The 57,671-nt window shown below is 68.6% G+C and carries 51 protein-coding genes (2 of these 51 running past the window's edge); 14 read left to right on the top strand and 37 right to left on the bottom strand.

Annotated elements, in window-relative coordinates:
- The 3 genes from ACH438_RS37180 to ACH438_RS37170 all read right to left on the bottom strand — a co-directional run.
- Nucleotides 1-2,097 carry the 5' portion of an arabinosyltransferase domain-containing protein gene (locus ACH438_RS37180; protein ID WP_397014178.1) on the bottom strand. Its footprint begins 1,131 nt before the window's first position, so the window shows 2,097 of its 3,228 coding nt (coding positions 1-2,097); the start codon lies at nucleotides 2,095-2,097; its stop codon lies off the left edge, out of view.
- Between the two features lie 222 nt (nucleotides 2,098-2,319).
- Nucleotides 2,320-2,790: a hypothetical protein gene (locus ACH438_RS37175; RefSeq protein WP_397014176.1), complete on the bottom strand. Its 471-nt coding sequence runs from the start codon at nucleotides 2,788-2,790 to the stop codon at nucleotides 2,320-2,322.
- A 215-nt stretch (nucleotides 2,791-3,005) separates the two neighbouring features.
- Nucleotides 3,006-4,331, bottom strand: coding sequence for a DNA polymerase IV (locus ACH438_RS37170; protein WP_397014283.1), 1,326 nt, complete (start codon nucleotides 4,329-4,331; stop codon nucleotides 3,006-3,008).
- 290 nt (nucleotides 4,332-4,621) lie between these two features.
- Between ACH438_RS37170 and ACH438_RS37165 the strand changes: the two genes are divergently transcribed.
- A complete protein-coding gene (locus tag ACH438_RS37165; RefSeq protein ID WP_397014174.1) occupies nucleotides 4,622-5,509 on the top strand; it encodes a UTP--glucose-1-phosphate uridylyltransferase in 888 nt (295 codons plus the stop codon).
- A gap of 21 nt (nucleotides 5,510-5,530) precedes the next feature.
- Here the strand turns inward: ACH438_RS37165 and ACH438_RS37160 are convergent, their stop codons facing one another.
- The gene (locus ACH438_RS37160) at nucleotides 5,531-5,974 is read right to left on the bottom strand and encodes a MarR family winged helix-turn-helix transcriptional regulator (protein WP_397014172.1); all 444 of its coding nucleotides are present in this window, start codon (nucleotides 5,972-5,974) and stop codon (nucleotides 5,531-5,533) included.
- A 57-nt stretch (nucleotides 5,975-6,031) separates the two neighbouring features.
- On the opposite strand from ACH438_RS37160, the gene ACH438_RS37155 reads away from it, so the two are divergent.
- Nucleotides 6,032-7,057 (top strand): hypothetical protein, encoded by a 1,026-nt coding sequence (locus ACH438_RS37155; RefSeq protein ID WP_397014170.1) that lies wholly within the window; start codon nucleotides 6,032-6,034, stop codon nucleotides 7,055-7,057.
- Here the strand turns inward: ACH438_RS37155 and ACH438_RS37150 are convergent, their stop codons facing one another.
- Nucleotides 7,058-7,594, bottom strand: a complete 537-nt coding sequence (locus tag ACH438_RS37150) for a TetR/AcrR family transcriptional regulator (protein WP_397014168.1) — start codon at nucleotides 7,592-7,594, stop codon at nucleotides 7,058-7,060.
- A 110-nt stretch (nucleotides 7,595-7,704) separates the two neighbouring features.
- On the opposite strand from ACH438_RS37150, the gene ACH438_RS37145 reads away from it, so the two are divergent.
- Nucleotides 7,705-8,118 (top strand): organic hydroperoxide resistance protein, encoded by a 414-nt coding sequence (locus ACH438_RS37145; RefSeq protein WP_397014166.1) that lies wholly within the window; start codon nucleotides 7,705-7,707, stop codon nucleotides 8,116-8,118.
- 6 nt (nucleotides 8,119-8,124) lie between these two features.
- Here ACH438_RS37145 and ACH438_RS37140 read toward each other — a convergent pair whose 3' ends face one another.
- The 26 genes from ACH438_RS37140 to ACH438_RS37015 all read right to left on the bottom strand — a co-directional run bounded on the left by ACH438_RS37140 (nucleotide 8,125) and on the right by ACH438_RS37015 (nucleotide 37,231).
- The gene (locus tag ACH438_RS37140) at nucleotides 8,125-8,661 is read right to left on the bottom strand and encodes a C40 family peptidase (RefSeq protein ID WP_397014164.1); all 537 of its coding nucleotides are present in this window, start codon (nucleotides 8,659-8,661) and stop codon (nucleotides 8,125-8,127) included.
- 131 nt (nucleotides 8,662-8,792) lie between these two features.
- Nucleotides 8,793-9,596: an MFS transporter gene (locus tag ACH438_RS37135; RefSeq protein WP_397014162.1), complete on the bottom strand. Its 804-nt coding sequence runs from the start codon at nucleotides 9,594-9,596 to the stop codon at nucleotides 8,793-8,795.
- 88 nt (nucleotides 9,597-9,684) lie between these two features.
- Nucleotides 9,685-9,936 (bottom strand): type II toxin-antitoxin system RelE/ParE family toxin, encoded by a 252-nt coding sequence (locus ACH438_RS37130; protein ID WP_397014160.1) that lies wholly within the window; start codon nucleotides 9,934-9,936, stop codon nucleotides 9,685-9,687.
- Between the two features lie 7 nt (nucleotides 9,937-9,943).
- Complete coding sequence (locus ACH438_RS37125) at nucleotides 9,944-10,216, bottom strand: type II toxin-antitoxin system Phd/YefM family antitoxin (protein ID WP_397014158.1); 273 nt, start codon at nucleotides 10,214-10,216, stop codon at nucleotides 9,944-9,946.
- Between the two features lie 115 nt (nucleotides 10,217-10,331).
- The gene (gene ileS / locus ACH438_RS37120; protein ID WP_397014156.1) at nucleotides 10,332-13,532 is read right to left on the bottom strand and encodes an isoleucine--tRNA ligase; all 3,201 of its coding nucleotides are present in this window, start codon (nucleotides 13,530-13,532) and stop codon (nucleotides 10,332-10,334) included.
- Between the two features lie 309 nt (nucleotides 13,533-13,841).
- Entirely contained in the window at nucleotides 13,842-14,051 is a 210-nt protein-coding gene (locus tag ACH438_RS37115) for a hypothetical protein (RefSeq protein WP_397014154.1), read from the bottom strand.
- Between the two features lie 156 nt (nucleotides 14,052-14,207).
- On the bottom strand, nucleotides 14,208-15,041 hold the full coding sequence (locus ACH438_RS37110; RefSeq protein ID WP_397014152.1) for a DivIVA domain-containing protein: 834 nt from the start codon (nucleotides 15,039-15,041) through the stop codon (nucleotides 14,208-14,210).
- Between the two features lie 72 nt (nucleotides 15,042-15,113).
- A complete protein-coding gene (locus ACH438_RS37105) occupies nucleotides 15,114-15,416 on the bottom strand; it encodes a YggT family protein (RefSeq protein ID WP_397014150.1) in 303 nt (100 codons plus the stop codon).
- 337 nt (nucleotides 15,417-15,753) lie between these two features.
- Nucleotides 15,754-16,536, bottom strand: coding sequence for a cell division protein SepF (locus tag ACH438_RS37100; RefSeq protein ID WP_397014148.1), 783 nt, complete (start codon nucleotides 16,534-16,536; stop codon nucleotides 15,754-15,756).
- Between the two features lie 104 nt (nucleotides 16,537-16,640).
- Complete coding sequence (locus tag ACH438_RS37095; protein ID WP_397014146.1) at nucleotides 16,641-17,426, bottom strand: YggS family pyridoxal phosphate-dependent enzyme; 786 nt, start codon at nucleotides 17,424-17,426, stop codon at nucleotides 16,641-16,643.
- A complete protein-coding gene (gene pgeF, locus ACH438_RS37090) occupies nucleotides 17,423-18,163 on the bottom strand; it encodes a peptidoglycan editing factor PgeF (protein ID WP_397014144.1) in 741 nt (246 codons plus the stop codon). Before pgeF ends, ACH438_RS37095 begins: the two co-directional genes overlap by 4 nt.
- A 70-nt stretch (nucleotides 18,164-18,233) precedes the next feature.
- On the bottom strand, nucleotides 18,234-18,782 hold the full coding sequence (locus ACH438_RS37085; protein ID WP_397014142.1) for a hypothetical protein: 549 nt from the start codon (nucleotides 18,780-18,782) through the stop codon (nucleotides 18,234-18,236).
- 185 nt (nucleotides 18,783-18,967) lie between these two features.
- Nucleotides 18,968-20,230 carry a cell division protein FtsZ gene (gene ftsZ / locus ACH438_RS37080; RefSeq protein ID WP_397014140.1) on the bottom strand — a complete coding sequence of 421 codons (1,263 nt, stop codon included), beginning with the start codon at nucleotides 20,228-20,230 and terminating at the stop codon, nucleotides 18,968-18,970.
- 321 nt (nucleotides 20,231-20,551) lie between these two features.
- On the bottom strand, nucleotides 20,552-21,538 hold the full coding sequence (locus tag ACH438_RS37075; RefSeq protein ID WP_397014138.1) for a cell division protein FtsQ/DivIB: 987 nt from the start codon (nucleotides 21,536-21,538) through the stop codon (nucleotides 20,552-20,554).
- Nucleotides 21,539-21,544: 6 nt separating this feature from the next.
- Entirely contained in the window at nucleotides 21,545-23,059 is a 1,515-nt protein-coding gene (gene murC, locus ACH438_RS37070) for a UDP-N-acetylmuramate--L-alanine ligase (RefSeq protein WP_397014281.1), read from the bottom strand.
- 47 nt (nucleotides 23,060-23,106) lie between these two features.
- A complete protein-coding gene (ftsW, locus tag ACH438_RS37065; RefSeq protein WP_397014136.1) occupies nucleotides 23,107-24,693 on the bottom strand; it encodes a putative lipid II flippase FtsW in 1,587 nt (528 codons plus the stop codon).
- On the bottom strand, nucleotides 24,690-26,132 hold the full coding sequence (murD, locus tag ACH438_RS37060; protein WP_397014279.1) for a UDP-N-acetylmuramoyl-L-alanine--D-glutamate ligase: 1,443 nt from the start codon (nucleotides 26,130-26,132) through the stop codon (nucleotides 24,690-24,692). The genes ftsW and murD overlap by 4 nt, the downstream gene beginning before the upstream one ends.
- A gap of 49 nt (nucleotides 26,133-26,181) precedes the next feature.
- Nucleotides 26,182-27,258 carry a phospho-N-acetylmuramoyl-pentapeptide-transferase gene (gene mraY, locus ACH438_RS37055; protein ID WP_397014134.1) on the bottom strand — a complete coding sequence of 359 codons (1,077 nt, stop codon included), beginning with the start codon at nucleotides 27,256-27,258 and terminating at the stop codon, nucleotides 26,182-26,184.
- Complete coding sequence (gene murF / locus ACH438_RS37050; protein ID WP_397014132.1) at nucleotides 27,255-28,787, bottom strand: UDP-N-acetylmuramoyl-tripeptide--D-alanyl-D-alanine ligase; 1,533 nt, start codon at nucleotides 28,785-28,787, stop codon at nucleotides 27,255-27,257. The genes mraY and murF overlap by 4 nt, the downstream gene beginning before the upstream one ends.
- Entirely contained in the window at nucleotides 28,784-30,445 is a 1,662-nt protein-coding gene (locus ACH438_RS37045) for a UDP-N-acetylmuramoyl-L-alanyl-D-glutamate--2,6-diaminopimelate ligase (RefSeq protein WP_397014130.1), read from the bottom strand. The genes murF and ACH438_RS37045 overlap by 4 nt, the downstream gene beginning before the upstream one ends.
- A 191-nt stretch (nucleotides 30,446-30,636) precedes the next feature.
- On the bottom strand, nucleotides 30,637-32,613 hold the full coding sequence (locus ACH438_RS37040; protein ID WP_397014128.1) for a peptidoglycan D,D-transpeptidase FtsI family protein: 1,977 nt from the start codon (nucleotides 32,611-32,613) through the stop codon (nucleotides 30,637-30,639).
- A gap of 115 nt (nucleotides 32,614-32,728) precedes the next feature.
- Nucleotides 32,729-33,715, bottom strand: a complete 987-nt coding sequence (locus ACH438_RS37035; protein WP_397014126.1) for a hypothetical protein — start codon at nucleotides 33,713-33,715, stop codon at nucleotides 32,729-32,731.
- 466 nt (nucleotides 33,716-34,181) lie between these two features.
- Nucleotides 34,182-35,162: a 16S rRNA (cytosine(1402)-N(4))-methyltransferase RsmH gene (gene rsmH / locus ACH438_RS37030; RefSeq protein ID WP_397014124.1), complete on the bottom strand. Its 981-nt coding sequence runs from the start codon at nucleotides 35,160-35,162 to the stop codon at nucleotides 34,182-34,184.
- A gap of 184 nt (nucleotides 35,163-35,346) precedes the next feature.
- Nucleotides 35,347-35,778 (bottom strand): division/cell wall cluster transcriptional repressor MraZ, encoded by a 432-nt coding sequence (gene mraZ / locus ACH438_RS37025; protein ID WP_397014122.1) that lies wholly within the window; start codon nucleotides 35,776-35,778, stop codon nucleotides 35,347-35,349.
- A 458-nt stretch (nucleotides 35,779-36,236) separates the two neighbouring features.
- Nucleotides 36,237-36,665, bottom strand: a complete 429-nt coding sequence (locus ACH438_RS37020; RefSeq protein ID WP_397014120.1) for a DUF3040 domain-containing protein — start codon at nucleotides 36,663-36,665, stop codon at nucleotides 36,237-36,239.
- Nucleotides 36,666-36,790: 125 nt separating this feature from the next.
- A complete protein-coding gene (locus ACH438_RS37015) occupies nucleotides 36,791-37,231 on the bottom strand; it encodes an SAV_6107 family HEPN domain-containing protein (RefSeq protein ID WP_397014118.1) in 441 nt (146 codons plus the stop codon).
- 259 nt (nucleotides 37,232-37,490) lie between these two features.
- Between ACH438_RS37015 and ACH438_RS37010 the strand changes: the two genes are divergently transcribed.
- From ACH438_RS37010 to ACH438_RS36990, 5 genes are all read left to right on the top strand, one after another.
- Nucleotides 37,491-38,102: a GNAT family N-acetyltransferase gene (locus ACH438_RS37010; protein WP_397014116.1), complete on the top strand. Its 612-nt coding sequence runs from the start codon at nucleotides 37,491-37,493 to the stop codon at nucleotides 38,100-38,102.
- Nucleotides 38,099-39,670, top strand: coding sequence for a phytoene desaturase family protein (locus ACH438_RS37005; protein WP_397014114.1), 1,572 nt, complete (start codon nucleotides 38,099-38,101; stop codon nucleotides 39,668-39,670). Before ACH438_RS37010 ends, ACH438_RS37005 begins: the two co-directional genes overlap by 4 nt.
- 319 nt (nucleotides 39,671-39,989) lie before the next feature.
- Nucleotides 39,990-40,778, top strand: a complete 789-nt coding sequence (locus tag ACH438_RS37000; RefSeq protein ID WP_397014112.1) for a carotenoid biosynthesis protein — start codon at nucleotides 39,990-39,992, stop codon at nucleotides 40,776-40,778.
- A gap of 3 nt (nucleotides 40,779-40,781) precedes the next feature.
- Nucleotides 40,782-41,549, top strand: coding sequence for an LppM family (lipo)protein (locus ACH438_RS36995; RefSeq protein ID WP_397014110.1), 768 nt, complete (start codon nucleotides 40,782-40,784; stop codon nucleotides 41,547-41,549).
- Nucleotides 41,546-42,712, top strand: a complete 1,167-nt coding sequence (locus ACH438_RS36990) for a glycosyltransferase (RefSeq protein ID WP_397014108.1) — start codon at nucleotides 41,546-41,548, stop codon at nucleotides 42,710-42,712. The genes ACH438_RS36995 and ACH438_RS36990 overlap by 4 nt, the downstream gene beginning before the upstream one ends.
- A 209-nt stretch (nucleotides 42,713-42,921) precedes the next feature.
- Here ACH438_RS36990 and ACH438_RS36985 read toward each other — a convergent pair whose 3' ends face one another.
- Both ACH438_RS36985 and ACH438_RS36980 read right to left on the bottom strand, forming a co-directional pair.
- Complete coding sequence (locus ACH438_RS36985; RefSeq protein WP_397014107.1) at nucleotides 42,922-43,764, bottom strand: hypothetical protein; 843 nt, start codon at nucleotides 43,762-43,764, stop codon at nucleotides 42,922-42,924.
- A gap of 146 nt (nucleotides 43,765-43,910) precedes the next feature.
- Nucleotides 43,911-44,849: a methylenetetrahydrofolate reductase gene (locus ACH438_RS36980; RefSeq protein ID WP_397014277.1), complete on the bottom strand. Its 939-nt coding sequence runs from the start codon at nucleotides 44,847-44,849 to the stop codon at nucleotides 43,911-43,913.
- A 288-nt stretch (nucleotides 44,850-45,137) separates the two neighbouring features.
- On the opposite strand from ACH438_RS36980, the gene ACH438_RS36975 reads away from it, so the two are divergent.
- The 4 genes from ACH438_RS36975 (at nucleotide 45,138) to ACH438_RS36960 (ending at nucleotide 50,793) form a co-directional block, all read left to right on the top strand.
- Nucleotides 45,138-46,247 carry a polyprenyl synthetase family protein gene (locus ACH438_RS36975; RefSeq protein WP_397014275.1) on the top strand — a complete coding sequence of 370 codons (1,110 nt, stop codon included), beginning with the start codon at nucleotides 45,138-45,140 and terminating at the stop codon, nucleotides 46,245-46,247.
- 143 nt (nucleotides 46,248-46,390) lie between these two features.
- Nucleotides 46,391-48,004, top strand: a complete 1,614-nt coding sequence (gene crtI / locus ACH438_RS36970; protein ID WP_397014105.1) for a phytoene desaturase family protein — start codon at nucleotides 46,391-46,393, stop codon at nucleotides 48,002-48,004.
- Between the two features lie 162 nt (nucleotides 48,005-48,166).
- A complete protein-coding gene (locus ACH438_RS36965; RefSeq protein ID WP_397014273.1) occupies nucleotides 48,167-49,858 on the top strand; it encodes an alpha-(1->6)-mannopyranosyltransferase A in 1,692 nt (563 codons plus the stop codon).
- Nucleotides 49,855-50,793 (top strand): phytoene/squalene synthase family protein, encoded by a 939-nt coding sequence (locus tag ACH438_RS36960; RefSeq protein ID WP_397014103.1) that lies wholly within the window; start codon nucleotides 49,855-49,857, stop codon nucleotides 50,791-50,793. The genes ACH438_RS36965 and ACH438_RS36960 overlap by 4 nt, the downstream gene beginning before the upstream one ends.
- A gap of 291 nt (nucleotides 50,794-51,084) precedes the next feature.
- Here ACH438_RS36960 and ACH438_RS36955 read toward each other — a convergent pair whose 3' ends face one another.
- Nucleotides 51,085-51,453, bottom strand: coding sequence for an Rv2175c family DNA-binding protein (locus ACH438_RS36955; protein WP_397014101.1), 369 nt, complete (start codon nucleotides 51,451-51,453; stop codon nucleotides 51,085-51,087).
- A gap of 119 nt (nucleotides 51,454-51,572) precedes the next feature.
- Here ACH438_RS36955 and pknB point away from each other — a divergent pair, with 119 nt between their 5' ends.
- On the top strand, nucleotides 51,573-53,558 hold the full coding sequence (pknB, locus tag ACH438_RS36950) for a Stk1 family PASTA domain-containing Ser/Thr kinase (protein ID WP_397014271.1): 1,986 nt from the start codon (nucleotides 51,573-51,575) through the stop codon (nucleotides 53,556-53,558).
- Nucleotides 53,559-53,764: 206 nt separating this feature from the next.
- Here pknB and ACH438_RS36945 read toward each other — a convergent pair whose 3' ends face one another.
- Entirely contained in the window at nucleotides 53,765-55,153 is a 1,389-nt protein-coding gene (locus tag ACH438_RS36945) for a class II 3-deoxy-7-phosphoheptulonate synthase (protein WP_397014099.1), read from the bottom strand.
- Nucleotides 55,154-55,352: 199 nt separating this feature from the next.
- Here ACH438_RS36945 and ACH438_RS36940 point away from each other — a divergent pair, with 199 nt between their 5' ends.
- Nucleotides 55,353-55,856, top strand: a complete 504-nt coding sequence (locus ACH438_RS36940) for a polyadenylate-specific 3'-exoribonuclease AS (protein ID WP_397014269.1) — start codon at nucleotides 55,353-55,355, stop codon at nucleotides 55,854-55,856.
- Between the two features lie 62 nt (nucleotides 55,857-55,918).
- Here ACH438_RS36940 and ACH438_RS36935 read toward each other — a convergent pair whose 3' ends face one another.
- Both ACH438_RS36935 and ACH438_RS36930 read right to left on the bottom strand, forming a co-directional pair.
- Nucleotides 55,919-56,644 (bottom strand): lysophospholipid acyltransferase family protein, encoded by a 726-nt coding sequence (locus tag ACH438_RS36935; protein ID WP_397014097.1) that lies wholly within the window; start codon nucleotides 56,642-56,644, stop codon nucleotides 55,919-55,921.
- A 274-nt stretch (nucleotides 56,645-56,918) separates the two neighbouring features.
- On the bottom strand, nucleotides 56,919-57,671 hold the 3' portion of the coding sequence (locus ACH438_RS36930) for an ROK family glucokinase (RefSeq protein WP_397014095.1). Its footprint extends 249 nt past the window's final position; 753 of the gene's 1,002 nt are visible here — the last part of the coding sequence; its start codon lies off the right edge, out of view; its stop codon occupies nucleotides 56,919-56,921.

The following is a 57,671-nucleotide window of genomic DNA, read 5'->3' as shown; positions in this document are numbered from 1 at the left end:
CGCCACCGTGAGCGGCGGAATCGTCACCAGCCGCCAGCCGCACCGCGAGATACGGTGCGGGGCGGACGGTTCCGGGGCCCGCACATGCCAGAACGCGGCCAGCGCGAGCGCGGCCACCGTGAGCAGCAGGAAGACGTTGCTCACCTCGATTCCCGCCAGCACCACCGGCTTGTCGTTCCACGGGATCGCGTAATTCGAGACGTACCAATAGCCGTTGATGCTGGAGAACGCCAGCGCCAGGGCGAAACACACCACCGACGCGAACAGGGCGCGGTTCCGCGGGGACTTCATCACCCGCGGGCCCACCGACGCCGCGGCGAGCACCGCCACCACACCGGCCAGACCGGCGTAGATGCCATTGTGATGGGTCCACTTGGTGGGGGTCAGCATCATGAGCAGGGTCGCGCCCACCGTGCTGCCCAGCACGCGGCGCACCGGACCGGGCGCGGTGAACGGGATGCGACCGCCCTTGCGCAGCAACACCAATGCGCACGCCGCCAAGCCGATCCACAGCATGAACATGCCGAAGCGACGCGCCAGCGAGCCGTCGATGGTGGGCATGAACAGGTACTGGTAGCGGATGTACTCGTCGTACCACTTCACATCCGGGCCGACCAGGTGATGTACGCGCTGCATCTCGAACATGGAACTGATCGGCTGCACCGCGAACATGATCGACAGCACCACCGCACCCGCCGCGACGATCGGCATGAGCAGGGTCAGGTAGGCCAGGCCCCGGATACGCAGCACCGTAAGGAATCCCGCGCCCTCGGGGGTCGGACGGCTCAGTTCCCGGGCGCGGCGATCCAGCAGCCGCCACATCGGGCGGATACCGGCCAGCAGCGGCGCAACGCAGATCAGACCCGACGGGCCGACCGTGCACGCGAACGCACCGATCAGGCAGGCGATGGCATAGGGCAGCAGGCGGCGGGTGGCGATCGCGCGCTCCACCGAGACCCAGGTCAGCAGCACGCCCGCGGCCACGATCGGCTCCGGGCGCAGGCCGTTGTTGTAGGGCAGCCAGATCGCCAGGAAGCCCAGCGCACCCGTCCACACCGCGACGCGGTCCCGCCGGATGCGCGCGCCCAGGCGCGGAATCACCTCGCGGCTGATCACCAGCCAGCAGACGATGCCGGCCAGCAGTGCGGGCAGCCGCATCCACGGGCTCGCCACACTCAGCTGCGCCATGCGGCCCAGGATGTCGTAATACGGTGTGCCGACCGGGTTTTCGGGGACACCGAAGTAACCGAAGTAGTTGGCCATGTAGCCCGCCTTGATGGACGTGCGGGCCATACCGAACTGATAACCGTCATCGGAGGTGGTCGCGCCGATGAAATGCCACAGCACCAGCGTGCCCAGCACCACGGCGTCCACCGGCTTGAACGTCCACCAACGCTGCGGCAGGAAGCGGCGGGCGCGACGGCCGTCCAGGCGATCCAGCCGGAACAAGGCGAACAACGCGATCAGGGTGCCGATGATCGCGGTCCAGATGGCGAGGCGCTTCACCAGGCTCGGATGCGCGGAGAAGCGGCTGTCCACCTGCGCGGTCACCTTCGCGCCCTGCGCGGCGGTCAGATCGCTGAAGACGCCGACCAGCTGCGGGCGATTGTCACCGGCGAGGGTGACCGGGGCCGAACCGGTGAGCGACGCGGTGGTCGAGGTCAGGTCCGAGTGCACCGTCAGCGTGCAGTCCGCGGGGAGCTGATCGACCGGGACGCTGAACAGCGTCTGGTTGCGCAGTACCGCCTCCAGCTTGCCCGGAGTGGACTCACCCTCGGACACCGTGGGCGCGGTCACACGCGCGGCAAACCCGTATCGATCCAGGTCGGGCGCACCGTTCGGAGCCGTGGCAACCAATGTGCCACCATGCGAAGTGAGCTGCGCCACATCCGAACACGGGACGGTCGCATCGAAAGTCAAAGGCGCATAGGACACCAGCGGCGCCTGAATGCTCTTGCTCGAGTCACCCTGCGGCCAGGCCAGCGTCGTCGTATCCACCTTGACCGGCAACAGCGGCACCGCCAAAGCCGCAAGCGCCGCAAGCAGACCCGCGATCAGGGCGAGCGGCCGTTCCCATCCCCCGGGAGACCGCCTCACGGTCTCGGCACCAGCTCTCCCGGCGGAATACTGCCCCGCCCTCTCCATCACGTCGGTCACGATCGGAGATCCTAAAGGGCAACCCGTTTCCATCGCTCACGGTCACCACACACAAGTGACCCGCACCGCCTTCGCACGCCGCGCGGCGGGGACGCGCGCGGGCCCGGCACCCCCACTGCCGGGTGCCGGGCCCGTCACGAAACGATCAGCCGCGAGCCGGGATCAGCTGCAGGCCGGGGAGGTCTGGTTGGCCACCTGCAGCATGTTGCAGATCCACTCCTTCTGGACCTTCCACTTGCCGTCCTCGACCACCAGCGGCACCACCATCTGGTTCGGGGCGCCGCCGTTGATGGTGGCCGACGCGTCGGCGGTGGCGCTGCCGTTGCCGAGGTCGGTCACATTGTTGACGGTGATGGTGGCGTTGTTCTGCTTGAAGGCGGCGACCAGGCGCGAGGGCAGCGACGGATCGGCCGACACACCCTGCATCAGATCCAGCTTCTGGTCATCCGGGATGTTCGAGTCGAGCGCCTTCTGCAGTTCCGCGTTCAGGTCCGCCGCGGTCGGGACCGGCGGGAAGTTGCCACTCGGGGCCGCCGACGCGGACGTCGCCGCCGCGGCGGCGGAGGTGGTAGCAGCCGGCTTGGTGTCTCCCTTGTCACCGCTACCGCACGCCGTCAATCCAAGTGCGGCCACGAGGGCCAGAGTGGCAACCGCGATGCGTCCAGTGTTCTGAAGCTTCAACTGCTCGTCCTTTACGTTCCAGTAGGTCCGTTCGACACGTGACAGCTGCACCCGACCGGCGACGCTGCACGGGGCCCGACACTACCAACGGGTACTCCGGAAAGCCGACTCCAGAAGCGGGCATACCGCTTTTTCAGACTGAATCCTCATAATTCACGCAAACCGGGTCAGCGCAGGCTGCCCAGCGGGTCCGCCCGCGACAACTCCGGATCATCCGCGGCGAACGTACGCGCCGGACCCGGCCCGGTACTGCGGGTTTCGAACCGCACGGTCACCCGGCCGTGACCCGCGCCCTGCACCCAGCCGTGCCCGTGCTCCGGATGCTCGACATCCAGCCCGGGATACCAGATCCCGGTCGCATAGGAACGAGTCGCGGGCGGCACCAGCGGTTCCGAATCGAGGGCCACACCCAGCGTCGGCTCCTCCGACACCGCCTCGGCATTGTCGACCGTCTGATCGAGCTCCGGGAACAACGACTCCTGCCGGATCTCCGACAGGCCCGCGAAACCCACGCCCACCAAGCGGATCGGACCCAGCTCGGCCGGATCGATGGCGGAACGCTGGGCGGCCGCGGTCAAGGTGGCGAGATCCTCTGTGGCATAAGGCAGCGTCGACGAGCGCGTCACGATGCTCATATCCGACTTCTTCAGCTTCAGCACCACCGTGCGCGCCGCGCGACCATCGGAGGTCAGGCGGCGATGCGCGGAGACCGCCATGGCGTCGATGGCGGGCCGTAGCTGGGCCAGATTGAGAATGTCGCTCTCATAGGTGGTTTCGGCGCTGATCTGCTTGGCCTGCGTGTTCTCCGCGACCGGGCGGTCGTCGATGCCGCGCGCCAGCCGATGCAGGGCCAAGCCCATGGCGCCGCCCAGGATCGAGGTCACCTCGGACTCCGGCAGCGCCGCCAACGCGCCGACGGTCTCGATACCCAGGGAGCGCAGCCGATGCTCGGCCACCGGGCCGACGCCCCACAGTTTGCGAACCGGCAACGCCGACAGGAAGTCCCGCTGCTCGGCGGGCGAGATCACCCGCACTCCATCGGGTTTGGCCAACCCCGACGCGATCTTGGCGAGCTGCTTCCCGCTGCCCGCGCCCACGGACGCCACCAGCCCGGTGCGCTCCCGCACCACCGCGCGCAACTCCTGGCAGAAGTCGAGCACTCGCGCCGCGGTGGCCCCGGCCAGTTCCGCGGGTTCGGCGAAGGCCTCGTCGAAGGACAGCGTCTCCAGCACGGGAATTCGCGACCGCAAGGTCTCGAACACCTGCCCGCTCAACTCCGAATACACCGCCCCGCGCGGCGGCACCACCACCGCCGTCACCCCCACCAGCCGCCGCGCCTGATGCATGGGCATGGCCGAGCGCGCACCGAACACTCGCGCCTCATAGCTGGCTCCCGCCACCACGCCACGCCCGCCCATCCCGCCGACGAGCACCGGCCGGCCCTGCAAGGTGGGCCGCGTGAGCTGCTCGACCGAGGCGAAGAACGCGTCCATATCTATGTGCAGCACCCACCGCCGCCCCACGGTGAGGTCCCGGCCGCCCACAGCCGGAACATCCTCGCGAACCGCGCTCACAGACTGGCCGGTAGCTGGGAACCGGCTGCCGATTTGCTGCGTATCCGCAGCCGCCACGCCCGCGCCGGCAGCGGCCGGAACCGAGCCGTCCGCGGCGCTTCGACCAGGACGGACGTCCCGGTCCGCGGGGTGGGCAGCCGTGTTCACACCGGGAAATCTACAAGCGGCTACCGACAAGTCCGTCCCGGCCTGTGTGTGATGATCGACCCATGACGATTCGCAAGGCCGTGATCCCCGCCGCCGGCATCGGTTCCCGGCTGCTGCCACTGACCAAGGCGATTCCGAAGGAGATGCTCGCGGTCGGCGACAAGCCGGTCATCGAACACACGGTGCGCGAACTGGTGGCCTCCGGCATCACGGACATCACCATCGTGGTGAGTGGCGGAAAGTCGTTGATCCAGGACCACTTCCGGCCCAACCCGGCGCTCGTCGCGCAGCTGCGCGCGGACGGCAAGACCGCCTACGCCGACGCCGTCGAAGAGGTCGGCGAGCTCAGCCGCCGCGGCCACATCACCTACCTCGACCAGCACGGCCCCTACGGCAACGGCACGCCCGTCCTGAACGCCGCCCGCCACCTGGGCGACGAGCCCATGCTGGTGCTGTGGCCCGACGACGTCTTCGTCGCCGAGGTGCCGCGCGCCCAGCAGCTCATCGACGCCTACGAGAAGACCGACGCCCCGGTGCTCGCCCTCATGCCCATGGATCCGTCGGAGTCGCAGCGCTACGGCGTGCCCGTGGTGGAGGAGACCGTCGGTGACGGCCTCATGCGCATCAGCGGGCTGAAGGAGAAGCCGAAGCCGAACGACGCGCCGTCCTCGTTCGCGGCCATCGGCGGCTATGTGGTGACGCCGGGCATCATCGCGGAACTGCGCCGCCAGGTGGACAACTGGTACACGCACCGCACCGGCGAGGTGTATCTGACCGACGCCATCAATCTCTACGCCGCCGAGAATCCGGTGTACGGCCAGGTGATTCGCGGCAACTGGTACGACACCGGCAACCCGGCCGACTACCTGGTGGCCCAATTCGCCTCGGCCCTGGCACATCCCGAGTACGGCCCGCTGCTCCGTCAGCTGGTCACCGACACCACCCGCTGACACCGCGCCGCGGCGAGCGGGCTACTCGTCGGCGGCGTTGTAGCGCACCAGGTATTCGGCCAGTCGCGCGACATCCTCGTCCTCCCAGTCGAGGAAGCGCAGGGTGAATGCCTCGGTGCGGCTGCGGGCGGCTTCCCGGGCGACCCGCCGGCCCTCCGGGGTCGCCCGCAGGACATGATTGCGGCGATTGGTGGGATCGGCCTCGCGGTCGAGATAGCCGAGTTGCTCGAGCGCGGCCACCTGGCGGCTGACGGTGGATTTGTCGAGGTGGAAGTGGCCGGCCAGGTCCGCCGCCAGGCAACCGTCGCGCTCGATGACCAGGTCGAGGATGCTCGACGCCACCAGCGACAGTTCGGGGTGCAGTTCGGCCGCCTTGCCGCGGGCGCGGCGCGCGAACGCGGTGAGCTCACGCTGTATGACCTCGATCGCATCCCGGCGGGCGGGGAATGCAGGATCCTTCTCCATAGTTGTAGACTACAACCTCGCTTGGTTGTATTTACCAACTATTGGAGAAGAAAGCTCATGGCCACCCAACAGCTCCGGCACGTAATCACCCACCTGCTCACCCCGCTACTCATGTGCCTGGGCATGGGCCTGGCCTACCTCGGCGCCTTCCACCAGCCCGAACCCAACCACCTCGCCCTCGCCGTGGTCGGCGACAGCGCACAGGTGAAGGTGCTCGCGCAGACCCTGAAGGACAACGGCGGCGACGCCCTCGACGTCATCACCCTGCCCACCCGCGACGACGCCGTCAGCCAACTACGGCACCGCGACCTGGCCGGCGCCTTCGTACCCGACGCCCAGCACCCCGAACTGCTCGTCGCCAAGGCCGGATCCGACACCACCGCCATGGCCGCCGAAGCGGTCTTCGACCGCGTCACCATGCAGCAGGGCGTGCCGCTGACCGTCGCCGACATCACCACCCCCGCCTCCGGCGACCCGACCGCGCAGGGCATCTTCTTCCTGCTGGTGGCCCTGAGCATCGGCTCCTACGGCAGCGTCGCGGCCATCGGCGCGGCGGGCGCAGGACTGTCGATCTGGGTGCGCGGCTTGATCGGCCTGGTCACCTCGCTGCTGGTGAGCCTCATCGGAGTCGCGTTGTCCGGCCCCATCTTCCACGTGGTCGGCCATGACAATGCCGCCATCTGGGCCATGTCCTGGCTGTACTCGGCGGGCATCCTGGCCATCGGCATCGGGCTGCACACCTTCCTGAAGCGGTGGACCACCCTGGCCATGATGGTGCTGTTCGTCATGCTGAACTTCACCAGCTCGGGCGGCGTCTACACCCCGTGGCTGCAGAACGGATTCTTCGGATCGCTGCATTCCTTCTGGAACGGTGCGGGATTCGTGGAGGGCGCGCGCAGCCTGCTCTACTTCGACGGCAACGGTTTCGGCTCGCGCCTGGCCAGCCTGTTCGTCTGGCTCGCCGCCGGCATCGTGCTCATGATCGCGGCCGGATTCGCCGAAAAGCGCCGGGCGGCAGCGGTTTCGATCCCGGAGCCCGAGGAGATCGCCGAGGAGGAGATGGAAGAGACCGTCGGCGTCTGATCAGTTCCGCAAGCCGGACAAGGCAACCCGGATGCCGACCCGGACCGTCTCGATGTCGCTCAACCCGCCGCTGACCGCGACCCCGTCGCGAGTCAGCAGCAGGGCGCGAGCGGCATCGTCGGTCACTGCGTAACCGGCGGTGCGCAAGCGATCTGCCATGAGGTCGCGGAACCAGCCGCGGTAGTCGTCGACCACCTTGCGGACCGCGTGCTCCGGATCCGGGAACTCGACGGCCGCATTGAGGAACGGGCAGCCACGGAAGCCGGGCCCGCAACTGATTTCGCCGAGCCGCTCGAAGATGCCGGTGATGGATTCGGCGCCGCTGCCGGGGACGGACTCCAGAACCTCGCGCTGGCGGCCGTATTCGCGGACCAGGTAGGCGACGACGAGGTCGTCCTTGGTCTTGAAGTGCCGGTAGAAGGTGGCCTTCGCGACCCCCGCCTCGGCGATGATGCGGTCGATGCCCACGGTGTGGATGCCCTCGGCGTAGAACAGCCGGGTGGCGGTGTCGAGTAGACGTTCACGCGCTTCGCTCATCTCCGACCAGCACTCCTTCCGGGCTCGAAACTCACCCTTGACGATAGCAGACAGACCTGTCTACTCTGAAGCTCGACCGCGAACAGACAAGTCTGTCTAGGAGGAACGACATGACCACGCTCTTCACCTCATCCGCCACCTCGGTCGGCCGCGAAGGCCGCTCGGTCAGCTCGGACGGCTACCTCGACCTGAAGCTGGCCCAGCCCAAGTCGGTCGGCGGCACCGGTGACGGCACCAACCCGGAACAGCTGTTCGCCGTCGGCTACTCGGCCTGCTTCGCCGGCGCCCTGCAGGCCGTCGCCCGCAACCAGAAGGTCGACCTGGGCGACACCACCGTCACCGCCGACGTCAGCCTGCACAAGGACGACGAGACCGGCTTCAGCATCTCCGTCGTGCTGCACGTCGAGCTGCCCGACCACCTGCAGAACGACGAGGGCAAGGCGCTCGTCGAGGCCGCCCACCAGGTCTGCCCGTACTCGAAGGCCACCCGCGGCAACATCCCCGTGGAACTCGTTGTCGAGTAAGCAGTTTCAGTAGAAGCGTCGAATGGAGTAGATGTCGAACTGGCTCAGCGGAGTCAGGCCGACGGGGACACCCCAGTCGTACGCGTTCAACACGTTGCCGCCTCCTGCGTAGATTCCTACGTGGGAGGCGTCGTCGTTGAGGACGACCACATCGCCCGGTTGCAATGCGCCGAACGGGACTTCGAGCCCGGCCTCGGCTTGTTGCCAGGTGGTGCGCGGCATATCGACGCCGACACTGCGGAAAGCCCACTGCACCAGGCCCGAGCAATCCCAGTCGTCGGGGCCGACACCGCCCCAGCGGTAGGGCTTACCGGTCTGCGTAGTAGCCAGATTGAGCGCGATGAGCGCGCGGGGACTGGTGAACGGAAGCTGGGCGGAGCCACTCGCGCTTCCGGAGGCCGAACCCGAGCCGCTACCCGAGGACGATCCCGAGGCGGAGCCGGTGTCGGCGTGCGCGGCCGTGGCGAGGAACGTGGCGGTGAGCAGGAGACTGGCCGCGGTGACGAGTAATTGTGCGAATCGGCGTAGCACTGTTCGGGTCATGCACTTGCCCTCTCGGAACCGCATGCGAACTCGAATTAGCTATCTGATTGCTCATTTATCTCACGGATCACAATCTTCACCTGAAACCCCAGACTGGCGTGTCCGGAGATCCACATCACTCGGGATAGCTGTCAGACCTCCGACAGGTCCCGGTGCCGCGTCTCGGGCAGGGCCAGGATGGACAGCAGCGAGATCACCGCCATGGCCGCCATGAACAGGCCCACCGCCGTGGTCCCGCGGGTCTCCCCCAGCTGCGCCACGATCAGCGGCGCCGCACCGCCACCCAGCACGCCGCCGATGTTGTAGGCGATACCCGCACCGGAATACCGCACATCGGTACCGAACAGTTCGGGCAGGAACGCGCCCAGCGGACCCCACACGATGCCCATGCACAGCAGCGCGCCGGACAGGCCGACCACGATTGCCAACGGGCTCTTCGTGTTCAGCAGCGGGAACAACACCAGACTCCACACCAGCGCGAACGCCGAACCCGCGAGCATGAGCCGGCGCCGGCCCACCAGATCCGACCAGCGCGCCACGGTGAAGGTGGCGACACCCAGCACCACCACGGCGATCAGGGTCAGGCCGAGCACCGTATTACGCGGCACACCAAGGGTTTTCGTGGTGTAGGTCAGGCAGTAGGTGGACGCCGTGTAGAACATCACATACACGACCACGATGCTGCCCGCACCCAGCAGCAGCTGCTTCGGGTAGCGCCGGATCACCTCCAGCGTCGGCACCTTGCGCGCGGACTCCTGCGCCAGGAACGAGGCGAACGCCGGAGTCTCCGCCACCCGCAACCGGATTCGCAGCCCGACGATCACCAGCACGAACGACAACAGGAACGGAATCCGCCAGCCCCACGAGTCGAACGCGCTCTTCGGCAGCCACTCCGACAGCGCCCAGAACACTCCCGTCGCCGCGAAAAAGCCCACCGGCGAACCCATCTGGGGGGCGGAGGCGTAAGCCCATGCTTCCCTTCCGGCGCGTACTCGGTGGACAGCAGCGCGGGGATAGTACGTGCTACCGGTAGACGTCCGAGCGCTTGGCCACAGTGAAGATCGTGACCACACCGGCCTTGTCGTCGATGTTGTAGACGATCCGGTACTGGCCGAACCGGATACGCCAGTCGCTCTCGCTGCCGACGAGCTTCTTCACCCCGTCGGGGCGCGGGTTTTTCGCCAGGCCGATGATCAGGTGGAGGGCGGTGCCGAAGGCGTCGCGCGGCAGTCGCTGGAGCTGCTTCAGCACCTCAGGATGGAACTCGATCCGCATCCGCGCCTCACGAAGCGATCAAGTCGGCCGGATCCACGCCGAGCGAATCGAGCATCTCCGACATCGACATCGTCGAGAAGCCTTCATCGCGCACCCGACGCAGGTTCAGCGCATCCACGAGGTCGGCGTGCTCATGCAGGCGCTCGTAGTCGGCCATCGAGATGATGACCGCGATCTCGCTGCCACTGTCGGTGATGATCGCTTCCTCGCCGGTCGTGGCCACCCCGCGCACGATCGCTCCCAGCTGCATTCGCAACTCACGCAGGCTGTGTGTACTCATGTCAAACATGTTAGCCATTCGGAGCAGTAGCCGCCACGGATGGGTCCGACCGCGCGGCCCCCCAGAACGCGACGGGGCGGGGCCGCTCGGCCCCGCCCCGTCCATAAGCGATAACTCACGCTTTGGTGATCGAGACTTTCACACCGCCCACGACCTCACTGGCGTCCGCGCCGGCCGCACCGAAAGTCAGTGTGGTGGCGAGGATTTCACCGGCGATCAGAGCGCGGTGGGTTTCGGCCCAGGCGAGCCGCTCCGCCGGAACCTCGAGGACCACGGTGATGCGGTCGGAGACGTCCAGCCCCAGGGACTTGCGGGTCTCCTGCAGGTCGCGGATGAGGTCGCGGGCCCAGCCCTCGGCCTCCAGCTCCTCGGTCACCAGCGAGTTCAGCACCACCAGACCGGAATTGCCCGGCAGGGCGGCGGTGGACTCGGGTTCGGCGGCGACCAGGCGCTGCGTGTACTCCTCCGGGAGCAGCGCGATGCCCGCGGCGGTGACGGTGCCGTCGGCGGCCTCGCTCCACTCGCCGGCCTTGACCGCCTTGATGACCGTCTGCACCTCCTTGCCCAGACGCGGGCCCGCGGCACGCGCGTTCACCACGAGTTCGAAGCGGCCGTGCGCGGCCACATCGGTGGTGAGGTCGACGCGCTTGACGTTCACCTCGTCGGCGATCAGATCCACGAAGGGACGCAGGCGATCCGCGTCCGCGGCCGCCACCGTGACCTCCGAGAGCGGCAGCCGCACCCGCAGGTTCTGGGCCTTGCGCAGGCTCAGCACGGTCGAGCACGCGGTGCGCACCTCGTCCATGGCCGCCACCAGTTCCGGATCGGCGGGCAGTTCGGACGCGGCCGGCCAATCGGCCAGATGCACCGAACGGCCACCGGTCAGGCCCCGCCAGATCACCTCGGTGAGCAGCGGCAGCAGCGGCGCGGCGAGACGCGTGGTCACCTCGAGCACCGTGTGCAGGGTGTCGATGGCGTCGCGGTCCTCTTCCCAGAAGCGCGAACGCGACCGGCGCACATACCAATTGGTGAGCGCGTCGGCGAACGAGCGCAACTCGTCGCAGGCCGTGGCGATGTCGTACACCTCGAGCGCCTCGGTCATGACCTCGCGGGTCTGCGCCAGCTTCGCCAGGATGTACCGATCCAGCACGTTCTCGGAGTCCGTCCGCCACTCGCCCGGCTGCGAAGCGTAGAGCTGCAGGAAGGTCCACGCGTTCCACAGCGGGCGCAGCGCATGGCTGACACCCTCGCGGATGCCGCGTTCGGTGACGATCAGGTTGCCGCCGCGCAGTACCGGGGACGCCATCAGGAACCAGCGCATGGCGTCGGAGCCGTCGCGGTCGAAGACCTCGTTGACGTCCGGGTAGTTGCCCTTGGACTTGGACATCTTCAGGCCGTCGTCGCCGAGCACGATGCCGTGCGCGACCACCGACTTGAACGCCGGGCGATCGAAGAGCGCGGTCGACAGGATGTGCAGGTTGTAGAACCAGCCTCGGGTCTGACCGTTGTACTCGACGATGAAGTCGCCGGGACTGTGCGGCGCGACGTCGGCGGTGCCGCCAATGGATTCCGTCGCGGTGCCCTCGAACCACTCCTTGTTCTCGAACGGGTAGTGCACCTGCGCGTACGGCATGGAACCGGACTCGAACCAGCAGTCCAGCACCTCGGGCGTGCGCCGCATCATCGACTTCCCGGTCGGGTCATCGGGATTCGGGCGCACCAGGTCGTCGATGGCCGGCCGGTGCAGATCGGTCGGCCGCACGCCGAAGTCGTGCTCCAGCTGGTCCAGCGAACCGTAGACGTCCACGCGCGGGTACTCGGGATCGTCGGAGATCCACACCGGGATGGGCGCACCCCAGTAGCGGTTGCGGCTGATGTTCCAGTCGTGCGCGTTCTGCAGCCACTTGCCGAACTGGCCGTCGCGGATGTGCTCGGGGACCCAGGTGATCTCCTTGTTGAGCTCCACCATGCGATCCCGGAAGGTGGTGACCGCCACGAACCAGGACGGCACCGCCATGTAGATCAGCGGCTGCCCGGAACGCCAGCTGTGCGGGTACGAGTGCTCGATGGTCTCGTGCCGCAGCAGCTTTCCGGCCGCCTTCAGGTCCTTGATGATGACCGGGTTGGCATCGAAGACCATCAGGCCCTCGTACGGCGGCACCATCGAGGTGAACTTGCCGCCCGCGTCGAGGGGCTGCACCACCTCGATGCCGTAGGAGGTGGCGACATCCATGTCCTCCTCACCGAACGCGGGCGCGAGATGCACCACGCCGGTACCGGAGTCGGTGGTCACGTAGTCGGCGTTCAGTACCCGGTGGGCGTTCGGGTGGCCGAGGAAGAAGTCGAACGGCGGCAGGTAGTGCAGGCCCTCCAGCGCGGCGCCCGAGTGCTCGGACAGCACCGTCGGCTCCTCGCCCAGCTCCCGCGCGTAGTGCGAGACCCGTTCGGCGGACAACACATAGCGCTTGCCGTCCTTGCCCTCGACATGCACGTAGGTGAGGTCGGGGTGCACGGCGATGGCCAGGTTGGACGGCAGGGTCCACGGCGTGGTGGTCCAGATGAGCGCGTTGGCGCCGTGCAGCGCGTGCAGTGGATGGTCCGCGGGGACCTGCAGCAGCATGTCGACGGTGACCGCCGGATCCTGGCGCATCCGGTAGGCGTCGTCGAGGCGCGCCTCCTGATTCGACAGCGGCGTCTGCTCGTACCAGCTGTAGGGCAGGACGCGGAAACCTTGGTAGATCAACCCCTTGTCGTACAGCGACTTGAACGCCCACATGACCGACTCCATAAAGTCGAGGTCGAGGGTTTTGTAGTCGTTGTCGAAGTCGACCCAGCGTGCCTGGCGTGTCACATAGTTACGCCACTCGTTCGTGTAGCGCAGTACCGATGATTTGCACGCGGCATTGAATTCCGCGAGGCCCATGGCATCGATCTGTGATTTGTCCGTGATACCGAGCTGCTTCTCAGCTTCGATTTCCGCGGGCAGGCCGTGAGTATCCCAACCGAATCGTCGCTCGACCTTCTTCCCACGCATGGTTTGAAAGCGCGGGATCAAATCCTTGACATATCCGGTCAGCAGATGCCCGTAGTGCGGCAACCCATTGGCGAAGGGCGGGCCGTCGTAGAAGACGAATTCCGGTGCATCGGAACGGTTCTCGATGCTCGCGCGGAAGGTGTCATCGGCCGCCCAGTAGTCGAGCACCCGCTGCTCCAGCTCGGGGAACGACACCTGGCCGGACGTGCGGCTCAGGTCAACGCGGGGATACGCGGAACGCGCCGTCGAATCGGTGGTTCGGGTGGTGGTGTCCTCCGCCATGGCGGCCTCTCAGTCTCCTCGTGCCATCAATCATGGGCACGGGGACGATCTCGGCGCCCTCTGCGCCGGTACCGCGGTACCACCCCGCTTGCTCGGCCCAGGATCGAGAACCCTTGTGCGACCGAACCTCTCGTGACGAGCTGTGACGGGCTCACCCGTTCGGTTCTACTGAGCGCTCACGCGCCGTTCTTCCGAAGACTCCCCGGTGATGGCCGGATCGACGCCGTCTTGCTAGTGCTGATTCTAGCCGGACGGGTCCAGGGAATATTCCCCGGACCCGTGTCCGTGCAGATCTTGCCCAAGATCTACCTAGTGTTTCGCATGCCGGCCGCCGGGCCTGGCCTGCGCCTCCTCATCGTTGTTCTCCTGGCGTAACGACAACGCACTGACGAGGAGCAGCACCGCGCCGATCACGCACACGATGATGCAGCCCCACGCCCAGATCACCGAACCGGTGGTCAGTGCGGTCACCAACAGGCCGAAGCCTATTGCGGCCAGGACGAGCGTTATCACGAGCAAGAGCACCACCCCCTCGCGCTGAGTCGATAGCGGCGTTCGTGGAGCCCCGCATGGTGCGGAAACCCCTCGGGCCCGTCGCTACCGCCGTGACGGCGGTGGCGGCGTCACCACCAGGATCGGGACCCCGGAAGCGGCGCCTTGGCCTCGGTATCGAGTTTACTTGCTGCCCTTCAGAAGTGCCCCGTTGCCGGCCGCGCCTTCGTTGAACTCGCCGCCGTCGACCGGAACGGCCGATCCACGGTTCTCCAGCTCCTCGAGCTGCGACTCCAGGTAGGACTTCAGCCGCACCCGGTACTCCCGCTCGAAGGTCTTGAGCTGCTCGATACGGCTCTCCAGCACGCTGCGCTGCTGGGTGATGGTGGCCATGATCTCGGTGTGCTTGCGCTCGGCGTCGGCCTGCAGCGAGTCGGCCTTCTCCTTGGCCTGGCGCAGCTGGGAATCCGAGCGGTTCTGCGCGTCGGACAGCATGGCCTCCGCCTTCTGGCGGGCGTCGGCGATCATGGCCTCACTGCGGCTGCGCGCATCGCTGACCAGGCGTTCCGAATTCGCTCTGGCATTGGCCAGCAGCTGCTCGGCCTCGGTCTTCGCGTCCGAGGTGAGGCGGTCGGCCATCTCCTGAGCGAGCGAAAGGACCTTGGCGGCCTGCAGATTCGCGTCCGCGCTGGGGGCCGCGTCCTGCTTGACGGCCGCGACCGGCGCGGGGGCGGGCATGGGCGGCGGGGGCGCGACCGGCGGCGCCGCCTTCACCGGCTCCGGAACCGGAGGCTGCTTGGCAACCTGCACCGGACCCCGGTTCTTCTTGGCATCGGCGAGTTCGGCATCCAGCTCGGCAACACGCTGACGCAGATCCGCGTTTTCTTCGATGAGGCGGGAGAGCTCCTGCTCGACCAGGTCGAGGAAGGCGTCGACTTCATCCTCGTTGTAGCCGCGCTTCCCGATCGGTGGTTTGCTGAACGCGACGTTATGAACATCAGCGGGGGTCAGCGGCATGGAACGATCCCTTCGCGCTTCGTATGGAGATCTAGCGGTAGATCTGGGCAAGCTTTCTTTCGGCCCATTCTGTCACACCTGAGCTATCGACTGCCCTGCCTGGCCCGTGATCGTCATCAAGATGAAGACGATGAAAAGCAGGACCATTATCGACAGATCGAGCCGAATTCCCCCAAGATTCACTGGGGGTATCAAACGCCTCAGAAGTTTCACCGGCGGGTCCGTGATCGTGAAGATCACCTCCAGGATGATCACGACGAAGCCCGTCGGCCGCCAGTCCCGCGCGAAGCTGCGGATGAACTCGACGATGACACGGCTGATCAGCAGCAGCCAGAAGAGGAACAGCAGTAGGTTCAACACCTGGAACAAGGCCACCCTGCCACTCTGCCCGAGATTCACTGCGTTGCAAAATAAGAAACGCCATCGCCCCGGTCACAGCGCGGTTCATGCAACTCGGGCATGTCGGACACGACACACGACAACCCTGGCGGCAACCGGGCTGGACAGCTTGGAACGACTCGAGTCCCCACCGGCGCACCCCCATATCCCGCTGCGCCACCGAATTCCCTTCCTTGTCAGCTCAACTCGCAGGTTCGCGGCCCGGCTCGGTCTGGACCGACGGAGCGGAGGAGCGAAGCGGAGGAGCGAAGGAGGGAAGACCGAGCGGCAGGGCCGCGAACACGCCGGAGCGCAGCGGAGGCAGAAAATACAGCTACTTCTGGTTGTAGAAACCGTTTTCGGCGATGCGGCGGCGCTCCTCGGCGGAGACATCGACATCGGCGGGCGACAGCAGGAACACCTTGGTGGCCACCTTGTCGAACGAACCACGCAGCGCGAACGCCAGACCGGCCGCGAAGTCCACCAGGCGGCGCGCGTCGGAGTTGCTCATCTCCACCAGGTCCATGATCACCGGGGTGCCGTCCCGGAAGCGCTCACCGATGATGGCGGCCTCCGCGTAGGTGCGCGGGCGCAGCGTGGTGATCTTGGACAAGGGCCCTCCGTCCGCGAAGATCTCGGAGCGGTTGCGGGCGGATTCGATCCGGCGCTCCTCGATCCGCATCTCCTCGATTCGGCGCTCGGCCTCGGGATCCACGGCGAGCGCGCCCCGCGTGGTGCCGCGCACCATGGGCGCGCTGCCGCCCACCGAACGCGTGCGGCTGGACGGCGCGGTGTCGATGCGGGTGGGGCGGCGCGGCGGCTCGTACCGGTCGTCCTCGTAGCGGTCCCGCTCGTCGTATTCGTCACGGCGGGACGCGCTGTAGGCAGGCTTGTACGGCGCCTTGTACGCCGGTTCGTAGGCGGGCTCGTCGTCGTAGCGATCGCGCTCGTCGTAGCGGTCGTACTCACGTTCGGCATATGGCCGGGGGCGGCGCTGGGCCCGCTCGTCGGCACTCCGGGCTCCCCCACCCACACCACGGTCATCGACGTAATCGTCTTCGTAGTCCTCGAGCGGAACCATCCCGAAGTACGCCTTGAACTTGTGCAGCGTGCTCATCTGGTCGACCTTCCTTCGGCCCCGGTTGGCCTGAGGTGTTGTCCTGCTCAGTCCTCGTCCGCCACCAAGCATATGTTTCATATGTGACTGATGAGGTTTGTTTGCTACGCCGAGGTTATCGGTCGCGCGCCCATCAGTGCCGTACCGACACGCACGCAGGTCGAGCCGTGGCGGATGGCGGCCTCGAGATCCCCCGACATGCCCGCCGACAGCTCCGTGGCCTCGGGATGTGTGCGCAACAAGGAGGCGTGGATCCGCTCCAGTTCGGCGAACGCGGCATCGGGATCGGCATCCACCGGCGGAATCGCCATCAAGCCCGCTAGCTGCAGTGATGCCGAAGCGGCGACCTGATCGGCGAGCGCGAGCAAGGTTGCTCCGCGTACGCCACCGCGCTCCGGATCGTCGTCGAGACTCACCTGGAGCAGCACTCGCAAGGGGCTGTGCCGCTCCCCGGTTTCGAGGGCCGCCTCGGTGCCGGCGTCAAGGGCTGTTGCCAGCCTGTCGCTATCGACCGAATAGACCGTATCCGCCCAGCGTGCAACGTGTTTCGCCTTGTTGCGCTGGAGGCGGCCGATGAATTCCCAGCGTACTTGCGACAGGTGGCGTAGCTGCGCCACCTTGCCGGAAGCCTCCTGCTCACGGGATTCACCGAACTCGCGGCGGCCGAGCCCATAGAGGATCTCGATATCCGAGGCGGGGAAGAACTTGGTCACCGGCAGCAGCCGGACCTCGGCGGATGTGCGGCCCGCGGCCCGGCACGCTGCGTCGATGCGCGCGGTGAGGGCCGTCAGGCTCGCCGACAACACAGTCGCCCGGGCAGTGACGAGGCTCTCGTCGGCGGGTGCCGCGGTCGGTCCGGAACCGGTTGCGGCAGCGATATTCTCGGTCATTCTGCGATTCCCTCCGATGACATCCAAATCACACCGGCGAGTCGTCCGGTCGGCGCGCCGCGTCGATGTGAGAAGAGCGTCTTGTCCTCGATGGTGCACCGCGGGTCCACCGCGACCGCGGGCACGCCCGCCGCCTCCAGCTGCCGGCGGATGCCCGCGCGCAGATCCAGTCCGGGGGTGCCCTTGGCGGTGGTGGTCGCGCTGCCCGGCAGATGCGCGTCGACATCCGCGCGCATGGCGGCGGGCACCTCGTACTGGCGACCGCTGGCCGCCGGTCCGAGGAACGCGCCGATGCGCTCGGGCTTGGCGCCCACCGAGATCATGATCTCCAGCACCCGCGGCACGATGCCGATGCGCGCCCCGATCCGGCCCGCGTGCACGGCCGCGATCACGCCGGCCTCGTCATCGGACAACAGGATCGGCACACAGTCGGCGCTCAGCACCACCAGCGCCAGATCGCGCCGCGTGGTTACCAGCGCATCGGTGGCGGGCACCGGCTCGGTGCGCGGCCCGTCCACGATCTCCACGTTCCGGCCGTGGATCTGTTCCATCCACACCAGCCGCTCCGGCGGCAGGCCGATGTTCTCCGCGAGCCGAACCCGATTGCGCCGCACGGCCTCCGGATCGTCCCCCACATGATCGCCGAGGTTGAACGAGTCGTAGGGCGCCTGGGAGAACCCGCCCGCGCGCGTGGTCACCACGCGCCTGGTCCGGAAAGCCTGTGCAGCAGAAGTCATGCCTTCGAGCGTAGTGGCCACCGGGCGGCAACCCCGGCTCCGTACACGTGGCGAATATCGCCCGTGACGGCTAGCTCGAGCCGAAGGAACCGGTGGAGCTGCCGGCGGAACCGCTGGCCGAGCCGGTGCCGGCGGTGCGGCCGGTAGGGGTGACGCTGAAGTCGGTGCAGGTCCCGCCGGGACCGGCGGTGGCCTGGCAGGCGATGTAGACCTTGGCGCCCTGGGCGGTGAAGGTCTGCGAAATCGTGGCGGGCGCAGTCGAATTCACGGTCTGGCTGACATAGGCGTTGTTGGAGACCGAGTCCAGGGCCAGCGCCAGTACGCCGCCGCCGTCGGCCGCCGAGACCTGCACCGAGAAGGTGTATTCGGAGCCCTTGGTGACCGGAACGTCCTGGCCCACGTACCCGCTGTCGTGGACCGAGGCGGTGCCGGCGTTCAGATCGGCGTTGTAGAGGTGCACGCCCCAGCCGTTGCTGCCGTCGGCGAAGGCGGGATTCACGACGAGGTTCTGACCGGCGGTGAGCTGCAGGCCTGGGGCGGCGTGGGCCGTGCCCGCCGCGGTCAGGCCGGTGGCCGCGAGCAGCGCGATGCCGCTGCCGATCGTGCGTCGTATCGTCATGATTCCTCCTGATCGAACCCGTTACAGGTGAACAGCTACCCGCTGGCAATCAACGATCGAGCACGCTAGCATCCGGCCGAATGAGCGCTGCGTCACATCAGAAGCGGCAGGTCACAGGCGGAAAGCACGACGCACCGGGTTCCGCCGAGCGGAGGACCGGTGCGCCGGAGGAGATCATGACCGCGTCAGCGGCGCATGAAGGACGGGACGTCGACATCGTCGTCGTCCGCGTCCGGGGGCTGAATGTGACTGCGCGGGTTGGTGGTAACCGTCGGGTCGACCGCGGGCCGCGGCGCGCCGTAGGACGGGACCGGACCGCGCTCGGAGACGGGCGCCGTCGGGGGTGCGGGCGCCGGCTCCTGACGGGGCGCCGGCTCCGGAGCCCGCGCCGTGCTGTATTCGCTGGTGCGGCTGACCGTTCCGGCCGACGCGCTGGCGGTATTGGCGGCGGTGGTGGAGCTGAAATTGCGCGCGACAGCGGGTTCGATGCGGCGCGACGGGCCGCTGCCGTCGAAACCGGCCGCGATCACGGTGACCCGCACCTCGTCGCCGAGCGAATCGTCGATGACCGTTCCGAAGATGATGTTGGCCTCGATGTGCGCGGCCTCCTGCACCAGCGAGGCGGCCTCGTTGATCTCGAAGAGCCCGAGGTCCGAACCGCCCGCGATGGAGAGCAGCACGCCGTGGGCGCCGTCCATGGACGCCTCCAGCAGCGGCGAATTGATCGCGGCCTCCGCGGCTTTCACCGACCGGCCCTCACCACGCGCCGAGCCGATGCCCATGAGGGCCGAGCCCGCACCGGACATGACGGACTTGACGTCCGCGAAGTCGACGTTGATCAGGCCCGGGGTGGTGATCAGGTCGGTGATGCCCTGAACACCGTTGAGCAGCACCTCATCCGCGGAACGGAAGGCGTCCATCAGGCTGACGGCCGCGTCGCCGAGCTGCAGCAGCCGGTCGTTGGGGATGACGATGAGGGTGTCGCAGGATTCGCGCAGCGCCTGGATGCCGGCCTCGGCCTGGCCGCTGCGGCGCTTGCCCTCGAACGAGAAGGGCCGCGTCACAACGCCGATGGTGAGGGCGCCGAGCTTGCGGGCGATCTGCGCGACGACCGGGGCGCCGCCGGTACCGGTGCCACCGCCTTCGCCGGCGGTCACGAAGACCATGTCGGCGCCCTTGAGCACCTCTTCGATCTCGTCCTTGTGGTCCTCGGCGGCCTTGCGGCCCACCTCGGGATCCGCGCCGGCGCCGAGACCACGGGTGAGTTCACGGCCGACATCGAGCTTGACGTCGGCATCGGACATGAGCAGAGCCTGCGCGTCGGTGTTGACCGCGATGAACTCGACTCCCTTGAGTCCCTGTTCGATCATCCGGTTGACGGCGTTCACGCCGCCGCCGCCGATACCGACGACCTTGATCACAGCAAGGTAGTTGTGCGGGGGCGTCATGGGCTCTCGCCTTCCTTCGATCTGAAACAGCTTGTCGTCTTCGGATGCTCGCCGTATGCCGACGCTCATGGTCTCGGTCCGATAAACCCTCAACCATAGCTTCAGCGTTATGTCAAGTACCCGACTGGTGCGGAACGTTATTCGCGGCCACCGCGTTACCAGCGCAGGCGCGCCGACACGAGTGTCAGAATCTTGTGTGATTCAGCCCGTTCGGCCCACCCAGGCATCGTATCGTGGACGGTTGCCCTCCGGTGCCGAGATGGAACCGACGGTGACATTCCGGCAAGCCGCCGAAAAATTCGGCGGCTCAATGGGTATCGCTCACTTTACCGTTACCAGATTCGGACTCGAAATGTCGAAGACCTTGCCGTCCTGGGTGAGCAGCGGCAACACGACCGCCGCCTTGCGCGGGGAATCGTTCGTGCCGCCCCACAACACGGTACGGCCGTCTCGCAACTCGAGGGCTATGTCCGAAACCGAGCGGGCCACAACCTGTCCCACCTGATCACGCAGGCCCTGCGGGGCCGACGAGATCACCGCGACCGCCGCCCTGGTGACCGGATCCGAACCGCCCGGATGGTCCGTGACGAGTTTGGGCACACCCGGTCCCGGCGGTTCGATGGCGAATTCCACGCTGTCGCAATCGAGCAGGTGGGTGCCGTCGGGGCTGTCGAAGTAGAGGACCGCGGTGCGCTCGACGACAGTCACCATCACGCTGGACGGAAACTTGCGCTGTACCCGGACGGTACGGATCTTGGGTAGCTTGGCGACGCGGTCGGCCATGGCCGTGGTGTCCAGGCGCAGCATGGACAGACCATCCGGTACTTGCAGGGCATCGCGCACCTGCTGCTCCGGAACCGCTGACAGACCGTCGATTCGGACACTGCGTACCGCCAGGATCGGCGAAAACCATGCCACCAGGCCGATTACGAGCACCGCCACCAGACCGGCGGCGAGCCCGATCCGCACCTTGCGGGAGCGCCAGGCGCCGGCCACCCGCGATTCCCGGGGCGCGCGGCCGCGGCGCAAGCGGGCCCGCCGGGCCGCCGCCCCTTCCGGCCGTGCGGAATCCGCCGCGGCGGGCACGCCGTCGGCGTCCTCGTAGCCGTCGTCCTCGTGCGCGAATTCGTCGTCGTCGTAGGCGTAACCGTCGTCGTCGTAGCCGTCGTCCGCGCCGTCGGCTTCGGTGTCGTACAGGTCGTCGTCCGGCACCTCACCGGTGTGACCGGTTTCCGGCTCGGCGCGGCCGTGACCGGTATCAGCGTGGCCGTGTTCCGGCCGGTCGTCCGCTCCCCCACCCGAGCCCATGCCCGCTCACCGCCCGTGTGAAGGTCGTGCCCGCAGCCCGTCGAGAATCTGGCTGCCCAGCATGGTGACATCGCCGGCGCCCATGGTGATGACCACATCGCCGGGCCGCGCCAGCGCGCCGACCTGCTTGCCGACCCGCGACATATCCGGTTGGTAGTGCACGGGTTTGGTGACCGCGTTGGCCACCAGCGCACCGTTCACGCCGGGCAGCGGTTCCTCGCGCGCGCCGTAGACATCGAGCACCACGACCTCGTCGGCCAGCGACAGGGCCGCGCCGAACTCGGTCGCGAAAGTGGCGGTGCGACTGTACAAATGCGGCTGGAAGACCACGATGACCCGGCCCGGCCGCGAGCGGGCGCCGTCGCGCGCCTCCTGCGCCACCAGTTCGGCGGCGGCGCTGAGCACCGCGCGCACCTCGGTCGGGTGGTGGGCGTAGTCGTCGAAGACGCGCACGCCGTTCTCGCGCCCGGTGAGCTGGAAGCGGCGGTGCACGCCGCCGAAACCCTCCAGACCCTGGATGATTTCGCCCATATCGGCGCCGGCCGCGCGGGCGGCGAGCAGCGCGCCCAGCGCGTTGAGCGCCATGTGCCGGCCGGGCACCGAGAGCCGCAGGGTGCGCGGCGCGGGCTCGTCCGCGAGCTGGAAAACCGCCACACCACCCACATCCCGGGGCTCCCAGGACAGCAGCCGCGCACCGATCGGCACCGCCGCGGCGGCCGCCTGCCCGGCTCCGGGCACGCCATCCGCCCCGTTCGCGGGCAGGCCCGGATCATCGGGCATCGTCGCGAAATCGGCTGAGCCGTAACCCATCACCTCGATGTCACGCGGATCGCCGGCCAGCCGCGCCACGGAACGACGAGCCAGTCCGAGCGAGCCCGGATCGTCCACGCACACCACCAGCCGGCCGCCGGGCTGCAGCCGGTCGACGAAGTCGTCGAACACCTGCGTGTAGGCCTCGTCGGTGCCGAAGTAGTCCAGGTGGTCGGATTCGATATTGGTGACCACGGCGACGTCCGGCGCGTACTGCAGCAGCGAGCCGTCGCTCTCGTCGGCCTCGGCCACGAAGATGCCGCCGGTGCCGTGGTGGGCATTGGTGCCCGCCTCGTTGAGCTCGCCGCCGACCGCGAAGGACGGATCGAAGCCGCAGTGCTGCAGGGCGACCACCAGCATGGAGGTGGTCGAGGTCTTGCCGTGGGTGCCCGAGACCAGCAGGGTCTTGTGGCCCTGCATGAGTTCGGCGAGCACGGTCGGGCGCAACAGCACCGGGACGCCGCGTTCGCGCGCCTCCACCAGTTCCGGATTGGTCTTGGGGATCGCGGCATAGGTGGTGACCACGGCGGTCGGGCCGCCCGGCAGCAGATCCAGTGCGCTGCCGTCGTGCCCGATGCGGACCTGGGCGCCGCGGGCGCGCAGGGCGAGGACACCGCGGCTCTCCTTGGCGTCCGAACCGGACACCATGCCGCCGCGCGACAACAGGATTCGCGCGATGCCGGACATGCCCGCGCCGCCGATGCCGATCATGTGCACGCGCTGCAGCAGTTCCGGCAGATCGGTGTGCTGCTCGGACGTCACCTGGAATTACCTCGTTCCCTCGAATGTCGCATCGGATAGCTGGGTTCCCAGGCCCGGGTGCTGCGCCACGATTCGGTGGAGCGGCTGGTGGTGCGCCGGGCCGAATCCGAATCTATCGATCTGCGCGGGACCCGGTCGGAGCCGCCCCGGCTCTTGACGCCTTTCCCGCCCTTCGCGCCCTTGCCGGACGGCAGGGCCCGTCGCTGCGGGCCCGGTTTGACGCCGGCTTTCGCTTTCGCCGCGGCCTTCGCCTTGGCCTTGGCCTTCGACTTGGCGCGCGCCGCCTGTGCCCTTGCGGGCGAATACATTTCGGGTTTGGGCAGCCGCAGCATCCTGGAGAAGCGGCCGTCCTGGCCGTCGTGCAGGGCGGCCACCGCCTCGGGTTCGTGCCGGGCGGCACTGGCGATGATGCCGAACATGAGCAGGGTGATGGCGAGCGAGGAACCACCCGCGGACACCAGCGGCAACTGTAGACCGGTCACCGGCAGCAGACCCACCACATAGCCCACATTGATCAGCGCCTGCCCGGTGATCCAGCAGGTGGCCGAGGCGGTCAGCAGCCGCAGGAACGGGTCCACCGAGCGGCTGGCGATGCGCAGACCGGTGTACACGAACAGCGCGAAAAGCCCCAGGACCAGCGCACATCCGAGAAAACCGAGTTCCTCGCCGATGATGGCGAAGATGAAGTCGTTGTGCGCGTTGGGCAGGTAGCTCCACTTGGCGCGGGACTGCCCGAGCCCGCGGCCCCAGATGCCGCCGTCGGCCAGCGAGTACTTGGCCTGCCGCGCCTGATAGCCGATGCCCTGCGGATCCGAGCCCGGACTGAAGAAGGCGCGCATACGGTCCGAGCGGTACCCCGCCGACAGCGCCAGAATGCCCGCGGCCGCCGCGCCCGAGATGGCGATGGTGACGAACATGCGCAGCGGCAGCCCGCCGAACCACAGCAGCGCTGTCAGCACGATGCCGAGCGCGATGGTGGTGGACAGGTTGGGTTCCAGCACCACCAGGAAACACACCAGCAGGCCCGCGGGCACCAGCGGCATGAGAATGTCCTTGTAGCTCGCCTTTTCGGCCTGCCGCGAGGCGAGCAGGTGCGAACCCCACACCACCAGCGTGACTTTCACGATCTCGGACGGCTGCACTGACACGAACCCGAGGTCGAACCAGCGCCGCGAGCCCTGCACCTCGGTGCCGATGCCGGGGATCAGCACCAGGACCAGCAGCACCACCGAGATCGCGAACACCGGGAACGACAACTGCCGCAGCACCCGGATCGGCACGCGCAGGGCGATATAGAACAGCAGCCCGCCGAACAGGGCCATCAGCGCCTGCTGGATGAACAGCGAGTACGGCGACGAGCCGTTCGCGTACGCCTCGACATTCGACGCCGAGAGCACCATGACCAGGCCGAGCACGGTGAGCAGCACCGCGATGGCCACGACCAGGTGGAAGGAGGCGAGCGGGCGGGCCAGCCAGGCCCCGAACCAGTTCATCGGCAGCCGTCGCACCGTTGCCTGCTTTCCGGTCCGGCTCGCGGCCCGCTGTTCCCTGCTCACGGCACGCCGTGATGGCGCCGCCGTCATTCCGATCTCCCGATGTCCTTCTCGTCCAAGGCCTGCACCGCCGCGGCGAAACTGCGGCCGCGATGGGTGTAGTCGGCGAACATGTCCAGGGATGCCGCGGCCGGGGCCAGCAGCACGGTATCGCCGCGATGGGCGTATCCGGCCGCCACGCGCACAGCACGAGCCATCACCGCGTCAGGTTCGATCTCGGTGAAGGCTTCACCCATACCGGCATCGTCCCTCGAATTCAGCTCCACGACCGGGACATCCGGGGCGTGTCGCGCGAGTGCGGCGGCGATCACCGGCGCGTCGACGCCGAAGAGCACGGCGGCGACGAGGTGATCCCGGGTCTCCTCGACGAGATCCTCGACGCCCGCGCCCTTGAGCTGACCGCCCGCCACCCACACCACATTCGGGTGCGCGAGGATCGAGGACCGCGCGGCATGCGGGTTGGTGGCCTTGGAATCGTCGACGAATTCCACACCCGAGAGTTCGCGCACGAACGCGGCGCGATGCGGGCCCACCTTGTGCTCCTGCAGCCCCTCCTTCACGAACTGCGGGGCCACATCGATGGATCGGGTGAGCGCGGCCGCCGCGAGAGCATCGGCCACACCGGCCGGGCCCTGCGGGCTGATATCGCTGACCTCGGCCAGGATCGCGGCCTTGGTGAAGGCACGATCCAGCAGTTTGCCGTCCACCACGCCGAGTTCCCCGTCGGCGGGGACGCCGATGCGGAAGCCGACGGTGCGGCGCGCCTTGGACTTCCGCGCCAGCGCGGCGGCCACCTGATCGTCCAGGCCGACCACGCCGACGCGGCCGGTGAGGGCTCGCGCCTTGGCGGCGGCGTAGGCGTCGAGCCCGCCGTGCCAATCCAGGTGATCCTCGGCCACATTCAGCACCACACCGGCCTCGGGCCGTACCGACGGCGCCCAATGCAGCTGGAACGACGAGAGTTCCACCGCCAGCACCTGCGGTCCCGGGCTGCGCCGCAGCGCGTCCAGGATGGGCAGGCCGATATTGCCGCAGGCCACCGACGGAATGCCGGCGGCGCGCAGGATGGCGTGCGTCATCTGGGTGGTGGTGGTCTTGCCGTTGGTGCCGGTGATGACCAGCCACTTGCGGACCGGGCCGTAGATGCGCGCCTGATCCACCCACCACGCGAACTCGACGTCACCCCACACGGGGATGCCCTCGGTCACGGCGGAGACCAGTACCGGGGAATCCGGCCGCCAGCCCGGGCTGGTGATGACCAGCGCGAACCGTTGCAGCGCATCGGGTTCCAGTAGGTCCGCGCCGGTGGCGGTGGCCAGGCCCAGTTCGGCGGCCTCGGCCAGGGCTTTCTCGCCGCCGTCCGTCACCACCGGGCGGGCGCCGATGTCCTGCAGCGGCTCGATCAGCGAGCGCCCGGACACCCCCCATCCGGCGACGAGAACGTCACGGCCACGCAGGAATTCGAGCATGGGTCCCGGAGAACGCAGGACCCTCGGAGAATGTTCGACCATCGACCTATCACCCGACCGCGGACAGATATTCGCTGTAGAACAAGCCAAGGCCGACGGCCGAAGCCATCCCGGCCAATAGCCAGAACCGTATGATCACCGTGGTTTCCGCCCAGCCACTCAATTCGAAGTGGTGATGGAACGGCGCCATCTTGAACAATCGATTACGCGTGGTGCGGAACACCGCCACCTGCAGCACCACCGACGCGGTCTCGGCCACGAACAGCGCGCCCAGCACGACCATCAGCAGCTCGGTGCGGGTGGTGATGGACAGGCCCGCCAGCAACCCGCCCAATGCCAGCGAACCGGTGTCGCCCATGAAGATCTTCGCCGGAGAGGCGTTCCACCAGAGGAATCCGATACACGCCGCGCCACCCGCCGCGCACACCAGCGCCAGATCGAGGGGGTCGCGCACGTTGTAGCAGCCCGCCTCCGGATGCGTGGAGCAGGCATTGCGCCACTGCCAGAAGGTGATGATCATGTACGCGCCCAGCACCAGGCTCATGGAACCGGCCGCGAGACCGTCCAGTCCGTCGGTCAGGTTCACCGCGTTCGACCACGCCACCACCAGCAGGCAGACCCACGCCAGGAAGATCACCACACCCATGGACACCGTGGTGATGTCACGGGTGTACGAGAGATGCTTGCTCGCCGGGGTGAGGCCGTTGACATTGCGGAACTGCAGTGCCAGCACACCGAACACGATGGCCGCCGACAGCTGGCCGATGTACTTACCGGCCGCGGTCAGGCCCAGATTGCGGCCCTTGCGCAGCTTGATCAGATCGTCCAGGAAGCCGACCATGCCGAGCGCGGTGGCCAGGCCCATCACCAGCAGACCCGACGCGGACGGACCCGGCTCGCCGTAGGTCATCGAAATCAGGTGCGAGCCCAGGTAACCGGCCCACATGCCGATCAGGATGGCGACGCCACCCATGGTCGGGGTGCCGCGCTTGGCCTTGTGGCTCTCCGGGCCGTCGACCCGGATCTCCTGGCCGAAGCCCTGCCGGGCGAAATAGCGGATGACGACGGGCGTCAACAGGATCGAGACGGCCAGCGCGATCGCGGCCGACAACAGAATCTGGGTCATCGCGCGGCCTCCTGCGCTGTGGCGCTCTCCGGGGACTGCACTGCGGCTCCTTCGGCGGGCACGGTGGCGGCGGTCAGATGCTCGGCGACCGCCCACAGCCCCACGGACTTGGACGCTTTCACCAGCACCACGTCGCCCGGCGTCAACTCTTCGTCCAGCAGTTCGACGGCGGCGGCGATATCCGGCACATGGATCGCCTCCTCGCCCCAGGAACCCTCCTGCACGGCGCCCTGGAACAGGGCGCGCACCGGACGGCCCGCGCCGACCACGATGAGCTGATCCACATCCAGGCGCACCACCAGGCGGCCGATCTTGTCGTGTTCGAGCACGGATTCTTCACCCAGCTCGCCCATTTCACCCAGCACCGCCCAGCTGCGGCGCGGCGTGTCGCCCGACTTCGCCATGGTGACCAGCGCCTTCAACGCGGCACGCACGGAATCCGGGTTGGCGTTGTAGGAGTCGTTGACCACGGTGACGCCGTCCGCGCGGGTCCGCACGTCCATGCGGCGCGCGGAGGCCGCGTGCGCACCGGACAACGCCTGCGCGACCGTCGCGAGATCCGCGCCCTGGTGCAGGGCCACCGCGGCGGCCGAGAGGGCATTGCCGACCTGATGCTCACCGTGCACGGCCAGCTGCACCTCGACGCTGCCGCCGTTGGCGTGCAACGTGAATCGCGCACGGGCCTGCTCGTCGAGCGTCACATCGGTGGCGCGCACCTCGGCATTGGCGGCCTGACCGACCGTCACCACGCGGGCATGCGTGCGATGGGCCATACCGGCGACCAGGTGATCGTCGAGATTGAGCACCGCCAGCCCCGTGGCCGGAAGCGCTTCCACCAGTTCACCTTTGGTCTGCGCGATGACCTCGCGGGTGCCGAACTCGCCCAGGTGCGCGGTGCCCACGTTCAGCACCACACCGACGCTCGGCGGGGCGATCTCGGTGAGCGCCTTGATATGTCCCGGCCCGCGCGCGGACAGCTCCAGCACCAGGAAACGGGTCGAGGCGTCGGCGCGCAGCGCGGTCCAGGGATGGCCGAGCTCGTTGTTGAACGAACCCGGCGGGGCCACAACGGATCCCAGCGGCGCCAGCACGGCGGCGAGGAGATCCTTGGTGGAGGTCTTGCCCGAGGAACCGGTCACGCCGACCACGGTGAGCCCGCCGGCCGCCACCAGGCGGTCCACGCTGGCGCGAGCCAGCTTGGCGAGCGCATCGAGGACCGCGGCCCCGGATCCGTCGGCATCGTGTGCCAGTGCGATGGCGCGGGTATTGCCGACGCGCGGCTCGACCACGACGGCGGGCACGCCCACCGGACGGGCGGCCAGCACCGCCGTCGCGCCCTGAGCGACCGCGCGGGCGGCGAAATCATGGCCGTCCACGCGCTCACCCGGCAAGGCCAGGAACAGGTCACCGGAACCGATACGGCGCGAATCGAATTCGGCCGTCCCGGTGACCTTCGCTTCGGGGTCCGGGACATCGTGCAGCGTGCCGCCCACGATGTCCGCGATCTCCCGCAGTGTCATCTCGATCATGAATGCGTCAGGTCCCTCGTCTTTCGGGACAGCGCTGCCGCCAGCACCTCTCGGTCGTCGAACGGATGCTTCACGCCAGCGATCTCCTGCCCTGTCTCATGTCCCTTGCCCGCCACCAGGACCACGTCGCCGGGCTGCGCCCAGTCGACTGCGGCTCCGATCGCGGCCGCCCGGTCCCCGATCTCCCGGACCGTTCCGCGCTCACTCGCCGGCACCGCTTCGGCGCCGGCCCGGACCGCGGCGCGAATGGCCGCCGGATCCTCGCTGCGCGGATTGTCATCGGTGATGATCAGCAGGTCGGCCCCGCGTGCCCCGGCCGCGCCCATCAGGGGACGCTTCCCGGCATCACGGTCACCGCCCGCGCCGACCACTACCGCCAAACGTCCTTCCGGCGCACCGCGCAGGCCCTGATCGGCCAGCAGTGCGCGCAGTGTCACGACCACCGATTCGATGGCCGCGGGCTTGTGCGCGTAGTCCACCACAGCCAGGAACTCCTGCCCCGCGTCGACCCGCTGCATCCGGCCCGGCACATCCACCTCGGCCAGCGCCGCCGCCGCGACGGCGGCATCGGCGCCCGCCGCCGCGCACACCGCGACCGCCAGCAGTCCGTTGGCGATGTTGTACGCACCCGGAAGCCGCAGCCGGACATCCAGATTCACACCGGCCCCCGACGCGGTGAACTCTTGGATCGCGATACCGGCCATGACCGAGGTGGCGGTCCAGTCCGCCTGCGTGCCGGGCGTGGTGGCCACGGTCACCAATTGCGCAGGGGCCGTGCCGGTTCCGGCGATCTCGGCGGCCAGGCGGCGGCCCCACTCGTCATCGACGCAGACGACCGCGCGGTCCGCGGCCACCGCCGGGCGGGCCGAGGCCGCGCTCTGCGGGCCGTCCGGAATGAACAGGCGGCGCTTGGCGGCGTAGTAGTCCTCGAAATCGCGGTGGAAGTCGAGGTGATCCTGGGAGAGGTTCGTGAACGCGCCCACCGTGAAATGCACGCCGTCGACGCGGCCCAGCGCGAGGGCGTGGCTGGATACCTCCATGACCACGGCCTGCACGCCCTGCTCCACCATGAGCGCGAACATGGCATGCAGTTGCGGGGCCTCGGGCGTGGTGAGCGCGGACGGGACGCGGTGGCCGCCGATCCGGGTCTCGATGGTGCCGATCAGCGCGGTGCGGAAACCGCCCGCCGCCAGACCGGTCTCGACCAGGTACGAGGTGGTGGTTTTGCCCGAAGTGCCGGTGATGCCGATGATGCGCAGTTTGCGGGACGGATCACCGTAGAGCGCCGACGACAGTTCGCCCAGCACCGCACGCGGCGCCTCGTGCACCAGCACCGGAACGCCGATCCCGCCGAGCAGCTCGACTCCCGCCGGATCGGTCAGCACCGCCACCGCGCCCCGCGCCACCGCATCGGCGGCGAAACGCGCGCCGTGCGCATGCGCACCGGCCAGGCCCGCGAACAGATCACCCGGCTGCACCGCGTTCGACCGCTGCTCGATACCGGTGACCTGCACCTCGTCGAGCGAGCCGGCCGGCTGGGCGAGGCGCGCGCCCGTGAGCTCTGCCACCGTGCGCAGGGCGGTCGCCGGGGGGTGGGCGGGCCGAAGCACCTGGGGCTCTGTCGTATCTCCGCTTCGCGAAGGCGACTGCGCGGGCACGAAGCTCCTCTCCGGGATGTGGTCGGTATGTGGAATCCGGTCTGGAGGACTCGGATCGACGAGTCAGGTTACCTGTGTTCGATCGCCGCGCTCGCGGCACGGCGGCGTTCGGTCAGTCGCCGGTGCGCGCGCCGGGCGCGGTGTACGTCACGTCCACTCGTTCCTTGCTCTGACTCGCCTGCAGAATCGGTCTAACTCGCCTGCAGAATCAATGGTTTGGCGGGCGGCGACGGCGGCACCCGATCCCGCTGTAAAGCCCAGGAAGCGATGCTGTGGAACAGCGGCGCGGCCGACCCGCCGCCACTCCCGTCGGAGCTGCGCACCGGCGCGTCCAGCATCAGGCCGATCACATAGCGCGGATTGTCGGCGGGGGCCATGCCCGCGAAGGTGATCCAGTAACGGTCACTGGAATAGCAGTGACACGCCTGATCGATCTGCTGCGCGGTACCGGTCTTACCTGCGATCTGATAGCCGTCGATGGCCGCGGGAGTACCGGTACCGGACTGGATACCGCGCGGATCCTTCTGCACGATCGCCTGGAACATCTGCCGCAGCGTCTGCGCGGTCTGCGCGCTCACCACCCGGATACCGTCCGGCTGATCCTCCGTGGTGCGGGTGCCGTCCGGAGCGACCCGCGCCTTCACGATGCGCGGCGGAATCCGCACGCCGTCATTGGCGATGGCCTGATACATGGAGGTCATCTGCAGGGTCGTCATCGAGAGGCCCTGGCCGATGGGCAGGTTCGCGAAGGTGGAACCTGACCACTGGTCGCGGGCGGGCAGCACGCCCGCGCTCTCACCCGGCAGGCCCACCCCGGTGCGCTGGCCGATACCGAACTTCTTGGCCAGATCGAACCAGCGGTCTTCGCCGACCCGCTGCGCCAGCATCAGGGTGCCGACGTTCGAGGACTTACCGAAGATGCCGGTCGTGGTGTAGGGGGCGACGCCGTGCTCCCAGGCGTCGTGCACGGTCACGCCACCCATATAGATACTGCCCGGAACCTGGTGCACCTCATCGGGAGTGGTGAGGCCGTACTCGATGGAGGCGGCCGCGGTCACGATCTTGTTGACCGAACCGGGCTCGAACACCTCCTGCACCGACGGGTTGCCGAGGTCCGAGGAGGACCAATACTGCGGTCCCAGTTGCGGATTGAAGGTCGAATTGTTGGCCATGGCCAGCACCTGACCGGTGTGCGCGTCCAGCACCACCGCCGACGCCGCCTGCGCGCCGGACATATCCTTGGCCTGCTGCACCTGCTGCTGCACGTAGTACTGCAGATCCGAATCCAGCGTCAGCTCCACGCCATTGCCGTTCACCGCGGGCTGGCGGTCACGCCACGAACCCGGGATGACCGCGCCGTCGGAGCCGCGGTCGTAGGTCATGGAACCGTCCGAACCGGCCAGCAGGGCGTCCATCGAGGACTCCAGGCCGATCTGACCGTGCCCGTCCCAGCCGGTCGCGCCGATCACATTGGCGGCCAGCGAACCACCCGGGTATTCGCGCATATCCTTGCGCTCGACACCGACCTCGTTGAACTGCAGGTTGATATCGTCGGCCACGCGCGGATCCACATTGCGCGCCAGATACACGAACGGCTCATCGCTCTTCAGCTTGGTGAGCACGTCTTTCTCGGGCGCATCCTTGCCGAGCTTGTCATGAATGTATTTGGCAATGGCCTGCAGCCGATCATCGACGGTCGGCGCGGTCGGCTTCTTCTCGTGCGCGTCCGACAGATCCTTGCGCACCTTGATCGGCTGAAACGTCAACTCTTCAGCCGCAATCGTGAACGCCAGCGACCGGCCGTACCGATCCGTGATAGGCCCGCGCGTCGCCTGATCCGTCAACTTCACGGTCCGCTGATCCGCCGCCTGCGCCGACAACTTCGGCGCGGCCACACTCTGGATCCACAACAACTGCGCACCGGCGACCAAAAGCGCCACCAACATCACGAACCGCCCGGCCCCGAACCTGAACCGAGTAGACCAATCCATCCCCGAAGCCACCCGAGCCCGAGCCTGCCGCCCCGGCCCCGACCCGGCCCGCCCCGGCCGCCCGGACCCCGACCGAGCAGCACTCGCCCGCCCCCGCCCGGCATTGGCCCGAGCCCGAGCCGAATCGTTCCGAGCCCGCCCCACATCCCGCCCGCGCCCCGCGCGGGAAGGACTCATTGCGGCACTCCATTCGACAGCCGCCGATCCCACACAGCCGCAGCCGGATTCACCCCGGCCGTCGCCGCCCAGCAGGCGCGGCGACTCGTGGTGGCAGACGGCGGCATACGCAGGATCATCGAGGGGTCCCGTTCGCTTGGACCTGCGGATTCTGCGGCTGAGCCGGATTCTGCGGATCTTGGGGCGGATTCGCCGGGGCAGGCGCCGGGCTTACCGGGGCCTGCGCCGGATTCTGCTGCGCTTGCGCCGGATCCGGCTGCGGCGAATTCACGGGCGCCTGGACCGGGTTGACCGGAGCCGGATTCTGCTGCGGCGGAACGGTATTCGCCGGGGCCGGATTCGCGGGCGGCTGGCCGTTGGCGGCCGGCTGCGCCGGGTTGGCCGGGGCCTGCCCGTTCGGGGCGGGCGCGACCGGGTTCGCCTGCGGCTGCGCCGGATTCGCGGCCGGCTGGGCCAGGTTCGCGGCCGGCGGAGCCGGGGGCTGGGCCGGGTTGGCCGGGGCCGGGTTCGCGACGGTGGTCGGCGGGGGGTTGGGGGTGGTGGTCACGGGGACCACGCGTTCGCCCTGGGCCGGGATGTGCGGCTGCGCCGACGGGAGGGGCGGGGTGGTGTTGAGGGGCGGGGCGGGCGCGCCCTGGGCGGGCTGCGGATTGCCGACCACGGTGACCTGACCGTCCGGGCCCACCAACAGGCGGGCCGGATCCTTGGCCGGGATCATGCCGAGTTCGGCTGCGCGCTTGGCCAGTTCGGGAGCGGAGTCGGCCGAGGCCACCTCACGCTGGAGGGCGTCCCGCTCATCGGAGAGCTGCTGGTTGGCGCGGCGCGCATCACCCAGCTGATAGCTGTCCTCGGTGGCGCGGGTGGTGAGCAACAAGGTGAGGGCCAGACCGCAGCCCAGCAACGCGATAATGGTGGCCACGAACGACATCCGCCCGCGCGGCACCGACTGACTGCGCCGGCCGCGCCGCACCCCGGGCAGCTCGCTGCGCCCCTCCCGGTTCCGCCGCTTGGCATAGGCGCGTTGCGCCGCACCGGTTTTCACGCGTTCCGCGGCCTGCACCCGGCGCGCCCCCCGGTTCGCCACCTGTGTCCGAATCGTCATAGGGCGGCCCCGCCCCGGCGGATCCCCGCCCGCCACGAACCCACCCCGGCCCTTCGAGCCTCCAGCACCGCTGCTCCTCCCCTACGATCAACTCTCCCGGCGACCCGCCCCAGGTCACCGCCGCCGACCGGCAGGCCGCCGAAATCTATACCGGCTCGCCCCGGCCAACCGGCCCCGACGACCGTCCCGCCGAAATCCGCTCGTGCCCGCCCCGGGTCGCACCGTCCAGTGATCGTCCGGCCGAAGTACACCGAGTTCCACCTCGAATAGCTGCCTCGCGCAGGCCTTCCGGCGTGGATCCGCAGATCGGCCCCCGGGTGGTCGTGCCGTGCGGGCCGGCCGGGGCCGCGGCTCGCGTCCGGCTTGCAGGCTTCGCCGCCGGCCGGGGTCCCCGCGCGGCGGACCGGGGTCGGCTTCGGGTCATCGCCCCGGGCGAGGGTTCTCGCGCGGGGGGCCGAGGCCGGCCTCATGGCGTGGTCTCCTCGGAGATCCGTTCGGCGGCGCGCATGCGGACGGGGGCGGCGCGCGGGTTGTCTTCGATCTCCTGCTCGGTCGCCTTCTCGGCGCCGCGGGTGAGGATCTTGAATTCCGGGCCCATGCCGGGGAGTTCGACCGGCAGGTCCAGGGGGGTGCGGGAGGCCGTGCGCTTGGCGAGTTCGGCCTTGACCACGCGGTCCTCGAGGGACTGGTAGCTCATGACCACGATGCGGCCGCCGGGGGCGAGCGCGTCCAGGGCCGCGGGCATGGCGGCTTCCAGGGATTCCAGTTCGCGGTTCACTTCGACGCGCAGCGCCTGGAAGGTGCGCTTGGCGGGGTGCCCGCCGGTGCGGCGGGCGGCGGCGGGAATGGTGGCGTAGAGCAGTTCCACCAGCTGGGCGCTGGTGGTGAACGGCGTCTTCTGGCGCCGGCGCAGCACTTCGGAGGCGATCTTGCCCGCGAAGCGCTCCTCGCCGTAGACCTTCAGCACCCGGGCGAGATCGCCGTGGCTGTAGGTATTGAGGACATCGGCGGCGGTAGGACCGGTACTCGGATCCATGCGCATGTCGAGCGGTGCGTCCACGGAGTAGGCGAAGCCGCGATCGGCCTCGTCCAGCTGCATGGAGGACACGCCCAGGTCCATGAGAATGGCGCTGACCGAACCCTTCTCGGGTAATCCGGCCTGCTCGAGCGCGGCGGGAATGCCGTCATACCTGGTGTGCACCAGGGTGATCCGGTCCGCGAAAGGGCTTAGTCGCTCACCCGCCAGTTCCAGCGCGTTGGTGTCGCGGTCCAGCCCGACCAGGCGGATGTTCGGATAGGTCCGCAGGAAGTATTCGGCGTGACCGCCGAGACCGAGCGTGCAGTCGAGATAGACGGCGCCTTCGGAATGCAGTGCGGGACCGAGGATTTCGTCTGCTCGATGGAGGAGGACCGGAACATGGCGGGGACCGTCACTGTTACGGTGCACCTCGACCTCCCGTATCCTGCCTTCACATTCGTTCGCACGGCCACACACGGGTCGCTTGCGATTCGGACTCCAAATCGGTGGCGAATGCCCCGTGGTCTCTGACCGAAGCACCGCACCTGGCGTTGGGGAAGTACGTCAGGGTCGGTGTCGGGCAGAGGCCGCAGGGCACTCGCCTCGCTGCGGGCTAGAAGATCCCGCCCAGCGACTCGTCTCGGGCCTGCGAGTAATCCTCCTCGTGCTCGGCGAGGTAGGAATCCCACGCCGTCTTGTCCCATATTTCGAGGAAGTCGACCGATCCGATCACCACGCAGTCCTTCGTCAGGTCCGCGTAGCGGCGGTGCTCGGCCGACAAGACGATCCGGCCTTGGGCGTCCGGACGCTGTTCATCGGTGGAAGCCGCCAAGGCCCGGACGAATGCGCGGGCCTGCGGGTTGCTCCGGGACGCTGCCGCAGCTCTCCGCGCTAAGGCGGTGAACTCATCCTTCGGATATACGGCAAGGCTATGGTCCTGACCTTTCGTGACCATCAACCCTCCCGCCAGCTCGTCTCGGAACTTCGCAGGCAACGTGAGTCGCCCTTTGTCGTCCAGTCGAGGGGTATAGGTACCGAGAAACAAGCCCCGACACCTCCTACCGGATCACCCTCTCGACTGTTCGGCCTCCTGTAGTGCGCGCTCCACATTACCCCACTTTCCCCCACTTTCAATCGAAAGCAGCGGTGATCTCGGTCCCCGCTTGGCGAACTTCGCAGGTCACACCAGCTATCACCAGGGTGGGGACAATTTCTCGCAGTTCCCCGACACGCGCGGCGCGCGGCGGAGAGCACCCGGAAACCGCCAGCAAACCCGCAGATAGCGCCCATTTCAGGCGTTCATGGGTGGTTGTGGGGCTTCCGGGTGGGGCACGGTGGGGAAAGTGGGGGAACTCCGACACGCCGAACACGCACCAACTAGAAACGCCGTGGCGCCACACCCGAATTCGGTGTGGCGCCACGGCGTGTCGCGTTGGTTCAGTTAGTTCTTCATGATCGGTCGTCGTGCGCCGCCCGGCGAACCGGACTGCACGGCCGCGCCGCTCAGTTCCCGTCTTCGAACCGCTTGCGGAAGCGATCCTCCATTCGGGCGGAGAACCCGCCGGTCTTGCGCTGCTTCCCGCGGTGAGGAGCAGGGCCGCTGGCGGGCGCCGCAGAGCCTTCGGCGCTGCGAGCAGCACCCGAACGCATCTTGGGGCCACCCATCAGCAACAGCAGACCGGCGCCGAACATCACCAAGAATCCGATCAGACTGATGATCGGAAAACCGCCCGGCTTCAAAACCGGCGCGGCAATACCGGCCACCAGCAGGAACAGACCGAGGACGAACATGGCCGCCGCTTGGAATCTGCGTCGGCCGGTAGCAGAACGTAACCGCCCGCCCCGAACCGTCGAGGCGAACTTCGGATCCTCAGCATAGAGCGCGCTCTCGATCTGTTCGAGCATGCGCTGCTCGTGCTCGGAGAGTGGCACGGTACCTCCCCCGGCACTAGGTAGTGGCGGTCGTCTCCGGGTAGACGACGGATAGCCGGCCTTGGCGGCTGTCTGCCACCAATAATACGAGTTCGATCAGAGCGCTACCACCTACTCGCCGATACTCAGGCCAGCATTCCAGCAACCCACCCTGTACTGCGCTTGACTCGTGACGCTGCTGTGAGCAAATCCTCCACGTCGTGCAGGAATGCGCCTACCCGCGAAGCGAACTCGTCGGCGCGTCGATCATCGATGGGCCGCGGCAATCCGGCCTCCAGTGCCGCGCGGGTCTCCGACTGCCCCGTGAAGTAGTCCGCCCACATCACGAATTCCGGTGCCGCACGCTGCATCAGGACCCAGGCATTGCGGGACCGCGCCCGGGGCGCGCGATCCGCGCCGGTCAGCGCCAGCACCGCGCCCGCACCGCGTAGCGCGGCAATATAGGCCGTACGGAAGCGTTCCGACGGGTCCTTCTCCCCCGCGGACTGCATGAGCAGACCGTCGGCGCGGCGCAGTAATTCCCCTGCCCGGCCAGGGTGGCTCGGGCGTTCAGTTGTACCGGACATCGGGTACCTCCCCACTCTCACACCCGATTCGGCTGCAGCGGTGGCGCCGGGACCGTCCCGGAGTGTGAGGCCGGGTTCTCGTGCCGCGGCGCCCCACGAATCGCATCCACCAGGCATTTCGCCCGTCACAGTGATCGAACAGGTATTCGAAGGATTCTCTTGGGTTTGAATATAAGGAGACCCACCGACAAGTTCGGCCCGCCCGCGGGCATTACTGTCGAATTCATCCGTCCGTGCCAAGGAGAGCTGCGCCCAACCGATGACCGCCGTCACTCCGAACACCACGCCCGCGCCCGTCGTGGTCGACTTCTCGGCCGCCACCCTGCGCGCCCGGTTGCACGACGCCCTCGCGGTCTACGTCGCGGCCATGGACTACCCGCGCGGCACCGAGCACCAGCGCGCGCCCATGTGGACCGAACACACCACCCGTCCCGGGTGGCAGTCCGTGGCCGCCGTCCTACCCGATGACGACGGGACGCTCGACCTGCGCACCGCGCCCATCGTCGCCATCGCCTACGGGTATCACGGCGCACCCCACCAGTGGTGGCATCAACAGGTGTACAGCGGCATGCGGCGCACCGGCTGGCCCGAATACGCTGCGCGCGATCTGCTCTCGGACTACTTCGAACTCACCGAGTTACACGTGCACCCCTCCGCGCAGGGCCGCGGCATCGGCGAGATATTACTCACCCGGCTGCTGCAGAACCGGCCCGAGAAAACCGTGCTGCTGTCCACCCCTGAGGTCGACCACGAGGCCAATCGCGCCTGGAAACTGTACCGGCGGCAGGGATTCGGCGACGTGGTCAGGCATTTCATCTTCTCCGGCGACACCCGCCGCTTCGCGGTGCTCGGGCGGCGGCTGCCGCTGTGACCGTCGCGATCCTCGGCTCCGGCCACAATGCGCTGGTCGCCGCCTGCTATCTCGCCCGCGCCGGACACGAAGTCGAAGTACTGGAACGGGATACGGTGCTCGGCGGGGCGGTCTCCACCGTCGAACGGTTCCCCGGGCACAAGGTGGACCGCGGGTCCTCCGCGCACATCATGATCCGGCACACCGGGATCATCGAGGAACTCGCACTCGAACGCTTCGGGCTGCGGTATATCGACTGCGACCCTTGGGGTTTCGCGCCCGCACCGCCCGGCACACACCTGCCGCCGATCGTCTTCCACCGGGACGTGGACCGCACCTGTGCCTCCATCGCCGACGCCTGCGGGGTCCGCGATGCCGACGCCTACCGGCGATTCGTGCAGGTCTGGGGGCCGCGCACGGCCCGGGTCATGCGGTCCTTCTCCGGATCACCCGCACCGGGCCGGCTCGTCCGGTCGTTCTGGGGGATGGACGCGAACGGCGGGCCGAGCGCGCTATCCCGCGAAATGATGCAGAGCGGAGACGCCCTGCTGGACAGTTATTTCGACGACGAACGGCTGAAAGCGGCGCTGGCCTGGTGGGGAGCGCAGTCCGGGCCGCCCATGTCCGAACCCGGGTCCGCGCCCATGGTCGGCTTCGCGGCGCTCATGCACACGCTGCCGCCGGGGCGGGCGGTCGGCGGCAGCGGGGCGCTGACCACCGCATTACTGGCCCGGCTGGCCTCCGACGGCGGGACCGTCAGTGCCGGGGACGCGGTGGTTTCCGTCGGCTCGGCCGGTAAGGGCTGGCAGGTCCGCACCGAGAGCGGGCGAAACCTGTACGCGGACACCGTGATCTCCGGCACCCACATTCTCACCACCCTGAACCTGCTGGAAGCGGGCGGATTCGACGCGGCACGACTGGCGGACTGGCGGCGGCGCATCCGCGTCGGGCCCGGCATCGGCATGGTGGTGCGCGCCGCAACCAGCGCACTGCCGCAGTATCCCGGCGCGCCCGCAACGGAATCCGCGAACGGCCTCCAACTGCTGGTCACCGACCGCAGGCAACTGCGGCAGGCGCACGGCGCGGCACTGGCCGGCGAACTGCCGCCACGCCCGGTGGTGCTGGCCATGAGCTTCAGCGCCCTCGACCCGAGCATCGCGCCCGCCGATGAACACCAGCTCTCCCTGTGGGCGCAATGGCATCCATACAAACTCGCCGACGACAGCTCCTGGGCCGATCACGCGGAACGCGAAGGCGACCGCATCATCGCCGAAGTCGACACCCACGCACCGGGTTTCGCCGACACCATCCTGCACCGCCACGTGCAGACCCCCGCCGACCTGGAACGCGAGATGGGGCTGCTCGGCGGCAATGTCATGCACGTCGAAATGTCCATCGACCAGATGTTCATGTGGCGGCCCCTCCCCGAACTGTCCGGCCAGCGCGTCCCCGGCGCCCCCGGCCTCTACCTCACGGGCGCCTCCACCCATCCGGGCGGCGGCGTGTCCGGCGCCAGCGGCCGCACCGCCGCCCACCTCGTCGACCGCGACCTCCGCCGACGCCGCCTACCCCTGCTCCGACGTGGCTGACACGGGCCGACCGCCGGCCGAAACCGGCAGTGGCGGAATGGTGTTCGAGAGACCCGGGGGCTCCGTCACGGCCAGCGGCACGACAGGCCGCGGCACCTCGGACGGCCCGCACCGGGATTCCGCGAGGCGCGACGGCACGACCGAGCGGGACGCCGCCGAACGCCGCCCCGGATCGCGCGAAGCGCTGCCGGCGACAGCAACGGCCGCAGCAGGTCGCGAGGATCGGCGCGACAGGCGACCCGCCGATTCGTTCGGCAGCCGTGGAAATCGGGGCGGGACATCGCAGGTCACCTCGGCATCAGCCGGGACAAGGGCTGCGATGACTCGGACCTGGATCGCGGCGGTTCCGGCCGTTTTGCTGATCGCCGTGCAGATCACGTATCCGCTGACGCACGGGGTGATGCGGGATCGGGTGACGGTGGCGGTGGTGTTGTTGTCGGCGGGTACCGCGCTGGTGCATGCCGCGGTGACGCGTGGGGCGCGGTGGGCTGCGGGGTTTCTGGTGATCGTGTCGGGGATCGGGTTGGCGGCCGAGGTGATCGGGACTCGGACCGGAGTGCCGTTCGGTAGCTATGACTATGCGGTCGGGCGGTTGGGGGCCGAGATCTCGGGGGTGCCGGTGGTGGTGCCGCTGGCTTGGACCGGTGGGTTGTATCCGGTGTGGATTGTGGCCGGGCTGTTGAGTTCCGGTGTGGGAGGGCGGGTTCTGCTGACCGCCGCCGGGGCGGTCGGGTGGGATCTGTTCCTGGATTCGCAGATGGTGGCGGACGGGCAGTGGACGTGGCGCTCGGGGATTGCGGGGCTGCCGGGGATCTCGGAGATTCCGGTGACGAATTATGTGGGGTGGTTCGGAGTGTCGGCGGTGATGGCGGGGGCGCTGGCGGTGTGGGATCGGACGGCTCCTGACAATCGCGAGGCGTTGGTGGTGCCGGTGGCGGTGTTCCTGTGGACCTGGCTCGGGTCGGCGCTCGCGCATGCCGTGTTCCTCGGGCTGCCGGTGTCGGCGGGGTACGGGTTCGCGGGGCTGGGAGTGCTGGGGATTCCGCTGGTTCTGGGCTTGCGAGCCCGTCGAATCACGCTGCGGCCCGGAGGCCATGGCAACATGTGACCCGTGCAGCCGAGTCCGAGCCTCTCCCCCGCAGCCGAAACGGTCGAATCTCCGCCGGTGCGGCGGTTACCGCGCCGATGGGTACGGGTCGTCGCGGCCCTGCTGTTCGCGGGACTCGCCGTCATGCTGACGGGCTGCCTGCGCGTGCAGGTGTCGATGGGCGTCTCGTCCAACGACCGGGTGTCGGGGCGCATCATCGCCGCGGCCGTACCCGCGAACGACAAGGACAAGGGACCCGAACTCAAGGTGCCCGAACAGCTCTCCAGCAAGGTGCGGGTCGAGCCGTACACGCAGGACGGGTACGTCGGCAGCCAGGTCTACTTCGACGACCTCACCTTCGGCGAGGTACAGCAGCTCGGCGGACTCTCCGACCAGACCGCGGGCCTGTTCAACCTGCAGTTCAACCGATCCGGCGACCTGGTCACCCTGAGCGGGCGCGTCGATTTGAAGAGCCTGCCCGTACAAGGCTCCGACGTGCAGTTCACCGTCGCCTTCCCGGCCCGCGTGGCCACCACCAACGGCACCCGCGACGGCGACTCCGTCGTCACCTGGAAACTGCCCGCCGGTGATGTCAGCACGCTGCACGCGGAATGCGGTTACTCCGACCCGAACACCCGGTCCTTCGCCGGCTGGGCCGGCATCGTCGGCGGCATCACCCTCGCGGTCGCGGCCGTGGTCGCGGTGCTCGCCTACATGACCCGCAACCCCGATCCGCCGGCCTACGTGCGCGCCGCCCGCTGGATCCGCCCCAAACAAGACACCCGCAGGTGACCCGGGCCCGCATCCGCGACACCGCGGTGCGGGCCGGCACCGCCCTCGCCGGCCTCGGAGCCGCTGTGGCACTGGCCAATCGGCTCGGCCTGCGGCAACTGCGGGCCGGGACGCCGACCGTGACCGAACCCGTCACCATCTGCCTCCCCGCCCGCAACGAAGCCGAACGCCTCCCCGGCCTCATCGCCGATCTCCGCGCCCAGCAGGGCATTCCGCGGCTGCGAGTGATCATCCTCGACGACGCCTCCACCGACGGCACACCCGCCGCCGTGAATGCCGCCATCGACGGCGACCCACGATTCACCCTCGCGCGCAACGACATCGACCCGCCGCCCGGGTGGACCGGGAAGACCGCCGCCTGCGCCCGGCTGGCCGACTTGGCCTCAACCGGAGACGATCCCGGGATCATCGTGTTCCTGGACGCGGACATCCGGCTGCATCCGGAAGCCATTGCCGCGGCGGTCCACGAATTGCGCCGGGAGCAGGCGGCACTCGTCTGCCCGTGGCCCGCCCAACTGGCCGAGACCGTGCCGGAGGCGCTGGTCCAGCCATTGCTGGCCTGGTCATGGGCTTCGAGTCTGCCGCTGGCCGTGGGAAATCGGAGCACACGGTCCTCTATGGCGGTGGCGTGCGGGCAGTTCCTGGTCTTCGACGCCGCCGAGTATCGAGCCATCGGCGGCCACGCGGCGGTAGCCGATCAAGTAGCCGAAGACCTGGCGATCGCGCGGGCACTACGCCGCGCGGGCCACCGAACCCTGCTGGTGGGCGGCGGAAACTTGGCCCGCACCCGTATGTACCGAAGCTCCCGCGAACTCGACGAGGGCTACAGCCGCTGGCTCTGGTCGGCATACGGCGGTGTCGCGGGAAGTCTCGCGGTGGGCGCGGTCACCACCCTCGCCTTCTGGGCGCCGCCAGCCGCAATGCTCTTGGGCCGAGGCCGGATTCGACGACTCGGCGCGGCCGGATACGCCACAGCGGTGGCCGCACGACTACTGGCACGGTCGACCGAGACCGGCGGCGGCCTGAGCAGCGCGGATGCGCTTGCGGCGCTCGCACATCCGGTCTCCATCGCTGCCTACCTGCGGCTGTCGGCCCGCTCGCATCGCGCACACCGCACCGGCGACCTCACCTGGAAGGGCCGGGCAATCAGCACAGTTTGCTGACTGCACCCCGGGGAATGCACCTGTGGGTAACTTATCGGCCGGACGCGACCCGGGAAGACGGCACGATCGGCGGAGGCCGCCCGCGCGGCCGCCGGAAGCAGTGTCCGCAGATCAATTTGGGGCCACTGCCGCCGTCGGGAGCACCCTACTCATCGCGGTTGCCGACCGGCTTCAGCCAACAGCTGCGGCAATCGGCGGCAGTTGCCGCGTCAGGGGACGGGGGTGATGCCTACCGTCGGGAAGAAGAAGCAGTTGCTGGCGCCGTTGCGGACTACGCCGAACATGGCGGCCAGGACTGTGCCGGAGCCGGTGTCGACGGGGACGGCGCGGACGCCACCCTTGGGGAGGGCGCCGGCGAAGAATTCGTTGACGGCGGTTTCGACCACCGGGCGGATGGCCGGGGGGACGCCCGGCGGGATCATGTCGCTGAGGACCTGGGAGAGGGAGCCCATGGGGGTGAAACCGCTGCGGCCGTTGGCGAGGTTGATCCAGGCCACCTGCATGCCGCGGGTGTCGGCGCCGTCCGGGTTGAGGCCGTAGGGGACGAAGGCGAACATGACCTGACCTGCCTTGACGGCCGAAAGGTCAAGGCCGGGAATGGAAACGGCGTAGCGCGGCCACGGGCCGGGGACCGTGCCCGCCACCGCCGGAGCCAGGCCGAGGGCAGTGCCGCCGAGGCAGAAGGGGGCCGCGGTCGGGTACAGGAAGGGTTGGACGCCCAAGTTGTGCAAGCCGTCCAGGGTGGCCGTGTAGGCGGCGAACCAGTCGGGGGCGGCGGCATCCGTCGCACCCATGACGGCGGCCCAGGCGGAGGCCGCGTCAGTGCCGAGGGCCGGCGCCGACTGCATGGAGCTGCCCGGCGTCGTGGTCGCGGGGACCGCGCCCGGAGCCGCGGGCACCGCCGCGCCCGGCCCGGGGACCGTGGCACCCGGAATCGCGGGAACCGGAACGGCATTCGCGGGCGCGGCGGCAGCCGGGCCCGCGGTCGCGGTCAGCGCCGCGCAGGCGCCGAGCACGCCTGCGACACGGGCGAGGTGGTGGAACACGGGCATGAGCGTCTCCCCTCGGGGTCACGGTGAGGGGGACGCTACTCGCGATACCAGTGGGTACCGGACATTTGCCCCGGCAAGCCGGAGTGAACATCAGGGATGGGGAGAACCAACTTCCGGGGCTCCCGGCACCGCGCTTTCCTGCTGGTTCAGGCGCGCGAAGGGGCGGGCGACATCGTGTAGCCGAGGTTTGCCAGTACTTCGCCGGTGGCCTTGGCGAAATTCAGGGTGATGAAGTGCAGGCACGGCACACCCTCGTCGATGAGGCGCTGCGCCATCTCCGTCGCGATCTCGATACCGGCCGCGCGGACGGCCGCCCGATTCTCCTCGGGGCCGTCGCCCGCGGCCTTGCGCAGGCGTTCCAGGACTTTCACCGGCAGTTCCCGGCCCGACAGTTCGACCGCGCGCTCCACCGTGCGCAGCGAGGTGATCGGCATGAGCTCGGGGATGATCGGCTTCGCGCCCTCGACCGGATCGCATTCCAGGACCCGATCCCGCAGGCGCAGATAGTGCTCCGGGTCGAAGAACATCTGGGTGATCGAATACTCCGCGCCCGCACGCAGTTTCGCGACCAAGTGCTCGGTGTCCTGATCCAGGTCCGTGGACCGCGGATGCCCCTGCGGGAACGACGCCACGCCCACGTGGAAATCGCCCAGGTCGCGCACCATGCGCACCAGCTCCTCGGCGTACTCCACGCCCTCCGGATGCTTGACCCAGTCGCCCAGCGGATCGCCCGGCGGATCGCCGCGCAGCACCAGCAGATTCCGGATACCCGAATCCGCGTACGCGCCGACGATCGAACGCAGTTCGGCGACACTGTGATCCACGGCTGTCAGGTGCGCGACCGTCAGCAGCGTGGTCTCGCGCGCCAGCTGGCCCGTCACGCGAATGGTGCGATCGCGGGTGGAACCGCCCGCACCGTAGGTCATGGAGACGAATGCCGGGTGCAGTCGCTCGAACTCGCGCGCCGCCCGCCACAACCGCGCCTCACCGGCGGCATCCCGCGGCGGATTGAACTCCACCGAGAACGGCACCGAACCGTCGGGCCGCGGGCCCAGCTGTTGCGCGATGGACCGAGTTCCGGACACCGGCGATGTGCGGGAAACTCGGCCAGGGGTCGAATATCCCCGTACATTCTCGAAACTCACCGGCCCATTTTAAGGGCAGACCAGCACCTTCCAGCCGACACCCTGCGATTCCCCGCCGCGTCCCGGAAAACCACCGGGCGGGCCGGGGCGGGTCGCGGCTGAGTAGAGTCGGCAGCGAACCCCGCCGCGGCCATTGCGGCTCGCGGCCGGCTCGGTTCGGGACCAGCATGCTCGGCACGTTCTGGACCAGCCGCGCCGGCAGCGCGGCACACACCACAGGAGGCTCCTCTGTCCGCCGGACCCGGTACCCCGACCCGCCATGCGGCCGGCGCGGGATCGATTGTCGCCGCCGTGGAGGAACGCCTCACCGGATTCTTCGAGACCCGGCGCACCCTGGTCGAACCGCTCGGACCGGTGTTCGTGGACGCGGCGCGGGCGCTCGAGGACTTCGTCATTCGCGGGGGGAAGCGCACGCGGCCCTCCTTCGCCTGGACCGGCTGGCTCGGCGCGGGACGCAGCCCCGAGGATCCCGAAGCCGACGCCGTGCTGACCGCCTGCTCGGCGCTGGAACTCGTGCAGGCCTGCGCGCTGGTGCACGACGACATCATCGACTCCTCGCGCACGCGGCGCGGGTTCCCGACCGTGCACGTGGATTTCGAAGAGCGGCACCGGAATCTGCGCTGGGCCGGTGATTCCGGCCACTACGGGACCAGCGTCGCTATCCTCATCGGCGACCTCGCACTGGCCTGGGCCGACGATATGACCCGCGACGCCGGGCTACCCGCCGACGCGGCCGCCCGATTCGCGCCCGTGTGGGCGGCCATGCGCACCGAGGTGCTGGGCGGGCAACTGCTCGACATCCACGGCGAATCCGCGGGCGATGAAACCGTCGCGGCCGCACTGCGCATCAACCGGTACAAGACCGCCGCCTACACCATCGAACGCCCCCTGCACATGGGTGCGGCACTGGCCGGCGCGGACCCGCAGCTGATCGCCGCCTACCGCGAATTCGGCACCGATATCGGCATCGCCTTCCAGCTCCGCGACGACCTGCTCGGTGTCTTCGGCGACCCGGCCATCACCGGCAAGCCCTCCGGCGACGACCTGCGCGAAGGCAAACGCACCGTCCTCATCGCCGAGGCCCTGCAGCGCGCCGACATCATCGACCCCGACGCGGCGACTCTCATCCGCACCAGCCTCGGCACCGACATCACCCCCGCCCGGGTCTCCGAATTGCGCGCCGTCCTCACCGAACTCGGCGCCGTGGACGCCGTCGAACAGCGCATCACCCGCCTCACCGAACAGGCCCTGACCGCCCTCGACGCCAGCACCACCACCCCCGACGCCAAACGCCGCCTCCGCTCCATGGCCCTCGCCGCCACCGCCCGCGCCTACTGAGGGCCCGGCGCAGGCGATCCGGCCGCCAAGGAGGTCGGTCCTGTGCAAGCGATGGCAGCCACTGCCGGTAGACAGCGGGATGGGCGGCGAAACACCGGCGACGGGCAGGCGGGTAGAGATCTGATAGGAAAGTGATGGGTGGCATGAAAACGGTTGCGGGGCCGAGTGATCGGGTCGTCGTGGTGGGTGCTGGACTATCGGGGCTGGCGGCGGCGCTGCATCTGCGGGGGGCGGGGCGGGAGGTGACGCTCGTCGAGCGGGGTGATCATGCCGGGGGGCGGGTGGGGTTGTATCGCGGGGAGGATTACGAGATCGACTCCGGGGCAACGATTTTGACGGTGCCGGAGCTTATCGACGAGGCGCTGGCCGCGGTGGGGCAGACGCGGGAGTCGGTCGGGTTGCGGATTCTGGCTATGGCGCCGGCTTATCGGGCGCGGTTCGCGGATGCGTCCGTGGTGGATGTGTATTCGGAGGCCGAGGAGATGGCGGCGGAGGTCGCGCGGGTGCGGGATGCCGGTGCGGCGCAACGGTATCGGCGGCTGCGCGGGTGGCTGCGGGGCGTGTACGAGGCCGAGTTCGGGCAGTTCATGGACACCAACTTCGATTCGCCGCTGGATATGGTGCGGATTCCGGAGAAGCGCGGGGCGCTCGCGAAACTGGTGCGGCTGGGGGCCTTCGGGCGGCTCGGGCCCAAGGTGACGCGGCTCGTACGGGACGAGCAGCTGGCTCGGCTGTTCAGTTTTCAGGCGTTGTTCGCGGGGATGGCCCCGAATCAGGCGCTCGGCGTGTACGGGGCGATCCCCTATATGGACACTTGCCTGGGCGTTTATTACCCCGAGGGCGGGTTGCGGGCCATCGCCGAGGCGCTCGCGCGCGCGTTCACCGCGGCGGGCGGGGAGCTACTGCTGAACACCGAGGTCAGCGGGATCGAGTACGCGGGCCGGCGGGCCACTGCCGTGCATATCGCGGACGGCCGGAGCTTGCCTTGCGATGCGGTCGTGGTGACCGCGGATCTCGGCTCGCTGCCGCGTTTCGGCCTGCGCCGCCGTCGTGGCCTGCGAGCCTCGCCGTCGGCGGTGGTCGCACACGGCACCGTGCCCGCCGATGTGGCCGCGAGCTGGCCGGTCCAGGCACATCACACCATCGATTTCGGGCGGGAGTGGGACGGCACCTTCCGGGAGATCGCCGCCCGGCGCGGCCGCGGCGCGCTCATGACGGATCCGTCACTGCTGCTGACGCGGCCCGCGCTCACCGATCCGGCGCAGTACATCGACCGCCCGGAACAGCACATCGATATCGCCGGGCACCTGCACGAGACACGGCGCTACGAGCCGCTGTCCCTGCTCGCCCCCTGCCCGAATCTGGATGCGGCAGCCTTCGACTGGGACCGTCTGGGCCCCTACTACCTGCGGGAACTGCTGCAGACCTTGGAAGCGCGCGGCTATCAAGGGATTTCGCGGTACTTCCGCGTCGACCACCTGGATACGCCGGGCACCTGGCTCGGCAAGGGCATGCTCGCGGGTACCCCGTTCTCCGCCGCGCACCTGTTCCGGCAGACCGGGCCCTTCCGCACCCGGAACCTGGTGCGCGCCCGCGACAATGTCGTTCTCGCAGGTTCCGGCACCGTCCCCGGCGTCGGCGTGCCGACCGTCCTGATTTCGGGAAAACTGGCGGCCACACGGATCACCGGTGATCTACGACATGCCCGAGCCCGCGGCGCCGATACCGGAGCGGTAGCAGCGGCACGCAAGCACTAGACTGACCGGCGTCCTAATCAGACGCGGCAGCCGCCGCCGACTTTCCGGGGGGAACGACCGCCTATGCCGACCCCCGACACGGACGCAGCCACAGCCACGGACGCCCGAGATACCGCGGACGTCCCATCGAACGACCAGAAGGCCATGCCGAGTCAGAAGGCCATGCCGAGTGACCAGCAGGCGCCGACGGACCGCAAGGCCACGTCGAGCGCCCGCGGACACGCATACGAGCACCCCCGCCACATCGTCGCCGGCGGCACGCCGGATCGCAGCCGGTGGCGCAACTGGACCGATTTCGCGCGCAGCCCCGAGGGGCACGCCGCGCTGCTCGGGTTCTTCGGCGCCCTCCTGATCACCTTCGGCGGCTTCGGCGCGGGCAGCGTGCGGATCAACGATCCGCTGCTGGAGTCGGCGCACCTGTCGTGGCTGCGGTTCGGGCACGGGTACGTGCTGTCCACCGTGTTCGTGTGGATCGGCGTGATCGCCATGATCACGGCGTGGGTGCGGCTCGGGCGCATTGTCATCGGCACCCAGCGGGGCACCTCGGTGACCTTGAACGAATTGCGCGCCATCGTCGGCATCTGGATCTTCCCGCTGTTGTTCGCGGTGCCCATGTTCAGCCGGGACGCCTACTCGTATCTGGCGCAGGGCGCGCTGCTGCGGGACGGGTTCAACCCGTATTCGGTGGGGCCGGTCGTGAATCCCGGTGTGCTGCTGGACAATGTGAGCCCCGTCTGGACCACCACCACCGCGCCCTACGGGCCCATCTTCCTGCTGATGGCGCGCGGTATCACCGCCGTCACCGGCGACAATGTGGTGGCGGGCACCATCGCGCTGCGCTTCGTGATGCTGCCGGGGCTGGCGCTCATGATGTGGGCGGTCCCGCATCTGACCAAGCATCTGGGCGGGAAGCCGACCACCGCGTTGTGGCTGGCCGTGCTGAATCCGCTGGTGCTGATTCATCTCATCGGCGGCGTGCACAACGAGATGCTGATGGTCGGCCTGATGGCGGCGGGTATCGCGCTGGTGCTGGAGCATCATCATGTGGCGGGCATCATGGTCGTCGCCGTCGGTGTCGGGGTGAAGGCGACCGCGGGGGTGGCGCTGCCATTCCTGGTGTGGATCTGGATGATTCACGAACGGGAACGCCGCGCGGCGCGCAACGAGGGCGCGCTGCCGCATCCGGTGTGGACGTTCGCCAAGATCGCCGGGCTGGGCGTGAGCGTGTTCGCGGCCGTGTTCGTGGTGGCCACCGAGGCGACCGGGCTCGGGTTGCGGCACGGGATCGGCTGGCTGACAGCGCTGTCCGGCTCCAACAAGATCATCAACTGGCTGTCGCTGCCGACCATCATGGCGCACATGACCACCTGGGTGACCCCGCTGCGACTGGATCCGGTGCTGTCGGTGACCCGCAAACTGTGCGAGATCACCCTGGTCGCGCTGCTGGTGTGGATGTGGTGGCGGTTCAAGAACAGCGAGAAGGAAGCCGTGTTCGGCATTCTCATCGCGTTCGTGGCCATCGTGATCCTGTCGCCGGCCGCGCTGCCCTGGTACTACTCGTGGCCGCTGGCGCTGGCCGCCGGGTTCGCGCTGTCCATCACCACGCTGCAGTGGCTGGTCGGGTTGTGCACCTGGCTGATGCTGGTGTTCCAGCCGGACGGGTCGATCGGGTTGTACAGCTTCCCGCACGTGGCGCTGGCGACCTTCGCGGCGATCGTGGCGGCGGTGTCGCTGCGCACCATCGATCCACTCAAGTTGCGCGCCACCCACACTCACCCGCTGACCGGCGGGCCCGCGCAGCCGCTCGACGGCACCACCGCATACGGCGACCCCGCCGGACCCACGACGGCATGACGTCCCCGCACCTCGCACACGCCTACCGGGACTGCCGCCGCATCGCCGCCGAGCACGGGCGCACGTATTTCCTGGCGACCCGGCTGCTGGAACCGGAACGAAGACCGGCCGTGCACGCGCTGTACGCGTTCGCGCGCATGGTCGACGACATCGTGGACGGGGCCGGGGCCGCCACACGCACGGAAGCGTCCGCCGCGCAACTGGATCGGATCGAACACGACCTACGCGGCTATCTCGCCGACGCGCCCACCACCTTCTCGACCGCGGCCGAGGCGCGCATCCTGATCGCCCTCGCCGACACCATCCAGCGGTATTCCATTGCGCCCGAACACTTCTGGGTGTTCCTGGACTCCATGCGCATGGACATCCCCGGCAGCCCGAACTACCGCGACCGCTACCCCACCATGACCGCTCTCACCGAGTACATGCGCGGCTCGGCGGCGGCCATCGGCCTGCAACTCCTCCCGGTCCTCGGCACGGTAGTGCCCGTCGAAGAAGCCGAGCCGGCAGCGGCCGCCCTCGGAGAAGCCTTCCAGCTCACCAACTTCCTCCGCGATATCGCCGAGGACCTCGACCGCGGCCGCATCTACCTGCCGCAGGACGAACTCGCCGCCTTCGGCGTGCATGACGAACTCCTCACGCACTGCCGCGAATCCGGCCGCACCGACCAGCGCGTCCGCCGCGCCCTCGCCCACCTGATCGCCGTCAACCGCGGCATATACCGCCTCGCCACACCCGGAATCACCCTGCTCACACCCCGTGTGCGCCCGGCCATCCACACAGCGGCCACCCTCTACAGCGGCATCCTCGACGAAATCGAACGCACCGACTACGCCGTCTTCACCCGCCGCGCGGTAGTCCCCCAGCACCGCCGGCTCCGGGTCGCCGCAAGAGAACTCGCGCTCGCCACCGCCCAACGCGCCGCCGCCAACTGACCGCAGCGCCCGAGAGCACACGCCGCGAGCACCTGTGAGCGCAGGCAATGCCGCGAAAGGGCCGCGGCCACACACTTTGCCGACCGTGGCGAGCTGTCCGTCCTTGGCTGAAGCTGGGCCGGCGCACCGAAATTGCCGCTGAACGTCATTCGTGTGGCCGGTCCCGGCGCTGCCGGCGGCAAGGCCATCCGTTTCGGCGCCCGCCCGGCGTGACAGCCGGACGGGCACCGAAGGCCACGGGCTTTCCTCCCCCGGCTGCTGCTGAGGCCGGGGCGGAGAGGTTGTCGTTTTTCAGAAGGGGTCGGCGGCGGCGCGGCGGATGACCTCGCGGGCCAGGGGGCCGTGGAGGGCGTCGATGGGGCGGCCGGGGAGGGATTCGTCCTCGGTGTAGATCCACTCGAGGATTTCTTCGTCGGTGTATTTGGCGTCGCGCATGACGGTGATCAGTCCGGTGACGTGCTTGGCGACCTCGCCGGTGGAGTCGAAGAACTCCTTGGGGATTCCGGCGACACCGTCGCGGCGGACGGCGAGGATCTGGTGGTCGCGCAGCATCTGATGCACCCGCGTGACCACCATGCCGAGCTGCTCGGCCACGTCGGGCAGCGGGATCAGGGTCACCGAGGCCGGTAGGACGTCTTCGCTGCAAGGAAAGGCACTCACCCGGATAACGGTAGTACCTCGTGGCGCTCCGGTCGCATCACACCCCGGCGCGACTACCATCGGGTGAGCCGCACCGGGCGGCGGGACGAAAATCGGAAGGGCAGCTGTTGATCGGCCAGATGCTGGAAGGGCGCTACCGCATCGACGCGCCGATCGCGCGTGGCGGTATGTCCATGGTGTTCCGGGGAGTTGACACCCGCCTGGACCGACCGGTCGCCATCAAGGTGATGGATCCGAAATTCGCTTCCGATCCACAATTCCTCACCCGCTTCGAACTCGAGGCCCGCGCCGTCGCCAAACTCAAGCACCCGTCCCTGGTCGCGGTGTACGACCAGGGCGTCGACGGCGAGCATCCGTTCCTCATCATGGAACTCGTCGAGGGCGGCACCCTGCGCGAACTGCTGCGCGAACGCGGGCCCATGCCCCCGCACGCCGTCCGCGCCGTCGCCGAACCCGTGCTCTACGCCATCGGCGTGGCGCACGCGAACGGACTCGTGCACCGCGACATCAAGCCGGAGAACGTCCTCATCTCCGACAACGGTGACGTGAAGATCGCCGACTTCGGCCTGGTCCGCGCCGTCGCCGAGGCGAAGATCACCTCCGACAGCGTGATTCTCGGCACCGCCGCCTACCTCTCCCCCGAGCAGGTCACCAGCGGTCACGCCGACGCCCGCAGCGACGTGTACTCCGCCGGCGTGCTCATCTTCGAAATGCTCACCGGCCGCACCCCCTTCACCGGCGACAATTCGCTGTCGATCGCCCTGCAGCGCGTCGAGAAGGACGTGCCCAGCCCGAGCCGGCTGATCAACGGCGTACCACCGGAATTCGACGAACTCGTCGCGCACGCCACCGCCCGCGAACCCGCGCACCGCTACGCCGACGCCACCCAGATGGCGGGCGAATTGCGGCGCATCGCACGGGAACTGCAGCTACCCGAGTACCGCGTGCCCGCCCCGAAGGAATCGGCCGAACACCTCAGCGCCAAATACCGGGTCACCCCCGCGCCGCCCGCCCCGCAACGGCAGGCCGCCCGTCCGGTCCCGGTCGGCGCCACCGACCTCACCACGCGACTACCCGCCGACGCGCCGACCGTGCATGTGCCGCAGCACAACACCAGAGTCATGACCGCGGCCCGCGAACTACCCACCGAGTACGTGCCCGAATACGCGCCGCCCGCCGGGCCACCGGGGTCGCCGCCCTACCGCGACGATCTCATCGAGGACCGTGGGAGATCCCGCCGCAAGGTCGCCATCTGGCTCGGCATCGTGCTGATATTGGCCATCCTGCTCGGCATCGGCGGCTGGTGGATCGGAGTCGGACGGTATTCCTCGGTCCCGTCCATCGCCGGGCTCGACACCCAGAAAGCCATTGCGACACTGCAGGATGCGGGCTTCAAGACGCAGACCAGAAACAAGGCCTCCGACATGATCCCGGTCGGCAATGTGGTCGGCACCGATCCCGCCGCGGGCACCAGAGTCGTGAAGGGTTCCACGGTCGCGGTACTCGTCTCCAGCGGCAAACCCACGGTCCCGAACATCACGCCCGGGCAGGACGTGAAAACCGTCGAACAAGCCATCAGAGACGCCGGGCTGACCCCCAGCGAGGCCGGGGAAATCGGCAGCACCGCCCCGAAAGGCACTGTCGCCAAGGTGGATCCGGCGCCCGGCACCGTCCTCCCCGCCAATGCCATGGTGCAGATCTACAAGAGCAAAGGCTCGCAACCGGTCAAGATCCCCGACGTACGCGGCAAGACCGAGGACGAAGCCCGGGCCGCCCTGCAACGCGCCGGACTCACCGTCGGCTCCACCAGAGCCGAATTCAACGACAGAGTCAAAGGCGGCGCGGTCATCGGCACCGATCCGGCCGCCGGGAGTTCCGCTCAATCCGGTGACTCGGTCGTCCTGATCACCAACAGCGGAGTCGAGATGCCGAACGTGCTCGGCGCGACCGTCGCCAATGCCCGCGCCAAACTCGAGGCTCTCGGATTACAGGTCAACGTCCGCCAGCTGGTCTCCAATGACGGTTCGGTAGTCGTCTCGCAGAGCACCGCGCCCGGCGGGACCGTCGAAACCGGCTCCACCATCACGATCGTCGCCTTGCCCTAGCACACATAGCGCACAGGAACCTCCGAGCCCGGACCGCAGATGCGGTCCGGGCTCTTTGCACGATGCCAAAGGCGACAACTGATTTCGCGCCGCCCGGGGTAACTCCCCGGGTACCCCCGAAATCGGTTCGGCAGCTACCGCCGGCACGGGTGCGCGTCAGCCAACGGCTCCCGGCCGCCCGCCGAAGTCTCGGAGAGGCGGAACAGCTACCGCAGCATCTCCGCGACGAGGAAGGCCAGTTCCAGCGACTGCTGGGTGTTCAGGCGCGGGTCGCAGGCGGTTTCGTACCGCTCCTCGAGGTTCAGGTCCGAGATGTCCTGCGCGCCACCGAGGCATTCGGTGACGTTCTCACCGGTGAGCTCGATGTGCAGGCCGCCCGGGTGGGTGCCCAGTGCGTGATGCACCTCGAAGAAGCCCTGCACCTCGTCGACGATGCGGTCGAAGTGCCGGGTCTTGTAGCCGGTGGACGCCTCGTGCGTGTTGCCGTGCATGGGGTCGCACTGCCAGATCACCTGGTGGCCGGTGGCCTGCACCTTCTCGATGATCGGGGGCAGTACGTCGCGGACCTTCTGATTGCCCATGCGGGCGACCAGGGTCAGGCGGCCGGGCTCGTTGTTCGGGTCGAGGCGCTCGACGTATTCGACCGCCTGGTCCGGGGTGGTGCCGGGGCCGATCTTCAGGCCGATCGGGTTGGCGATCAGCTCGGCCAGCGCGATGTGCGCGCCGTCCAGCTGCCGGGTGCGCTCACCGATCCACAGGAAGTGCGCCGAAAGGTCGTACAGCACCGGATCACCCGTGACCGGGTGCTCGCTCAGCCGCAGCATGGCGCGCTCGTAGTCGAGGACCAGCGCCTCGTGCGAGGCGTACAGGCGGGCACTGGACAGGTTCGGATCGTTGACGCGGCACGCCTTCATGAACGCGAGCGCGCGATCGATCTCGGCGGCCAGTTGCTCGTAGCGGGCGCCGGCCGGGGACTGCGCCACGAACTCGCGGTTCCAGTCGTGCACCTTGTGCAGGTCCGCCATACCGGCGGAGGTGAGCGCGCGCACCAGGTTCATGGCCGCCGACGCGTTCGCGTACGCGCGGACCAGGCGGGACGGATCGTGCTCGCGCAGACCGGCTTCCGCCACCAGCGAGTTCACCATGTCACCGCGGTAGGACTCGAGACCCAGCGAATCGAGGTTCGAGGAACGCGGTTTCGCGTACTGGCCGGCAATGCGCGCGACCTTGACCACCGGCAGGCTCGCACCGTAGGTCAGCACCACGGCCATCTGCAGCAGGGTGCGGATATTGCCGCGGATATGCGGCTCGGTGTTGTCGGCGAACGTCTCCGCGCAGTCGCCGCCCTGCATCAGGAAGGCCTCGCCGCGCGCCACCTCCGCCAGGCGTAGGCGCAGCTCCTCGACTTCGGCGGGGACACAGATAGGGGGCACGGATTCCAGCACCGTGCGCATATTGGCGGCCTGTTCGGGATCCCAGGACGGCTGCTGCAGCGCGGGGCGCGACAGGGCTTCGTCGAGGCGCCGACGCAGTTCGGCGGGCAGCGGAGGAAGTTCCGGCAGGCGATCGATCGGTACGTCGACGGTCCAGTTCACCCGTTCAGAATACGGATCGACCCACGTGACTTGGACCACCCCCAGGGTGTGGATCGGTCACACCGCCGCCCGCCGTCGATCCGCCGACTCACGCCGGATCGGCGGCACCTAGGCTGGAAGACCGGATGATCTGCCCGGATCGTCCCGCGCCCCGGCGCCGGGGGCCAGTGACCGGCGACCGCGAACAAGGAGTGGACCGATCTCGCTCAGGTACTTTTACGACTCGGAATTCATCGAGGACGGGGTCGTCATCGACCTCGTATCCATCGCCGTGGTGTGCGAGGACGGACGCGAATACTACGCCGTCTCAACCGAATTCGATCCCGAGAAGGCCGGGCCGTTCGTGCGCCGCAATGTGCTGCCCAAGCTACCGCCGCCGTCCTCGCCGCTCTGGCGCAGCCGCGAGAAGATCCGCGAGGACCTGTACCGGTTCCTGGTGCCGCGGCCCGGGGTCGAACCCGAATTGTGGGCCTGGGTGGGCGCTTACGATCACGTCGCGCTCTGCCAGCTGTGGGGATCCATGGTCGATCTGCCCAATGCGCTGCCGCGCTACACCAACGAGCTGCGCCAGCACTGGGAGCAGGCCGGACGGCCGCCGCTGCCGCCCATCCCGAAGGACGCGCACGACGCGCTCGCCGACGCCCGCCACAACTTCGCCAAGTTCGAGGCCATCGAGGCATACCGGCGGCGCCACGCCTCCTGACCCGAAAACGGAACGGGCCCTGTGAGACTCGGTCTCACAGGGCCCGTTCTCGTACGGGAAGGTCAGCCCGCCATGGTCTGCGGGATACGGTCCGCGTCGGGGCGGCTGCCCGAGGGCACGCCCTTCTTCAGGCTGGCGGCGTACACGTCGACGTACTCCTGACCCGACATGTTCATGAGCTCGTACATGATCTCGTCGGTGACGGCGCGCTCGACGAAACGGTTCCCGCCCATGCCCTCGTACCGGGAGAAGTCGATGGGCTCGCCGAACTTGACGGTCACCTGACGCGGACGCCAGCGGAACGGTCCGGGCGGGCACACCTCGTCGGTACCGATCAGCGCCACCGGGATCACCGGGACACCGGTCTCCAGGGCGAGGCGTGCCACACCGGTCTTGCCCTTGTACAGGCGGCCGTCGGGAGAGCGGGTGCCCTCCGGGTACAGACCCACCATGCGACCGTCCTCCAGCAGCTTGCGCGCGGTATTGAGGGCGGACTCGGCGGCATCGGCGCCGGAACGGTCGATCGGGTACTGGCCGGTGCCGGAGAAGAAGAACTTCTGCAGCCGGCCCTTCAAGCCGGGGGTGGTGAAGTATTCGGCCTTGGCCAGATACGTGATGCGCCGCGGGCTCAGCAGCGGAGTGAAGAGCCAATCGGTGAACGACAAGTGGTTGCCGGCCAGAATGACTGCACCCTTCGGGGGTATGTTCTCGACGCCTTCAACCTTGGGTCGGTTGATGAGGTGCATGAGCGGCCCCACGAGCACGAACTTCAGCAGCCAGTAGAACATCGTGTCCTTTCCCCTGTTTTCGATACCCGGGACCGGCCTCGTTGCGGGCACCACACTCAGTTGCCTACCCTACCGCCGAGACCAGCCGGTGACCAACCATCGGGTGCCTGTTCCGGCCGTTTCACGAAGCTTTAACCGGGGGAAATCGTGCGGGCCGCCGGGCGGCCGTGCGAGCGGGTGATCGGCGGGCCGGGAAATCTCACATATCGGACCGGAGACCGATAGGCATCCCACATGACAGGATCCGGGACCGGTCCGCCCGGCGACCCTCCACTCAGCGATGTGCGGGCGCCGGCCGGCCGTTCGTGGAACCGACCAGCGCCGCGCGCGCCAGTTCGGCCGCGCCGATCATGCCCGCCGCCTCACCCAGCTGAGCGACCCGGATACGCGACAGCCGGCGATGCCGGGCCCCGGTGATGGAGGCCGCGTAATGGTCGCGGGCATCGTCGAGGAACAACGGCGCCGAGGAGCTGACGCCACCGGCCACCACGATCAGGTCCGGATCGAAGATATCGCTCACGAACGCCAGGCCCAGGCCCAGCCAGCGCGCGAACTCCGCCATCACCTCGATCGCCAGCGGATCGCCGTCCTGCGCGGCGCCGGCGATGCGGCGCCCGGTCAGCGAACCGGGATCGCGGCGGGCCTCCCGCGCCAGCACCGTCGAACGGCCCGGATCGGTCGCCAGCATCTCCAGCGCCGTATCCACCAGAGCCGTTCCGCTGCAATACCTTTCCCAGCAGCCACGCTTACCGCAGGCACAGGCGCGGCCCTGCGGCACCACCTGCAGGTGACCGAGTTCCGGTGCCACACCGTAACTTCCGCGGTACAGCTGACCGCCGATGAGCAACGCGGCTCCGATACCGGTCCCGATCGCCACCAGCACCACATTGTGGCCACCGGCCGCGGCGCCGAACCGGTACTCGGCCCAGAGCGCCGCATTCGCATCGTGTTCCAGGATGACCGGCAGCTCCAGGCGATCCGTGAGCCGCTGCGCGACCGGCGCGTCCTCCCACGGCAGATGCGGCGC

This window comes from Nocardia sp. NPDC020380 (assembly GCF_044386975.1).
Classification (GTDB): domain Bacteria; phylum Actinomycetota; class Actinomycetes; order Mycobacteriales; family Mycobacteriaceae; genus Nocardia.
This window is presented reverse-complemented; position numbering and strand designations above follow the sequence as displayed.

Coding starts and splice junctions, on each gene's coding strand:
- ACH438_RS37170 (WP_397014283.1), bottom strand. CDS start 4,331: ATGGACGCGTTCTTCGCCTCGGTCGAGCAGCTCACGCGGCCCACCTTG.
- ACH438_RS37165 (WP_397014174.1), top strand. CDS start 4,622: ATGACGATTCGCAAGGCCGTGATCCCCGCCGCCGGCATCGGTTCCCGG.
- ACH438_RS37160 (WP_397014172.1), bottom strand. CDS start 5,974: ATGGAGAAGGATCCTGCATTCCCCGCCCGCCGGGATGCGATCGAGGTC.
- ACH438_RS37155 (WP_397014170.1), top strand. CDS start 6,032: ATGGCCACCCAACAGCTCCGGCACGTAATCACCCACCTGCTCACCCCG.
- ACH438_RS37150 (WP_397014168.1), bottom strand. CDS start 7,594: ATGAGCGAAGCGCGTGAACGTCTACTCGACACCGCCACCCGGCTGTTC.
- ACH438_RS37145 (WP_397014166.1), top strand. CDS start 7,705: ATGACCACGCTCTTCACCTCATCCGCCACCTCGGTCGGCCGCGAAGGC.
- ACH438_RS37140 (WP_397014164.1), bottom strand. CDS start 8,661: ATGACCCGAACAGTGCTACGCCGATTCGCACAATTACTCGTCACCGCG.
- ACH438_RS37130 (WP_397014160.1), bottom strand. CDS start 9,936: ATGCGGATCGAGTTCCATCCTGAGGTGCTGAAGCAGCTCCAGCGACTG.
- ACH438_RS37125 (WP_397014158.1), bottom strand. CDS start 10,216: ATGAGTACACACAGCCTGCGTGAGTTGCGAATGCAGCTGGGAGCGATC.
- ileS (WP_397014156.1), bottom strand. CDS start 13,532: ATGGCGGAGGACACCACCACCCGAACCACCGATTCGACGGCGCGTTCC.
- ACH438_RS37110 (WP_397014152.1), bottom strand. CDS start 15,041: ATGCCGCTGACCCCCGCTGATGTTCATAACGTCGCGTTCAGCAAACCA.
- ACH438_RS37100 (WP_397014148.1), bottom strand. CDS start 16,536: ATGAGCACGCTGCACAAGTTCAAGGCGTACTTCGGGATGGTTCCGCTC.
- ACH438_RS37095 (WP_397014146.1), bottom strand. CDS start 17,426: ATGACCGAGAATATCGCTGCCGCAACCGGTTCCGGACCGACCGCGGCA.
- pgeF (WP_397014144.1), bottom strand. CDS start 18,163: ATGACTTCTGCTGCACAGGCTTTCCGGACCAGGCGCGTGGTGACCACG.
- ACH438_RS37085 (WP_397014142.1), bottom strand. CDS start 18,782: ATGACGATACGACGCACGATCGGCAGCGGCATCGCGCTGCTCGCGGCC.
- ftsZ (WP_397014140.1), bottom strand. CDS start 20,230: ATGACGCCCCCGCACAACTACCTTGCTGTGATCAAGGTCGTCGGTATC.
- ACH438_RS37075 (WP_397014138.1), bottom strand. CDS start 21,538: ATGGGCTCGGGTGGGGGAGCGGACGACCGGCCGGAACACGGCCACGCT.
- murC (WP_397014281.1), bottom strand. CDS start 23,059: ATGATCGGCATCGGCGGCGCGGGCATGTCCGGCATCGCGCGAATCCTG.
- ftsW (WP_397014136.1), bottom strand. CDS start 24,693: ATGACGGCGGCGCCATCACGGCGTGCCGTGAGCAGGGAACAGCGGGCC.
- murD (WP_397014279.1), bottom strand. CDS start 26,132: ATGCTCGAATTCCTGCGTGGCCGTGACGTTCTCGTCGCCGGATGGGGG.
- mraY (WP_397014134.1), bottom strand. CDS start 27,258: ATGACCCAGATTCTGTTGTCGGCCGCGATCGCGCTGGCCGTCTCGATC.
- murF (WP_397014132.1), bottom strand. CDS start 28,787: ATGATCGAGATGACACTGCGGGAGATCGCGGACATCGTGGGCGGCACG.
- ACH438_RS37040 (WP_397014128.1), bottom strand. CDS start 32,613: ATGAGTCCTTCCCGCGCGGGGCGCGGGCGGGATGTGGGGCGGGCTCGG.
- ACH438_RS37035 (WP_397014126.1), bottom strand. CDS start 33,715: ATGACGATTCGGACACAGGTGGCGAACCGGGGGGCGCGCCGGGTGCAG.
- ACH438_RS37015 (WP_397014118.1), bottom strand. CDS start 37,231: ATGTCCGGTACAACTGAACGCCCGAGCCACCCTGGCCGGGCAGGGGAA.
- ACH438_RS37010 (WP_397014116.1), top strand. CDS start 37,491: ATGACCGCCGTCACTCCGAACACCACGCCCGCGCCCGTCGTGGTCGAC.
- ACH438_RS37000 (WP_397014112.1), top strand. CDS start 39,990: ATGACTCGGACCTGGATCGCGGCGGTTCCGGCCGTTTTGCTGATCGCC.
- ACH438_RS36985 (WP_397014107.1), bottom strand. CDS start 43,764: ATGCCCGTGTTCCACCACCTCGCCCGTGTCGCAGGCGTGCTCGGCGCC.
- crtI (WP_397014105.1), top strand. CDS start 46,391: ATGAAAACGGTTGCGGGGCCGAGTGATCGGGTCGTCGTGGTGGGTGCT.
- ACH438_RS36965 (WP_397014273.1), top strand. CDS start 48,167: ATGCCGAGTGACCAGCAGGCGCCGACGGACCGCAAGGCCACGTCGAGC.
- ACH438_RS36960 (WP_397014103.1), top strand. CDS start 49,855: ATGACGTCCCCGCACCTCGCACACGCCTACCGGGACTGCCGCCGCATC.
- pknB (WP_397014271.1), top strand. CDS start 51,573: ATGCTGGAAGGGCGCTACCGCATCGACGCGCCGATCGCGCGTGGCGGT.
- ACH438_RS36935 (WP_397014097.1), bottom strand. CDS start 56,644: ATGTTCTACTGGCTGCTGAAGTTCGTGCTCGTGGGGCCGCTCATGCAC.